Below are 55,940 nucleotides of genomic sequence, written 5' to 3' on the forward strand. Positions count from 1 at the left end.
AAAAGTCGCGCGAACATGCGGGTCCTCTCAAAGAGTGTTCATGTGTCCTACGGATTGCGACACTACTCCGCATGGATGACACCGCGGCCAGGGCACCCCGACACTCCTGGGGGATGGCGAAGGTCGTGGGGGTCTCGATGGAGCCCACGCTGCGGGCCGGGGACCGGTTGTGGGTCTCCTACGGACGTACGCCGGTGGCCGGGTGTGTCGTCGTGGCCCGCCTGGCCGACGGGGCGGTCGTGGTGAAGCGGGCGGTGGAGCGGCGTACGACCGCATCCGGCCGCTCCGGGTGGTGGCTGCTCTCGGACAACCCGGCGGTTCCCGGGGTGATCGACTCGCGTCACCGCGGGCCCGTCGCGGATGCCGATGTGCTCGGGGTCGTGGTGGGCCGGCTGTGGCCGCGTCCCGGGGTCCTGGGTGCTTCTCTGCATGAAGACTCCAGATGAGGGGTTCGTCACCTGTAGGAAACATCAACCGCTTCCTCCGGTAGCCTGTGGGAAACTGCCATCCGGGCAACACATCCCTGTAGATGGCGCCTTGCGCGGCTCCACCCTTCGGCTCGCGTTCGACCGCCCGACGTCCCGAGTCCGTAGTTTTCTGGAGGCCCCCCAATGACCGAGTCCACCCTGTCCACCGAGACCGCCGCCACCGCCTATGACGGCGACCCGGTGTTCGAGCTGCACCGCGGCGGCAAGATGGCGATCGCGGCGACCGCATCGGTCTCCGACAAGGCTTCGCTGTCGATGGCCTACACCCCCGGTGTCGCCCGGGTGTGCACCGCGATCGCCGAGCAGCCCGAGCTGGCCCACACCTACACCTGGGTGCCCAACACCGTCGCGGTCGTGACCGACGGCACCGCGGTGCTCGGTCTGGGCGACATCGGTCCGGCCGCCGCGATGCCGGTGATGGAGGGCAAGGCGGTGCTGTTCAAGGAGTTCGGCGGCGTCGACTCCATCCCGATCTGCCTGGACACCACCGACGTCGACGAGATCGTCGAGACCGTCATCCGGATGGCGCCGTCGTTCGGCGGGATCAACCTGGAGGACATCTCCGCGCCGCGCTGCTTCGAGATCGAGGACCGCCTCAAGGAGGCGCTCGACATCCCGGTCTTCCACGACGACCAGCACGGCACCGCCGTGGTCACCCTGGCCGCGCTGATGAACGCGCTGAAGCTGACCGGCCGCAACCCGGAGTCGACCCGCGTGGTCATCTCCGGCGCCGGCGCCGCCGGCGTGGCGGTCGCCAAGATCCTGCTCGAGTTCGGCATCAAGGACCTCGCGCTGCTCGACCGCAAGGGCGTCATCTCCTCGACCCGCTCGGACCTGACCGCCTCGAAGAAGGCGATCGCCGAGGTGACCGCGGACGTCACGGGCCGGGCCGGCTCGCTGGCCGACGCGCTCGACGGCGCCGACGTCTACGTCGGTGTCTCCGGCGGCACGGTCCCCGAGGAGCTCGTCGCGACCATGGCGGACGACGCGATCGTCTTCGCGATGGCCAACCCGAACCCCGAGATCCACCCCGACGTCGCGCACAAGTACGCCAGCATCGTCGCCACCGGTCGCTCGGACTTCCCCAACCAGATCAACAACGTCCTCGCCTTCCCCGGCATCTTCCGGGGCGCCATCGACGTGCACGCCTCCTCGATCACCGAGGGCATGAAGCTCGCTGCCGCCCAGGCGCTGGCCGCGCTGGTCGGCGATGAGCTCTCCGCCGACAAGATCATCCCGGAGCCGTTCGACCCGCGCGTCGGTCCCGCCGTCTCCGCTGCGGTCGCCGAGGCTGCTCGGGTCGACGGGGTCGCTCGGGCCTGAGCGTTCCTTCGGCACGGGATGCAGGCGACGTCACGCGTCCCCGGCGGAGCTCCGCCGGGGACGCGTTCCGCCATCTGCGTACCTTGATCGAGGAGCCGTAGGGATCGGTAAGGTCGGGCGCATGTTCGCTGCCTACGCCGAGAAGTTCTCATCCGACGACCCGATCTCCGGCCTCGTGCTGGGGGAGCGGCCCGAGCCGGTAGCACCGGACGGGTGGACGACGGTCACCGTCAAGGCGGCCTCGCTCAACCACCACGACCTGTGGTCGCTGCAGGGGGTCGGGCTGAAGGCCGAGGCGCTGCCGATGATCCTCGGCTGCGATGCCGCCGGGCTCGACGAGGACGGCAACGAGGTCGTGGTCCACTCGGTGATCTCCTCGCCCGACTGGACCGGTGATGAGACCCTCGACCCGAAGCGGTCGCTGCTCTCCGAGCGCCACCAGGGCACCTTCGCCGAGAAGGTGATCGTGCCGCGTCGCAACGTCGTGGCGAAGCCGGCCGGGATGTCGTTCGAGGAGGCCGCGTGCCTGCCGACGGCCTGGCTGACGGCCTACCGGATGCTGTTCACCCAGGGCGGGCTCAAGGCCGGCGACTCGGTGCTGATCCAGGGCGCCGGCGGCGGGGTCGCGACCGCGGCGATCACGCTCGCGCGCGCGGCCGGCCTGAAGGTCTACGCCACCTCGCGCGACGAGGCGAAGCAGAAGCGCGCCCTCGAGCTCGGTGCCCACGAGGCCCTGGCCTCGGGGGAGAGGCTGCCGGTCAAGGTCGACGCCGTGATCGAGACCGTCGGCCGGGCGACCTGGACGCACTCGGTCCGCTCGCTGCGTCCGGGCGGCGCGATCATCATCAGCGGCACCACGTCGGGTCCGAACCTCGACGACGCGCTGCTCACCAACATCTTCTTCCTGCAGCTCAAGGTGATCGGCTCCACGATGGGCACCCGCAACGAGCTGGCGAGCCTGGTCTCGTTGCTCGAGGCGACCGGCACCCGCCCGCTGATCGACCGCACCATGCCGCTGACCGAGGCCAAGGCCGGCTTCGAGGCGATGCACGCGGGTGACCTCTTCGGGAAGGTCGTCTTCACCCTCTGAGGCCGGCTGCCGTGTGACGTACGGAATATCGTTCGACTCTCCCCGGTTCAGCAAGGGACCATTGAGTGTCACTGCCGGGGGGCTCGAAAAGTTTCTCGTGGCGTGATGTCGAAATCGGCACCGCCCGTTCGATCTATGTATGAGAGCGGGCGGCACCGGGCCCCTGCGTACGACCCGAGGAACTCGTCATGACTGCTGCCGTCACAACATCGCATCGTCCACTCGACGGTGAGAAGCGGCGTACTCCTGCCGTCATCACCCTGCTCGTGCTGGCCACCTTCGTGGTGATCCTCAACGAGACGATCATGCTCAACGCGATCCCGAACCTGATGAAGAGCTTCGAGGTCACCGAGCACGCCGCCCAGTGGGTCTCGACCGCGTTCATGCTGACCATGGCGTCGGTGATCCCGGTGACCGGCTGGTTCCTGCAGCGGGTGACGACCAGGACGGCGTACGCCACGGCGATGGGGGTCTTCATCGCCGGCACCCTGATCTCCGCGATCGCGCCCGTGTTCGGCATCCTGCTCGCCGGCCGGGTCATCCAGGCGGCCGGCACCGCGGTGATGATGCCGCTGCTGATGACGACGCTGATGACGGTGGTCGACGAGAGCGACCGTGGCCGGGTGATGGGCAACGTCACCATGGCCATCTCGGTCGCGCCGGCGCTCGGGCCGACGCTGTCCGGGCTGATCCTCGGCTTCGGCTCGTGGCGGCTGCTCTTCCTGCTGGTCCTGCCGATCGCCGTCCTGGTCGCGTGGTCCGGCCTGCGCCGCCTGGAGAACGTCAACGAGCCCGCCGAGTCGAGCGTCGACTGGGCGTCGGTGGTCATCGCCGCGCTCGGGTTCGGGTCGCTCGTCTACGGGCTCAGCCGGTTCGCCGAGGGTGAGGTCGGGATCCCGCTGCTGATCGCCGCCGTCGGTGCGGTGCTGATCCTCGGGTTCGTGCTCCGTCAGCTCCGGCTGCAGCGCACCGGATCGCCGCTGCTCGACCTGCGCGCGTTCCTGCACGGCACCTTCACCAAGTCGCTGGTCCTGATGTCGATCGCCTTCCTGGCGATGATGGGCTCGATGATCCTGCTGCCGCTCTACCTGCAGAACGTGCGCGGGCTCTCCCCGCTGCTCACCGGTCTCCTGGTGATGCCGGGCGGTCTCGCCATGGGTCTCCTCGGGCCGACCGTGGGGCGGATCTTCGACGCGTACGGCGGCCGGGTGCTGGTCATCCCGGGCTCCGTCGGCATCGTGGTCGCTCTCGGCGGGCTCTCGCAGATCTCGCTCACCACGCCCTACTGGCTCGTGCTGGTGCTGCACATCGTGCTGATGGTCAGCCTGGCCTCGGCCTTCACCCCGGTCTTCACGCTCGGCCTCGGGTCGCTGCCGATGCACCTCTACTCCCACGGCTCCTCGATCCTGGGCACGCTGCAGCAGGTCTCTGCCGCGTTCGGCACCGCCCTGGCGGTGACCGTGATGTCCGTACGCAGCGACCAGGTCGTCGACAAGGTCGGCGCCGTCGAGGCTCACGTGAGCGGCCTGCAGGCCGCGTTCCTGGTCAGCGCCGGGCTGGCTCTCATCGTGGTCGTGATGGCCGTGCTGCTGCCCGCCCGGGCCGAGGGGCACGGGGGCCATGGAGAGCACGCCGAGGAGTCTCAAGAGGAGCCTGCCGCGGATCTGGACGCCGAGCTCGCCGAGCTGTGCGAGCACGGGCTCGAGCCTGCGGTGTGTGGCTGCTGAGGCGTACGTCTGCTCAGTGATGGAAGCGTAGGAATACCCGGTTAACCGGGTATTCCTACGCTTCCGAGCGCCACTGATAGACGCCGATCAGCAGCATCCTCAGCTGCGTGCGCACGGTGGCGACGATCTGCTCCTCCTGCTCGGGGCGGGCGGTGGAGACGATCTGCTCGGCGGTGGCGACCAGGACGGTCACGAACAGCGACGAGAGCACGTGCAGGTCCTTGGCGGTCCAGGTGTCGGTGCCGGTCATCAGCGCCAGGTCGGTGGCCAGCTCGCGCTCGCAGAGCTCGATCTCGCGCCGGATGGCCTCACGCACCGAACGCGGCCCGGCGACACGCTCGCGGGCGATGAACCCGAAGTGGTCCCGGCGCCGGTGGACGTGGTCGACGAGGGCATCGATCGAGCCGTCGACGACGTCGTTGTCGGCCCGCGCGTTGCGGCGTACGTCGCGGAAGAGGTCGCGCAGCGAGTCGAAGGACTCCTCGACCAGTGCCAGCCCGAGCGACTCGATGGAGTCGAAGTGGCGGTAGAACGCGGTCGGCACGATGCCGACCTGCTTGGCGACCTGTCGTAGGGACAGCGCCGTCAGCGAGCTGTCGGCGCACAGCTCCAGCGTCGCGTCCAGGATCGCTCGCCGGGTCCGGAGCTTGCGCTCCGCACGGCTCTCCGGCTCGGCTCCCGTCTCGATCACCTGACCATCCTAGGGGCAGAAGCGCATGAGATGTCAGGTGCACACCTGTACACCGTGATCTGGACCACGTGCGCGGTGTCTTGACGCGTGCTGGGGTGACCCGCCATCGTTGTCGGTGTACAGATGTTCACTGAAAGGCGAAACACATGGCACTCGACCTCGGCGGCCGGATCCTCCGCTCCCGCACGGTTGCGGCGCTCGCCTCACCGCACGGCATCGACCGCTATCTGACCCAGATCAACCCGATGCTGGCCGCGCACGAGGTGCGTGCCCGCATCACCGACATCCACCCGGAGGTCAGCGCGCCCGGCGCGCCCCGGGTGGCGACCGTGACTCTTCAGCCCACCTCGACCTGGCGCGGTCACCGCGCCGGCCAGCACGTCACCGTCGGCATCGACACGGGGGAGGGCCGCCGCACCACCCGCGTCTTCACCGTGTCCAACACCGAGGGCAAGGCGGGTGAGCCCCTCACCATCACGGTGCGCGCCCACGACGACGAGCACGCGACGCCCTACAGCATCTCCAAGTACCTGACCGAGCGGGCGACCGTCGGCACCCTCGTGCACCTGTCCCAGGCCGAGGGCGACTTCGTCCTTCCTGACCGGGTGCCCGAGCACATCATCCTGATCTCGGGCGGCTCCGGCATCACCCCGGTGATGTCGATGCTGCGCTCCCTGCAGCGGCGTACGCACCGGGGCAAGGTCACCTTCCTGCACTGGGCACCCAGCGCCGACCGCCAGATCTTCGCCGACGAGCTCGAGGAGATCCGGCACCAGGGCCACGGCGTCGACCTGCACCTTCTCCACACCGGCGACGGGGCGCCCTATCTCTCCCCGGCGCTCCTGGAGAAGCTCGTCCCGGGCTACCGCGAGGTGCCGACGTGGGCCTGCGGGCCGGCGTCGCTCATCGAGGCGGCCCAGGCTGCGTACGTTGGTACGGAGTCGCTGAAGGTGGAGTACTTCAAGCCGCCGAAGACCGCCGGCGTGGCCGGCGGCGAGATGGAGTTCGCGCGCACCGGCAAGACCGTCGCCAACGACGGCGCCACGATCCTCGACCAGGCCGAGGCCGCGGGGCTGACCCCCGAGTCCGGCTGCCGAATGGGGATCTGCTTCTCCTGCACGACCAACAAGAGCTCCGGACGGGTCCGCAACGTGCTGACCGGCGAGACCTCCGAGCTCCCCGACGAACAGATCCGGATCTGCGTGAGCACGCCCGAGGGCGACTGCTCCGTGGACCTCTGACGATTCCCCCCAAGGAGACACCTCTCATGACCACCGTTGAGAACACCGGCAACCGCCGCCTCTCCGCCGAGGAGCTCGAAGCCTTCGGCGCCGAGATGGACGCCATCCGCCAGCGGATCGTCGCCGACCTGGGCGAGAAGGACTCGGCGTACATCTACGACATCGTCAAGAAGCAGCGCGCCTTCGAGATCGCCGGCCGCGCGCTCTTCTATCTGCCCGTGATCGGCTGGGTTCCCGCCGTCGCCTGTCTGTCGATCTCCAAGATCCTCGACAACATGGAGATCGGGCACAACGTCATGCACGGCCAGTACGACTGGATGGGCGACCCCGACCTCAACTCGCGCATGTTCGAGTGGGACAACGTCTGCCCTTCCGACCAGTGGAAGTACTCCCACAACTACATCCACCACACCTTCACCAACGTCCTCGGCAAGGACCGCGACATCGGCTACGGGATCCTGCGCATGGACGAGGACCAGAAGTGGCACCCCTACTTCCTGGGCAACCCGATCTACGCGTTCCTGCTGATGATCTTCTTCGAGTGGGGCGTCGCGATGCATGACCTCGAGGTCGAGAACCTCGTCGCGGGCAAGCGCACGTTCGCCGACAACGCCGAGCTGCACCGCGGCCTGATGAAGAAGGTCAAGCGCCAGGCGCTGAAGGACTACGTCCTGTTCCCGCTGCTCTCCGGTCCGCTGGCGCCGCTGACGTTCGTCGGCAACGGTGTCGCGAACCTGGTACGCAACATCTGGGCGTTCAACATCATCTTCTGCGGCCACTTCCCGGCCGGCGTCGCCTCCTTCTCGCAGGAGGAGTGCGAGGACGAGACCCAGGGTCACTGGTACTACCGCCAGCTCCTCGGCTCCGCCAACATCACCGGCGGCCGCATCTTCCACATCATGTCCGGGAACCTGTCGCACCAGATCGAGCACCACCTCTTCCCCGACCTACCCGCGCGCCGCTACCCGGAGATCGCCGAGGAGGTCCGCGAGATCTGCTCGCGCTACGGCCTCGCCTACAACACCGGTCCGCTGCACCAGCAGCTGTGGGGTGTCTTCAAGAAGATCTGCCGGTACGCCCTTCCCGACCGCAAGCGCCCTGCTGCCGAGGGTGTCGGGGCCGCTCCCGCGCTCGAGGGGGTCGCGGCATGACCCCTGACCAGCCACAATGGGTTGTCATGGAGCCCGAGCTGAGCAAGAACGAGATCCGCAAGGATGTCGCCCAGAGCGCCGTCGAGGTCACCGCGACCACCGTCGGCCAGGTCGCGGTCATCATTACCGGCGCCGTACGTGACGTGGCCGGCGCTATCGGCGGCCTCGCCACCGAGCTCTTCGAGCTTCGCGCCGCGGCGAAGCGAGCCGAGAAGGACCTCGACGAGTAGTCACCCGCGTCGGCCGAGACGTCAGTTGCGCCGGTCGAGTTGGCACGTACGTGCCAACTCGACCGGCGCACGTGACGTCTCGGGACTCAGTCCTCGGGGTCGTCGAGCCGGGCCAGCCAGGTGGCGAGCCGCTCGATGGCGGTCTCGTGCTCGGGGTGTACGTCGACGAATGCCTGGAGCTGCTCAGCCAGCCAGGCGAGGGTGACCTCCTCGTCGCCCCGACGGGTGACGAGCTCCTCGATGCCGCGGTCGGTGAAGTACATGGGCTCAGTCTTTCATTCTGCGTTCAGCGGTGAGTCGGAGGCCGGGCCGCCGGAGAGGCCGCGTACGACCATGCCGAGCGTGACGTTGATGAGCTGGTCGCGCTCAGCGTCGCCGAGGGCACGGTAGGGGCCGTCGATGAACAGGACCGCGAGGCCGTGGACGGTGGACCAGGCCGCGGTCTCGGCGTTCGGACGGAGCTCGGGGGCGAGCCAGCCGGCGTCGACGAGGTCGTCCAGCGCGGTGGTGAGGAAGGCGTAGGGCGGGGCGTCGGCGAGCATCGCGGAGATCTCTTCGGAGGGATGCTCCTCTCCGGTGTGGGGACGGAGGAAGGCGGTGCGGAACAGGCCGGGCTGGGCGAGCGCGAAGTGGACGTAGCCACGCCCGGCAGCGGCAAGGCGCTGCACCGCGGCCTCGGCCGGATGTGGTGCCGGTTTCTCGGCGGCCAGGAGGTCGAGGATCGTCGCGGCCAGGCGGTCCATCGCCTCGTGCTTGGCGGCGTCGAGCAGGTCGGCCTGGTTGGCGAAGTGGCGGTAGGTCGCGGTCGGGGTCACGCCGACCGCGCGCGCCGCGGCCCGGATCGTCACCGCGTCGGGACCGCCCTCCTCGGCGAGCGTCGCGGCCGCCTCGACCAGTGCGTTGCGGAGGTCGCCGTGGTGGTAGGGCCGGCCGCCCTCGTCCGAGCTCTCTGAGGATTTCACGGAATTCATGTTGACACCTGCCCACATCGGAGGGAAAGTTAACACCTGCAAAGTTTACACCTGCCCACATTCCTCTGGAGGACTCATGTTCCACCGACTCGGCACCCTCGTGGTGCGAAATCCGCGCCGGGTCCTGGTGATCGGCCTGGTCGCCCTCCTCGGCGCGATCTACCTGGCCACCTCGGCCTTCGGCAAGCTCGACGACGCCGGCTTCGACGACCCCGCCTCGGAGAGCAGCCGCGCGGCCACCGCGCTGGAGGAGGGCTTCGGCAACGAGGCCGGGTTCCTCCTGACCGTCAGCGCCGCCGACGGCACGGTGACCGAGGGCGCCGCAGCCAAGGACGCCCAAGCGCTCGTGAACCGCCTCCGCGCCGATGACGACCTGACCGATGTCGTCTCCTACCTCGACGCCCCCGGGCCCGGCATGATCTCGGATGACGGCAGCCATGGACTGATCTCCGTCGGCGCGAAGAACCCCGACAGCGTCGACTCCGCCGCGGTGATCGACCGCTACACCGACGACACCGCGACCGACGGTGGCACAACGGTCCACGTCGGCGGCCAGCTCGCGACCTTCGAGGAGGTCGGCACCCAGATCGGAGCCGACCTCGGTCTCGCCGAGGCGATCGCGATCCCGCTGATGATCGCGCTGCTGGTGCTCGCCTTCGGCAACGTGGTCGCCGCAGTCGTCACGATCGGGGTCGGTGGGTTCGCCATCGCCGGCACCTTCGCCGAGCTCTCGGTGCTCGGCAGCTTCACCGACGTCTCCATCTATGCCCTCAACCTGACGACCGGCCTCGGGCTCGGTCTCGCGGTGGACTACGGGCTGCTGATGGTGGCCAGGGTCCGTGAGGAGCGAGCCGCCGGCGTGGAACACGCCGACGCCGTCGTGCGCGCCGTGGAGACCGCCGGCCGGACCATCGTCTTCAGCGCCACGACGGTCGCGGTCTCACTGGCCTCGCTGCTCGTCTTCCCGCTCTACTTCCTGCGCTCCTCGGCGTACGCCGGCATCGGGGTCATGGTCATCACCGCCGTCGTCGCGGTCGTCCTGCTCCCCGCCATGATCACGCTCCTGGGCGACCGGATCGACGCCATCCGCGTCCCCGGCGTGCGCGGCCTGCGCGGTGGTGCCGCCCCGTTCTGGACCCGCCTGGCCGGCTTCGTCACCAAGCGGCCCTGGGTCGCGCTCCCCGTCGTCGCCGTCCTGCTCGCGATGGCCACGCCCCTGGCCGGCATCGAGTTCGGTACCCCCGACGACCGGGTCCTCCCGCCATCCGCAGGCAGCCGTCAGGCCGGCGATCTGCTCCGCGACGAGTTCGGCGGGGATGGCACCAGCCCCATCCGTGTCGTGACCACCTCGGCCGTCGCCGACGACAGCCTCGGCACCTACGCCGCCGACCTCTCCCGGATCCACGACGTCGACCGTGTCGACACCCGCGTCGGGACGTACGTCGACGGCGCCCTCGTCTCGAAGACACCGGCCCTCCCGCCCGGTGACGGCGCGGACGAGCTGGCCGTCGTCAACCAGCTCGACCGCCAGTCCGAGGAGGCGCGCGACCTGGTCCGTGACGTACGCGCCGTCCCGTCGCCGGAGGGCACCACCGCGCTCGTCGGCGGCGGCGCCGCGGAGCTGCTCGACTCGCTCGACGCGATCAGCGCCAAGCTGCCGTACGCCGTCGGCGGGCTGGCCGTCGCGATGATCGTGATCCTGTTCCTGTTCACCGGCAGCCTGGTCCAGCCGCTGCGGGCGCTGGCGCTCAACGTCATCGGGCTCGGCGCGACCGTCGGGACGACCGTGGCGATCTTCCAGGAGGGCTTCGGTGCCGATCTCCTCGGCTTCACCGCGATGCCGCTCAACGTCTCGATGGTCGTCCTGCTGCTGGTGATCGCGTTCGGCCTGTCGATGGACTACGAGGTCTTCGTGCTCGGCCGGATCACCGAGATGCGCCGCCGGGGGCTGGGCAACGTCGACGCGGTCGTGCAGGGCCTGGCTCACACCGGCCGGATCGTCACCACGGCCGCCGCCCTGATCGCGACCAGCTTCTTCGCCTTCATGGTCAGCGACATCAGCTTCATGAAGTTCTTCGGGCTCGGCGTCGGGCTGGCGATCCTCATCGACGCCGTGCTGATCCGCGGCATCCTGCTCCCGGCGGCCATGCGGATGCTCGGCGAAGCCGCCTGGTGGGCGCCGCGCCCGCTGCGACGCCTCCACACGAAGGTCGGGCTGAGCGAGGAGCCGGTCCCGGTCCCGGCCTAGGACGTACGAAAGGGCCCCTCGGTGCGAACACCGAGGGGCCCTTTCGTGTCTACGGATCAGGCGAAGGCGCGCTCGATGAGCTCCTTCTGCTCGACCGTGTGCCGCTTGATGGTGCCGACGGCGGTGGTGGAGGAGGCCGGGCGGGTGACCGGCTCGACCTCGCGGCCCAGCTCGGGGACCACGTTGAGGTAGTAGCTCGGCCACGGACCCTGGTTGAAGGGCTCGTCCTGGACCCACTTGACCTTGGCGTTGGGGTACTTCGCGAGCTCGGCGGCGAGCTGCTCGGTCGGCCACGGGTAGAGCTGCTCGACGCGGACGATCGCGACGTCCTCGCGGTTCCGCTTCTTGCGCTCGACCACGAGGTCCCAGGTCAGGCGGCCGGAGACCAGCAGGACGCTGGTGACCTTCGAGGCGTCCGCCTCGGCGTCGCCGATGACTGCCTGGAACGAGCCCGAGGTGAAGTCGGCGGGCTGCGAGGCAGCCTCCTTGCGGCGCAGCATCGACTTCGGGGTGAAGACGATCAGCGGACGGTGCTCGGCACCGAGGGTGTGCGTACGCAGCAGGTGGAAGTAGGACGCCGGGGTCGAGGGCTGAGCCACGACCATGGCCTCGTCGGCACACAGCGTGAGGAACCGCTCGATGCGCGCCGAGGAGTGGTCGGCACCCTGACCCTCGTAGCCGTGCGGCAGCAGCAGCACGACACCGGAGTCCTGACCCCACTTGGTCTTGCCGGCCGAGATGTACTCGTCGATCACCGACTGGGCGCCGTTGACGAAGTCACCGAACTGCGCCTCCCACATGACCAGCGCCTCGGGGCGCGCGACCGAGTAGCCGTACTCGAAGCCGAGCGCGGCGTACTCCGAGAGAAGCGAGTCGTAGACGTAGAACTTCGCCTGCTCCTCGGTGAGGTTGTTCAGCGGTGTCCACTCGTCGGCGTTCTTGCGGTCGATGATCGTGGCGAAGCGCGAGGCGAAGGTGCCGCGACGCGAGTCCTGACCGGCCAGACGCACCGGGCGGCCGTCGAGCAGGAGCGAGCCGAAGGCGAGGATCTCGCCGGTGCCCCAGTCGATGTTGCCCTCGGTGATCGCGGTCGCGCGACGCTGCAGCTGCGGCATCACCTTCGGGTGGACCGTGAAGCCCTCCGGCGGGGTGACGTACGCATCCGCGATCCGCTTCAGCACGTCGTTGGTGATCGCGGTGACGGTCTCGCCGGCAGGCTTCTCGGGGTAGTCCGGGACGGTCTCCCAGGCCTGCGGCATCTTGTCGGCCTCGCGCACCTCGGTGAAGACCTGCTCCAGGCGAGCCTGGTAGGCGGCCAGCACCTGCTCCGCCTCCTCGATCGTGATGTCACCACGACCGATCAGCGACTCGGTGTAGAGCTTGCGGACCGAGCGCTTCTGCTCGATCAGGTCGTACATCATCGGCTGGGTGAACGACGGGTCGTCGCCCTCGTTGTGACCGCGGCGGCGGTAGCAGATGAGGTCGATGACGACGTCCTTGTTGAACGCCTGGCGGTATTCGAAGGCGAGCCGCGCGACCCGCACGCAGGCCTCGGGGTCGTCGCCGTTCACGTGGAAGATCGGCGCCTGGACCATCCGCGCGACGTCGGTCGCGTAGAGGGAGGACCTGGAGGAGCCCGGCGAGGTGGTGAAGCCGACCTGGTTGTTGATGACCAGGTGGACGGTGCCACCGGTGCGGTAGCCGCGCAGCTGGGACAGGTTGAGCGTCTCCGCGACCACACCCTGGCCGGCGAAGGCCGCGTCACCGTGGACCAGCAGCGGCAGGACCGGGAAGACCGCGCCCTGGTCGAGCACGTCCTGCTTGGCGCGGGCGATGCCCTCCAGGACCGGGTCGACGGTCTCGAGGTGGGACGGGTTCGCGGCGACGGAGACCTTGATCGTGTCACCCAGGTCGGAGAGGAACTCACCCTCGGCACCGAGGTGGTACTTCACGTCGCCGGAGCCCTGGACCGTGCGCGGGTCGATGTTGCCCTCGAACTCGCGGAAGATCTGGTTGTAGGACTTGCCGACGATGTTGGCGAGCACGTTGAGGCGACCGCGGTGGGCCATGCCGATCGTGACCTCGTCCAGACCGGCCTCGGCAGCGGCCTCGCAGACCTCGTCGATCACCGGGATCGCGGTCTCGCCGCCCTCGAGGGAGAACCGCTTCTGGCCGACGAACTTGGTCTGCAGGAAGGTCTCGAAGGCCTCGGCCTCGTTGAGCTTCGACAGGATCCGGAGCTGCTCCTGGCGCGGGGTCTTGTCGTAGGGCCGCTCGACGCGGTCCTGGATCCACCGGCGCTGCTCGGGGTCCTGGATGTGCATGTACTCGATGCCGGTCGTGCGCACGTAGGAGTCACGCAGGACACCGAGGATCTCGCGCAGCTTCATGAACGGCTTGCGGCCGCCGGCGAAGGAGCCGACCGGGAACTCGCGGTCGAGGTCCCACAGGGTCAGGCCGTGCGACTCGATCTGCAGGTCGGGGTGCGAGCGCTGCTTGTATTCGAGCGGGTCGGTGTCGGCCATCATGTGACCACGCACGCGGTGGGCGTGGATGATCTCGCCGACCTTGACCTGCTTGGAGATCTGGTCGTCGTGGGTGGTGTCGATGTCCTGGTTCCAGCGGATCGGCTCGTAGGGGATCCGCAGGGAGGCGAAGATCTCGTCGTAGAAGTCGTTCTCGCCGAGCAGCAGCTTGTGCACGGTGGCCAGGAACTCGCCGGACTGCGCACCCTGGATGACCCGGTGGTCGTACGTCGAGGTCATCGTCATGATCCGCGAGACCGCGTTCTGGGCGAGCTTCGAGGGCGAGGCGCCCTGGAACTCGGGCGGGTAGTCCATCGAGCCGACGCCGATGATGGCGGCCTGGCCCTGCATCAGCCGCGGCACCGAGTTGTTGGTGCCGATGCCGCCGACGTTGGTCAGGCTGACCGTGGTGCCGGAGTAGTCGGACATGGACAGCTTGTTGTCCTTGGCCTTGCGGACGATGTCCTCGTAGGCCGTCCAGAAGCCGGCGAAGTCCATCAGCTCGCAGCCCTTGATGGAGGGCGCGACGAGCTGGCGGGTGCCGTCCTTCTTCTGCTGGTCGATGGCCAGACCGAGGTTGATGTGCGGCGGGGTCACCATGGTCGGCTTGCCGTCGATCTCGGCGTAGGTGTTGTTCATCGCCGGCATCGCCTTGATCGCCTTGATGATGGCGTAGCCGATGAGGTGGGTGAAGGAGACCTTGCCGCCGCGGGCGCGCTTGAGGTGGTTGTTGATGACGGTGCGGTTGTCCCACAGCAGCTTGACCGGCATGTTGCGCACGGAGGTCGCGGTCGGCACCGAGAGCGACACGTCCATGTTCTTCGCGGTGGCGGCGGGGATGCCGCGCAGCGTGGTGTAGGTCGGCTCGTCGGTGACGGCGACGGCGGTCGGCTTCGGGGCGTCCTTGGGGGTGGGCGTCGCGGTGCCCTTGGCGGGCTCGGCGGCCTGCGCGTCCGGGCGCGGCTTGGCCTTCGGGGCCGGCGCCGCCTTGGCGGCCGGAGCCTCGGCCGATGCGGGGGTGGTCGGCGCGGGCGTGTTGGCCGGCGCGGGGGAGACCGGAGCCTTGGCTGCGGGAGCGGCGGCGGGCGTGGCCGGGGCGGCGGCGCCGTTCGGCGACGCTCCAGGCTGTCCGTTGGTCTCGAAGAACTTCACCCACACGGGGTCAACACTGCTGGGATCCTTCGTGTACTGGTCGTACATCTCCTCGACCAGCCACTCGTTGGCGCCGAATTCCGCGGGGATGTCGGCAGTGTTGGGGGACGGGGTGCCTGAGGACACGGCTTGATTCGCCTCTTCCGAATTTTCGCACTGTAAGAAATGGGTTGCCCACGGGCAAGGCTATCCCCACGAACACGTAAATGCCCGACGCAGGTTCCACCTGTGGACAGGATGTAATCCGTCCCACATCTTGCGTTACCTACCGGGTGGACTTGCAACCCGGGTCGATGTGCGTATGGTGGGCCGGTCCCGGAGCAGGTCGATGAGGTGGATTCCCCACATGACGAGCAGCAGTACGAAGCCCCGCTGGTCGACCAGCCGGCGGGTCGCAACGGCACTCACGGCGGCGGTCCTGAGCGGCGCCGTGGCGCTCACCGGATGCGGTGGTGACGCCGAGAAACCGGCCGCCTCGCCGTCCCCGTCGCCGACCCCGCCGCCCACCGTGAAGTCGGCCGCGAAGCTCGTCCACGTGCAGGGCAAGTTCCCCAGGAGCCGGCACCAGGCGGTCGCCGCCAACGTGGCCGAGGTCGTCGACCGCTGGCTGCAGGCCGCGTACGTCGGGGGCGACTACCCGCGCGCGACCTCCACCTTCACCGCGAAGTCCTTCCCCGGCTTCACCCAGGGCACCATCGCCCAGGCGGGCAAGCAGATGAGCCTGATGAGCAACGCCACGATCGCTCCGCACATCGACGGGGTCGACGTGGTCGCCAGCGACGTCCACGTCGATCTGCTGGCCAACAACAACTATCCGGTCGGCGCGGTCGCGCGGGTCCGTCTGGTCTACGACACCACGGGCGAGCGCGAGTCGCGCCAGACCGTCCGAGGCACCCTCGACATGGTGCCGACCAAGACCTCCTGGGCCGTCTTCGGCTTCAACATCACCCGCGAGGAGAAGCTGGCCACGACCGCCTCCGCCTCGCCGAGCCCGTCGGGAGACAAGTCGTGAGCCGCCTGAGCACGTTCGTACGCCGCCGCCTGCTGACCACGCTCGCCCTCGGCGTGGTGCTCGCGCTGACCGCCGTCCTGGTCCCGGACGCCGAGGTCGCCGAGCCGCGCGCGGAGCTGATCGCGACCAAGTGGGCCAAGGGCCTCGACGTCGCCAAGTTCACCCGCAAGGGCGGCACCATCTGGGTCCTCGCCGTCGGCTCGGACGCCCGCCCCGGCCAGAAGGTCACCCGCACCCGCGGCGACGCGCTGCACCTGATCGGCTTCAACCCGTCCTCGGGCTACGCGACCGACATCAGCATCCCGCGCGACTCCTACGTCAACATCCCCGGCCACGGCCGCGACAAGATCAACTCGGCGCTGCTCTACGGTGGCCCGAAGCTGATGGGTCGCGCCGTCGGCAACCTGGTCGGCGTCCAGCCGCAGTACGTCTTCGTCACCTCCTTCTCCGGGATGAGCGACATGGTGATCGGGGTCGGCGGCGTCGACGTCGACAACCCGCGCGCGTTCACCGATGCGTACGTCGCCCCCTACGGCTTCAAGAAGGGCCGGATCCACATCAGCGGCCCTCATTCGGTCGACTTCGCGCGTGCCCGGCACGGCCTGGCCAACGGTGACTTCGACCGCTCGGCCAACCAGTCCCGGATCATCCGTGGCCTCCACCGCAAGATCGTCGCCCGGCAGCACGACGTGGGCTTCATGGCCAAGGGTGTCTCCCTGGTGATGCGGAAGATGCACACCACCGGACTCTCCGCTCGTGACCTCTACCAGCTCGCCAGCGCCGTCGCCGCGATCAACCCATCGAAGGTCCGCACGTGTGTCGTTCCCGGCGGGATCGGCAACGCCGGCGCGGCCAGCGTCGTCTTCCCCAACGTCGGGGCGGCCCGGGCGATGGGCGACGACGCGCGCAACGACGGCCGGCTCAACCGCGGCTGCCGGGGCTAGCGCCGGGGATGGTTCCGGGCCAGGACGAAGTCGCGCACCAGCGGCGCGACCCGCTCCGGATGGTCGGCGACCACCCAGTGCGAGCCGTCGACCTCGCGGACCGTCAGGTCCGCGACGTACGGCGCCGGGGCCTCGGCCGCCAGCGCGCGGCTGACGTAGGCGTCGCCGACCGGTGCGATGACCTGGACGGGGACCGTGACCGGCCGTGGCTGCGGGCGGCCCATCCGGGCGATCGCGTTGGCGCGGTAGAGCTCGAGGCCGTTGATCCGGTCGGCCCGGGTGCGGTCGACGGCCGACCCGCCGACGATCCGGTCGAGGACGCCGGAGCGCCAGGCGAGCTCGGGGACCAGCGGGGCCTGGAAGAAGCCGATGTAGGTCGACCCGGCGCCCTGCTTGAGCCGCTCGAGGACGCCGCGGGCGGTCCGGCCGGGCGTACGCAGCCAGGCTCCGGTCTGGTCCAGGCTCGGCCCCGAGATCGAGGTGAAGGTGGCGATCCGCTCGGACGGTACGTTGCCGGCGACCGCCTCCCAGGTCTGGGTCGAGCCCCAGTCGTGGCCGAGCAGGTGCACCGGCGCCGACGGGCTGACCGCGTCGATGACCGACTGCAGGTCAGCGTTGAGCTGCTCGATCAGATATCCCTCCCGGGCGGCCGGGGCCTGCGAGCTGCCGTGGCCGCGTACGTCATAGGTCACGATCCGCAGGTCGCTGCCGAGGATCCGGACCAGCGGGAGCCACACGCTGGCGTTGTCGGGGTAGCCGTGCACGCAGACCAGCGTGGGGCGGGCGTCGCCGGGGGACCCGAAGTCGGTGACGGCCAGCCGGAGCCCGTCGGACGTCGTCACGTAAAGCCTGCTCACACCGGCGAGGCTAGTCGGGCGACGTTCAAGCCGACGTGACACGATTCGCCCCATGGACATCAGCTATCCGGTCACGATCGCCGCGGCCCGCACCTGGTTCAAGCTCGGCGACATCAAGATCAACATGACCGGTGCGGAGCACATCCCCGAGAAGGGCGGTGCCCTGCTGGCGGTCAACCACCTCTCGTTCGTCGACTACATCATGGCCGGGTTCCCCGGTGCCGAGCGCGGCCGGCTGACCCGGTTCATCGCCAAGAAGGAGGTCTTCGACCACCCCGTCGGCGGCCCGGTGATGCGCTCGTTCCACCACATCCCGATCGACCGCAGCTACGGCGCCGCGGGCATGAAGAAGGCCGTCGAGTACCTCCAGAACGGTGAGATCGTCGGGATCTTCCCCGAGGCCACGATCTCGCGCTCCTTCCTGATCAAGGACCTCAAGACCGGCACCGTACGCATCGCCGCCGAGGCAGGCGTACCGCTGATCCCCGTCGTGCTGTGGGGCACCCAGCGGATCATGACCAAGGGCCAGAAGGTCGACCTCTCGCGCCACAAGACGATCGGCATCGAGATCGGCCCGCCGCTCCCGGTGACCGGTGAGGACCCGGCCGCGGAGACGGCAGCGCTCAAGTCGCAGATGGAGGCCATGCTCGACCGGCTGATCAAGGCGCACCCGGCCGAGGAGCAGCCCCCGGGTTCGTGGTGGCTGCCCCAGGCTTATGGCGGCTCGGCCCCGACCCTCGAGGAGGCCGAGGCGATGTACGCCGAGGAGCGCAGGCTTCGCGCTCAGCGGAAGGCTGCGAAGCGGTCCGCCGACAAGAAGAGGGCTTAGTCGCTAGGTGGTCACGCCGGCGGGCTCGGCCGCCGTCATCGCGGTGATCGCAACATCGAGGAGCTCATCGACGACGTCGTCGTAGCTGTGGGTGTTGCCCCAGAGTGGGCGCATTCGGGGATTCTGGCCGGTGGCTCCGACGAGTGCGGCGATGGCTTCGCCGGCCTCTTCGCTCACCTTCGCGACTCTCCCCCAGAGAACGGCTTCGGCGTCGCGATCGCCCTGGGACTCGTCGAGCCACCGGGACAGATACGCGAGCAGAGCCGGCGTAGCGTCGGTCATGCGGTCGGAGTCTAGGGCGGACCATGCAATCCGGTCGAGCCCTAGATATTTACTTATGCGGCCGGTTGGTAGACGCCGAGCCGGTTTCCGGACGGATCGGTGAAGATGAATCGGCGCCCGCCGGGGTAGTCGTAGGGCGGTTCGGTGATCGTCCCGCCGGCCTTCTCGACAGCCGCCACCGCGGCCTCCAGGTCGGTCGTACGGAGCAGCGGCAGCGGGGCGACCGGGGTCTCGGAGGCATACATCCCGCCGTTCTCGTCCTTGCCGTCGGGGCCGACGATCCCGGCGTACATCCCGCCGTAGTCGTTGAAGGACCAGCCGAAGGCGGACTCGTAGAAGGCGCGGGAGGCGGGGAGGTCGGTGACCGCGAGCTCGAGGTAGTCGATGTGGAGTGCATTCATGCCCGTCGACGCTACTCGCGACCACCGACACTCCAGCCTCAGCCGAAGGCGATCTCGAAGTCCTTGCCGCGGAACGAGCCGATCTTGGTGGCCTCGCGGAGATAGGCGAGCGGGCCGGCGGGGTCGAAGGTCCAGCTGCCGCGGGCGGGCAGAAGCTTGGCGCCACCCTTCATGGTGAGCCAGGCGGTGTCGGGGTGCTCCTCGATGCCGGGCTGCTCGACGCTGCCCCGCATCGGGAGGCGAGGAGCGAGCTGCGTGATGTCGCTGAACTTCGCCGTCGCGATGGGCCCCTCGTCGTGGCTCGTCTCCCAGGTGTGGGCCGCGAGCGGTCCCTGGGCCGACGACTCCCCGCTGAACTTGGCCAGCCCCTTCGGGATCGCCCACAACGTACGGCCGCCGGCCACCGAGTCCGGGGAGTCGACCCAGATGTCGACCACGCTCACCGCCTTCTTCCCGTTGGATGCGGTGATCACCCGGGCGGAGAGGAGCTCGTGGTAGGTCAGCGGGCTCGGCTCGGTGTAGTCGACCAGCGCGACGGCATAGATCCCCTTCGGGTGCCGCTCGTCGACGTCGTGGGCGAGCCGGAAGACCGAGAGCCACATCGATCCGTGCATGTGCCAAGGGGCTGGGGGATAGCTGGTCACGAAGTCTCCCGAATTCTTGGTTGGTCCGTGTCGAAGCAGTCATGCCCGGTTCGACGCGTAGGCGTGTGGCGATCGTCGCCACGATCTACCAAGGAGACCAGAGATGACCGACCAGGTGAAGGGCCCCGCCTCCTACTTCCCGTCCATCGAGAAGAAGTACGGCCGCCCGATCGCGGAGTGGCAGCAGATCGTCCGCGACTGCGGGATCACCAAGCACATGCAGATCGTGGCGCACCTGAAGACCGAGTACGGCCTCGGGCACGGTCACGCCAACGCCCTCGTCGCCCACACGTTCGCCGAGGGACGCTGAGCTGTCCGGGCGCCGTCGAGCACTAGAGGTAGGCGCCGATGCGGTCGGTGGTGGTCTCGACGCGATTGCCGCCCTGACGAGCGAACAGCTCGGCGATGGTCATGTCGTGGGTTACCGAGCTGTCGCCCGCCCACGCCCGGGCCTCGGCCGCGGGGAGTGGGGCGAATTCAACCTGCGAGAGGCAGCGGCCGGGACGAACGACCGCCGGGTGAAGTCGAGCGATGTCGTCGTTGGTTGTGAGCAGGACGTAGCAGTCGCGGTCCCGTCCATAGAGGCCGTCGGTGAGGTTGAGCAGCCGCCCGAGGGCGGGCCCGGAGCGTTCGCGGGCATCGACGCGGAGGTACTCGTCGGCGTCCTCGCACACGATCAGCTTCGCCTTCGGGGGCTTGCTGGTGTCCTGGTCCGCGTAGGCCTGAAGGAAGTGGGGAACGTTCCGGATCGGCCCGGACTCCACGATGGAGCGGAGGTAGGTCGGATCGGTGAAGAACTGCTCGGCGTCGGTGACGAGGTGGGTCTCGCACCACGGCGCCCACGCTGACGCGAGGCTGGTCACGGCATGGCTCTTCCCCGTGCCGGGCGCGCCGTACCAGAGCAGCAGCTTGCCTCCCGTCGGGGGCGCGGAGAGCTCCATGAGGGAGTCGAGATCGCGGGCAGTCGCGCGTGCATAGTTACGCCGGTTGCTCTCCCACGGCTCCTTCGGGATGTGCAGCGAGTCGAAATCGCCCTTGAAGCCCTCGGCCCAGACCTTGACGTCGAGCTCGTCGGACTCGGGCGGCTCGTGGGCGGCCAGCAGGGCGGCGACGCTGTTGGTCACGTCGAGCAGGCGCTCATCGGTGTCGGTATAGACCGTGGCGGTCGTGCGTCCGGTGACACGGATCGCCAGGGCAGCGCCCTCCGCGGTGGCGTAGACGAAGGCGAAGTGGCTGCGCCTGTCCGTCCGGATGACAGTGAAGCCTGACGGCACGATCTCCTCGATCGGGGCGGGGAAGTCCCTGCTCACGGCGGTCGACCGGTTCAGGGCTCGGCTACGCAGGCCCTCGACGATGTCTGCCAGCGTCGCGGCCTCGACGAGATCGTGGTCAGTGGTGTCGACGCGAACGTCGAGGCCGGTTTCGCGGATGCTCTGCAAGGTCTTCCTCCGTAGTCGCGATGACTCTACGGGCGACCACCGACGCTCTTCGAGCGGTTTGTCGTGACGCCAGCGTCATCGGCTGCGCGCCGGTGTCTGGCGAAATGAAAGAAACCGCTGGTCACCCAGCGGTTCCAACTGTGCCCCCGGCAGGAATCGAACCTGCGGCCTACGGTACCGGAAACCGGCGCTCTATCCCCTGAGCTACGGAGGCAGTGCACCACCTGAGCGGTGCAGATGGAACCCTACAGGCTGGGACGGATAACGGTGAAACCGACTGGCGCTTATACGCTGGACCCCGTGACTCCTGAGCAGCTTTCCACCGCGGTCGTCGATGTCCTCACCGCGCTCGTCGATGAGGGTGCGATCACCCTTCCCGACGGCGTTCCGAGCACTGTCACGGTGGAGCGACCCAGGCAGAAGGGCCATGGCGACTACGCCACCAACGTGGCGCTGCAGCTGGCCAAGAAGGCGGGGATGAACCCGCGCGCGCTGGGGGAGCAGGTCGCCGAGAAGCTGAAGGCGACCGACGGGATCGCCGACGTCGAGATCGCCGGTCCCGGGTTCCTGAACATCTCCGTCGAGGCCGGCGCCCAGGGCAAGCTGGCGGGCGAGATCGTCGCCGCCGGTGCGGCGTACGGCAACAACGACTCCTTCAAGGGTCACAACATCAACCTGGAGTTCGTCTCCGCCAACCCGACCGGCCCGCTGCACCTCGGTGGCGTCCGCTGGGCCGCGGTCGGCGACGCGCTGGGCCGTGTCCTGGAGGCGTCCGGCGCCGAGGTCACCCGGGAGTACTACTTCAACGACCACGGCGGCCAGATCGACCGCTTCGCCCGCTCACTCCTGGCCTGGGCCCAGGGCAAGCCGGTGCCGGAGGACGGCTACGGCGGGGCGTACATCGAGGAGATCGCCAAGCAGGTCCTGGCCAAGGAGCCGAACGCGCTCGAGGCCGACGACCCGCAGGAGGTCTTCCGTGCGATCGGCGTGGAGCTGATGTTCGCGGAGATCAAGAAGAGCCTGCACGACTTCAACGTCGACTTCGACGTCTACTTCCACGAGGACAACCTCCACAAGTCCGGTGCCGTCGAGCGCGCCATCGAGAAGCTCCGCGAGCTCGGCAACGTCTACGAGAAGGACGGCGCGATCTGGCTGGCCACGGAGAAGTTCGGTGACGACAAGGACCGCGTCGTCATCAAGGCCGACGGCAACGGGGCCTACTTCTCCGGCGACCTCGCCTACTACCTCGACAAGCGCGAGCGCGGCTTCGACCGCTGCTTCATCATGCTGGGCGCGGATCACCACGGCTACGTCGGCCGGATGATGGCGATGTGCGCCGCGTTCGGCGACACGCCCCACGAGAACCTCGAGATCCTGATCGGCCAGATGGTCAACCTCCTCAAGGACGGCCAGCCGATGCGGATGTCGAAGCGTGCCGGCACCGTGGTCACCATCGACGACATCGTCGAGGCGATCGGTGTGGACGCCGCCCGCTACGCGCTGGCCCGCTACTCCAGCGACTCCAACATCGACATCGACCTGGACCTGTGGGCCAAGGCCGACAGCGCCAACCCGGTCTACTACGTGCAGTACGTCCACGCGCGCACCTGCCGGATGATGGCCAACGCGGCCGACCTCGGCATGGGGATCGACCTCGACACCTTCGACCCGTCGCTGCTCACCCACGAGCGCGAGGGCGAGCTGCTGCGCGCCCTGGCCGAGCTGCCGCGTGTGGTCGCGACCGCCGCCGAGCTGCGCGAGCCCCACCGGGTCGCCCGCTACCTGGAGGACACCGCCGGGATCTTCCACCGTTGGTACGACGATGACGACTGCCGCATGCTGCCCAAGGGCGACGAGCCGGTGGCTCCCGTCAACCTGGCCCGGCTGGCGCTCGTCTCCGCCGCCCGCACCGTCTTCGCCAACGGCCTCGGGCTGCTCGGCGTCTCCGCCCCGGAGCGGATGTGAGCGCGCACGCATCGCCGGGCTCGTTCACCGGCACCTCGCCGGTGTGGCTGAAGACCCCGGAGGACGTCAACGCCCTCGTCCCCGCGCTGTGGTCGGCGACGGCCGAGAAGGATGCGAACGGCGTCCTCACCGTCGGCGGCGTCGCGGTGCCCGACCTGGTCGCGAACATCAACACACCTGCGTACGTCCTGGACGAGGCCGACTTCCGCGAGCGCGCCCGCGCGTTCCGTGACGCGTTCACCGGCTACGACGTCTACTACGCCGGCAAGGCGTTCCTGTGCACCGAGGTGGCGCGCTGGGTGGCGCAGGAGGGGCTCTGCCTCGACGTGTGCTCCAACGGCGAGCTCTCCGTCGCGCTGCGGGCCGAGGTCGACCCGGCGAAGATCGGCTACCACGGCAACAACAAGACGCCGATGGAGCTGCGCCGGGCGATCGTGGCCGGCGTCGGGCGGATCATCGTCGACTCCTTCGCCGAGGTCGAGCGGGTCGCCGCGATCGCCGCCGAGACCGGCATCACCGCGAGCGTGATGGTGCGGGTCACCGCCGGCGTCGAGGCCCACACGCACGAATACATCGCCACCGCCCACGAGGACCAGAAGTTCGGCTTCTCGATCTCCTCGGGCGACGCCTTCGAGGCCGTACGCCGCCTCCTCGACGCCCCGAACGTCGAGCTGCGCGGTCTCCACTCCCACATCGGGTCCCAGATCTTCGACTCCTCCGGGTTCGAGGTCGCGGCCCGTCGGGTGCTGGCGCTGCAGGCCCGGATCCGGGACGAGCTCGGCACCGAGCTGCCCGAGATGGACCTCGGTGGTGGCTTCGGCATCGCCTACACCACCCAGGACGACCCCTCGACGCCCAAGGCCCTGGCCGAGGAGCTCACCGCGATCGTCGAGCACGAGTGCCGCGGCTTCGGACTCGCGGTGCCGCACCTCTCGATCGAGCCGGGCCGGGCCATCGTCGGCCCCTCGATGTGCACCGTCTACACGGTCGGCACGGTCAAGGAGGTCGCCCTCGACGGCGGCGTGACGCGCACCTACGTCAGCGTCGACGGCGGGATGAGCGACAACATCCGCACGGCTCTCTACGACGCCGATTACTCCGCCACCCTCGCCGGGCGGGCCTCATCCGCCGGGCCGGTGCTCGGTCGTGTGGTCGGCAAGCACTGCGAGGCCGGCGACATCGTCGTCAAGCACGAGTTCCTGCCCGCCGACATCGCTCCCGGCGACCTGATCGCGGTCCCCGGCACCGGTGCGTACGGACGCTCGATGGCCTCCAACTACAACCACGCCCTGCGGCCCCCGGTCGTCGCGGTCCGCGACGGCGAGTCCCGCGTCATCGTCCGGCGCGAGACCGAGGACGACCTCTTCGCCACGGACATGGGCTAGCCCGGTCGAGGCGTCGGCTGCGTCGGTCGAGTGGGCATCGGATTGTCCACTCGACCGACGGGAGTGACGTCTCGGCCGACCGGGGTGACGTCTCGGCCGACGGGGGTGACGCCTCAGCTGGGGCGAAGTGCCCGGAGGACCGCCCGCCCACGCGGCGAGAGGCGGTAACCGACGGGGAGGGACTCGGTGAGGCCGAGCTCCTTGAGCCGGCGGATATCGGCCTTGAACGGTTTCTTCTCGCGCCCGATCGAGGCCGCGATGGTCTCGGCCAGCTCGCCAGGACGGGCCTCGATGAGCTCGAGATGCTCCTGCGTCCACGGGCCACGGCGGCTGCGCCGGTCCATGTCGGCGAGCTTGGCGACCAGCGCGTCGGTCTCCTTCTTCCCCGGGCGCTTGGCGCGCAGCGCGACCCGCTCGTCCTCCCCGGCGTAGCGCATCTCGATCCGATAGACCTCGCCGTCCTTGCGGGACAGGAACGCCAGCAGGTCCGTGAGCGTCGTACCCGCCCGGCGGGCATCGTCCTCGGTGAGCGAATCGGGGGAGACGGGTGCGACCGACACGAACTCGACCACGCCCATCCGGGTGCGCTGCCGACCGCCGGCGACGTGCATCGGGCGCTTCCAGCGGCGGAAGGCGAGATCGACCTCGCCGGTGCGGATGCGTTCGAGGTCGGCGTTGGGGAACAGCACGCACCCATCAAACCGCGCGAAGCAGGAAATTCGGTTTCGCCTTCCCGAAATCCGAGGGTTCGTGAGCCTACGATGGTCCGCATGCCGAGGGGGGTCTACTCAGAAGGACCGCTCGCGGCGCCGTCCCAGGCGCCGCGAGCGGCCTTCGCCCGGCTGACGAAGGAACGGCGCGACAGCGTGACCCGGGCGGCGCAGACGTTCGGCTGGTCCGTGGTGTCCGGCAAGGCCGCGGCGCAGCGGCCGGTGCGGTGGGAGGTGCTGGGTCCGGACGTACGCGCCGAGCGCTGCGACCTCGTCGTCGACGGCACCTGCGACGGGATCCTGGTCGAGTACTGGCACGGCAAGGCGTCCCCCGGGAAGGGTCCCTGGCGCCCGGCCCGCTGGGTCGTCGTGCGGGTTCCGGCCCACCTGCCGAAGACGGCCGCGATGATCGGGCTCTCGCCGGGATCGGGCAACACCGGCACCGGCCGGGTGCCGACGCCGGTCTTCTTCCCGCCGGAGTTCCGGGCCAAGACCAACGTGACCACGCCCGACGGGGCGGTCATCGCGGCCGACGAGGAACAATCGCGCGCGCTGTCCCGCTTCGCCAGCCACGTCGTCGACGAGCGGCTGTGGGTGGTGGCCCGCGACGACGCGATCACCGTCACCACCGACGTGGAGCCGGACGCGGAGGAGCTGCTCCGCCGCGTTCGCCTGGCGCGGGATGTCGCCGCGGTGCTCCGGCCGATCCCGGAGCTCGCCTGAGGCTGAGCTCATCCAAGGCTTGGGGCTCTTGACCTCAAGTCAGCTTGAGCAGATTGACTCGAGGCATGCGAGCGATCAGACAGCACGAGTTCGGCGGCCCGGAGGTCCTGCACCTCGAGGAGGTGCCCGACCCGACGCCGGGGCCGGGTCAGGTACGCGTCCGGGTGGAGGCCGCCGGCGTCCACCGTCTCGACACCTCGATCAGAGCGGCCGACCTGCCGCCGACGATGCCGCGACCGGAGCTCCCCACGACGCCCGGCCGCGAGGTCGCCGGGGTCGTCGACCAGGTCGGCGAGGGCGTCGACGAGGCCTGGCAGGGCGCGAAGGTCGTCGCCCACCTCGGTCCGGGGAGCAGCGGCGGCTATGCCGAGCTCGCCGTCGTGGACGAGACGCAGCTCTACCGACGCCCCGAGGGGCTGGAGTCACCGGAGGCGGTGGCCGCCATCGGCACCGGCCGCACCTCGGCAGCAGTGCTCGAGGCCGCCGAGATCACTCCCGACGACGTCGTCGTGGTCACCTCGGCAGCCGGCGGCATGGGCGCGATCCTGCTCCAGGGCATTCGCAACGCGGGCGCCCGTGCGATCGGTCTCGCGGGCTCGGAGGCCAAGCTGGAGATCGCTCGTGGCTTCGGCGCGCACACGGCCGTCGACTACCGCGCGGACGGCTGGCTCGAGACGCTTCGAGAGGAGGAGCCCCGCATCACGGTCCTTCTCGACGGGGTCGGGGGTGACGTACCCAGGCAGGTCTACGCCCAGCTCGAGCCCGACGGTCGGATGGTCCGGTTCTCCGGCGACCAGGACGGCTACGAAGGCGGCGCGAAGATCATCGACATCCTCGGGCCCTGGGTCCAGGGCCGGATCAAGGAGTTCGAGCAGGCCTCGCTCGGGGCCGCCGCGGACGGCACCCGCAGGCCGTACGTCGGCTCGACCTTCCCCCTCGCCGAGGCCGCGGAGGCCCATCGCGCGCTCGAGAGCCGGGAGACGACCGGCAAGGTCGTACTCCTGACCTGACCCGGACCAGGCCGGGGGTGTCCGCGCCTAGAGCGGAAGTCGGTCCCTGGAGCCTGTCCCGGATACCCTTGGGCGCGTGAGCAGCAACAAGACGACCGCGCACGCCGTCAAACCCCTGGGCGTCGCCGTCCTCGGCTGCGGTGTGGTCGGGTCCCAGGTGGTCCGGCTCCTGCTCGAGGGCGATGCGGATCTCGCCGCAAGAGTGGGTGCGCCGCTGGAGATCAGAGGCGTGGCCGTACGCCGCCTCGACGCTCCCCGCGACGTCGAGGTCCCCGCCGAGCTGCTCACGACCGACGCCCACGGCCTGGTCGCCCGCGACGACGTCGACCTCGTGGTCGAAGTGATCGGCGGCATCGAGCCGGCCCGCGGCCTCATCCTCAAGGCGCTGGAGAGCGGCGCCAGCGTCGTCACCGCCAACAAGGCCCTGCTCGCCGAGGACGGCCCGACGCTCTACGAGGCCGCCGAGAAGGCCGGCACCGACCTCTACTACGAGGCCGCCGTCGCCGGCGCCATCCCGATCCTCCGCCCGCTGCGCGACTCGCTCGTCGGCGACCACGTCACCAAGGTGATGGGCATCGTCAACGGCACCACCAACTACATCCTCGACAAGATGGACACCTACGGTGCCGGCTTCGAGGAGGCGCTCGCCGAGGCCCAGGAGCTGGGCTACGCCGAGGCCGACCCGACCGCCGACGTCGAGGGCTTCGACGCGGCCGCCAAGGCCGCCATCCTGGCGAGCCTCGCCTTCCACACCCGGGTGACCGCCAGCGACGTCTACCGCGAGGGCATCACCGAGGTGACCGCCGGTGACGTCGCCTCGGCCAAGGCCATGGGCAGCGTCGTCAAGCTGCTCGCGATCGCCGAGCTCGACGGCGACGACGTCTCGGCGAGGGTCCACCCCGTGATGATCCCGCGCACCCACGCGCTGGCGACCGTGCGCGGCGCCTACAACGCCGTCTTCGTCGAGTCCGCCTCCGCGGGTGACCTGATGTTCTACGGCCAGGGCGCGGGCGGCGAGCCCACCGCGAGCGCGGTCCTGGGCGACCTGGTCACCATCGGGCGCAACAAGGCGCTCGGCGCCCGCGGCTTCGGCGAGTCCGCCTACGCCGCCCGCGCGGTACGCCCGATGGGCGAGACCGTCACCCGCTACCACGTCAGCCTCGACGTGGCCGACAAGGCCGGCGTGCTCGCCGCGGTCGCGACCGCCTTCTCCGAGCACGGCGTCTCGATCAAGGCCGTGCGTCAAGAAGGCCGAGGCGAGGACGCCCAGCTCGTCGTCGTCTCCCACGAGGCCCCCGATGCCGCGCTCGCGGCGACCGTGCAGCACCTGCGCGAGATGGAGTACGTCCGCGACGTCGCCTCGGTGATGCGCGTAGAAGGAGCAGTCTAATGACCAACGGCCAGTGGCGCGGTGTGATCGAGGAATATCGCACCCTCCTCGACATCCCCCAGGACACCAAGGCGGTGACCCTCGGCGAGGGTGGCACCCCGCTGGTCCACTCCGAGTGGCTCTCCGGCGCCACCAAGGGCGAGGTGTGGCTCAAGGTCGAGGGGCAGAACCCGACCGGCTCGTTCAAGGACCGCGGCATGACCGCGGCCATCTCCGTCGCCGTCCACGAGGGCGCCAAGGCGGTCGTCTGCGCCTCCACGGGCAACACCAGCGCCTCGATGGCCGCCTACGCCGCCAAGGCCGGGATCACCCCGGTCGTGCTCGTCCCCAACGGCAAGATCAGCGCCGCCAAGATGGCCCAGGCGCTGGTCCACGGCGCCGAGGTGGTCAAGGTACGCGGCAACTTCGACGACTGCCTCAAGCTCTCCCGCGCGCTCGCCGACAGCTACCCGGTCGCGCTGGTCAACTCCGTCAACCCGGTCCGGCTCGAGGGCCAGAAGACGGCGGCCTTCGAGGTCGTCGACCGTCTCGGCGACGCCCCCGACTACCACCTGATGCCGATCGGCAACGCCGGCAACCTATCCGCCTACTGGCTCGGCTACGAGCAGTACGCCGCGGCCGGCCACGCCACCAAGACCCCGGTCATGCGTGCCTTCCAGGCCGAGGGCGCGGCCCCGCTCGTGCTCGGCCACCCGGTCGAGCACCCGGAGACCAAGGCGACCGCGATCCGCATCGGCAACCCGGCCTCCTGGCAGCTCGCCGAGGCCGCCGCCGCCAAGTCCGGTGGCCGTTTCCGCGCGCTCTCCGACGACCAGATCCTCTCCGCCCAGGCCCAGTTGGCCCGCAACGACGGCGTCTTCGTCGAGCCCGCCTCGGCGGCCGGTGTCGCCGGTCTGCTCGCCGACCTCGAGGCGGGCGACACCTACGCCGGAGCCACCACGGTCATCACCGTCACCGGTCACGGGCTCAAAGACACCGCCACCGCCCTGGAGTTCTTCGGTGAGCTGCCGGAGATCGTCATCGACGCCGACCTCGAGGCCGCGGCGGCAGCAGCAGGGCTCGCGTAGCACCCATGACGTTCGTAGAAGGCCCGGTGACCGTCACCGTCCCGGCCACCTCCGCCAACCTCGGCCCCGGCTACGACTCGCTGGGACTCGCGCTCGACCTGCGTGACGAGCTCACCGCCGAGGTCGTGCCGGGCGGGACGCTGGAGGTCACCGTCGAGGGTGCCGGCGAAGGCACGGTCCCGCTCGACGAGTCCCATCTGGTCGTACGCTCCATGCGGGCCGCCTTCGACATCATCGGCAAACAGCCGGCCGGTCTCCGGCTGCACTGTCGCAACCGGATCCCGCACGCCCGCGGCCTGGGGTCGTCCTCGGCCGCGATCATCGGCGGCCTCGTGCTCGCGCGCGCCCTGGTCGCCGGGGGAGAGCTGATCCTCGACGACGACACGCTCTTCCAGAAGGCGGCCGAGATCGAGGGCCACCCCGACAACGTGGCGCCCGCCTTCCACGGTGGCTTCACGATCGCCGGTGAGGATGATGGCTTCTTCGCGGTCCGCACCGCCGTCGACCCGCGGGTGAGCGTCGTCGTCTTCGTGCCCGCGACCGGCGTCGAGACCAAGGCCGCCCGCGGGCTGCTGCCCGAGACCGTCCCGCACTCCGACGCGGCGGCCGACGCGGGACGTACGGCGCTCCTGGTCGCGGCGCTCAGCGACGCGCCCGAGCACCTGCACCGAGCCACCCGCGACTTCCTCCACCAGGAGTACCGCCGGCCCGCCATGCCGGAGTCGCTCGCGCTGGTCGACGAGCTGCGTGCCGACGGCGTCGCGGCGATCGTCTCCGGCGCCGGGCCCACGGTCCTGGCGTTCAGCAGCGGCGTGGAGTCGGCCGAGACGACCAAGCTCCTCGCCCGCTGTCCGGCGGGCTGGGCGTGCCATGCGCTGAGTGTCGACATGGACGGCGTACGCATCCTCTGACCCGCCTTCCGGGGCCCTGCTGTGATGGGTGCCATGCGTGTTAGCCTGGATCTACGTCCGTCGGGCCGTTCAGGTCTACGGACGTGCTATCCCCCTTTCGTGCCGTGCCACTTCGGTTGGCGCGCATCGGCGCGTCAGGGGTTCTGACAAACGAGCCGTCGGCGTCGTACGCCGATCGGCGATACGTGGGAAAGGACTCACGTGACTGAGACCATGGAATCCACCGCACCGGAGCCGAACGCAGCCCCGAAGAAGCGCGGTGGCCTTGGCGGAATGCTCCTCGCCGATCTCAAGGCGATGGCGAACGGTATGGGCATCAGCGGGGCGAACTCGATGAAGAAGGCCCAGCTGATCGACGCGATCAAGGCTGCCCAGGGCAGCCGTGCGCAGTCGGCGCCGGCGCCTGTGGAGAAGGCTGAGAAGCCCGCCGCTGAGAAGCCTGCGGAGAAGACGGCAGAGAAGCCGGCCGAGAAGGCCGAGAAGCCCGCGGAGAAGTCCGCCGAGGCTGCTGACGCCGGCAGCGAGGGCGCCCAGCGCCCGCGCCGCCAGCGCAACCAGAACCAGAACCAGAACAAGGGCGGCGGCCAGGGCGGCCAGTCCGGTCAGGGTGGCCAGGGTGGCCAGTCCGGTCAGGCCGGTGGCCAGAACAAGGGCCCGGCGAAGACCGGTCAGCCCGCCGCCGAGAAGAAGAACGAGGACGCCCAGAAGCCGGCCGAGTCGGCCGACGACGCCGGCGGCGACGAGGACGGCGAGGGCGGCAGCCGCCGCAACCGTCGCCGTCGTGGTCGCGACCGCGACCGCAACCGCCCGGGCCGCGGCGAGCCGGACACGACCGTCCTCGAGGACGACGTACTCGTGCCCGCGGCGGGCATCCTGGACGTACTCGACAACTACGCCTTCGTCCGCACCTCCGGCTACCTGCCCGGGCCCGACGACGTCTACCTCTCCCTGTCGCTGGTCAAGCGCCTCGGCCTGCGCCGTGGCGACGCGATCGTCGGCCAGGTGCGCCAGCCCCGTGAGGGCGAGCGCAAGGAGAAGTACAACCCGATGGTGCGCATCGACTCGGTCAACGGTGCCGACCCCGAGATCGCCAAGCACCGTGTCGAGTTCGACAAGCTCGCGCCGGTCCACCCCGACCAGCGGCTGCGTCTCGAGGGTGGCTCCGACCCGGTCACCGGCCGGGTCATCGACCTGGTCGCGCCGATCGGCAAGGGCCAGCGCGGCCTGATCTCCTCCCCGTCGAAGGCCGGCAAGACGACCGTCCTGCAGGCGATCGCCGGCGCGATCACCGCCAACAACCCCGAGTGCCACCTGATGGTCGTCCTGGTCGACGAGCGTCCCGAGGAGGTCACCGACTTCGAGCGCAGCGTCAAGGGCGAGGTCATCGCCTCGACCTTCGACCGGCAGCCCGCCGACCACACCGTGGTCGCCGAGCTGGCCATCGAGCGGGCCAAGCGCCTGGTCGAGCTCGGCCACGACGTGGTCGTCCTGCTCGACGGGCTGACCCGCCTGGGCAAGGCCTACAACCTCTCCGTCCCGGCCTCGGGCCGGATTCTCGGCGGCGGTGTCGACTCGGCGGCGCTCTACCCGACGAAGCGGTTCTTCGGTGCGGCCCGCAACGTCGAGGACGGCGGCTCGCTGACCATCCTCGCCACGGCCGCGGTCGAGACGGGTTCGAAGACCGACGAGATCATCTTCGAGGCCTTCAAGGACACCGCCAACTCCGAGCTTCGCCTGAGCGAGGAGTACGCCGAGGCCGGGATCTTCCCCGCCATCGACGTCAACGCCTCCGGCACCCGCCGCGACGACCTGCTCTTCGCCGGTGGCGAGGGTGACGCGGTGCGCAAGCTGCGTGCCTCGCTGGCCACGCTCGACGGCGCCAAGGCCGCCTCGGTCCTGGCCGAGAAGGTCGCCGGTTCGGCCACCAATATGGTGCTCCTCAACGAGGTCGCCAAGAGCTGAGGTCTGTGTGCGCCCTGGGGCCGTCGGGAATTATTCGCGGCCCCAGGCGTTCACATACACTGAATCCTCGGTGCCGGTTCACGTCCCGCAACCTGCGGCGGCGACCCGGAACCCACTGTCTTGAGAGGAACCTCATGAAGTCCGACATCCACCCGACGTACGTCGAGACCCAGGTCACCTGCACCTGCGGCAACTCGTTCACCACCCGCAGCACCGTGGCCGAGGGCGCCATCCGCGCCGACGTCTGCTCCAACTGCCACCCGTTCTACACGGGCAAGCAGAAGATCCTCGACACCGGCGGTCGCGTGGCTCGCTTCGAGGCTCGCTTCGGCAAGCGCAACAAGTAGCTTTCAACGCGCCGGCCCCCACGTGTCTGTGGGGGCCGGCGCGGCGCATTTCATCGAACTTCTCCGGCAATTCCTGAACTTCTCGGGCATTGCAACGCCGGAGAAGTTCAGGAACACCCGGTTGACCGGGTATTCCTCCCAGGCGAGAAGCGAGGCGGAGATGTCACAGTTCGAAGCGGTCGAAGGGCTGATCGAGGAGCACGAGGGGCTGGAGAAGAGGCTCGCCGAGCCCGAGACCCATGCCGACGCGCGCCTGGCGAAGAAGCTCAACCAGAGGTACGCCGAGCTGAGCTCGATCATCGACGCCTACCGCGCCTGGCAGCAGCTCGGTGACGACATCGAGGCCGCCCGTGAGCTGGCGGGGGAGGACCCCGCGTTCGCGGAGGAGGCCGAGGCGCTGGTGCCGCAGCGCGAGGAGGCCGAGGAGCGGCTGCGCCGCCTGCTCGTGCCTCGCGACCCGACCGACGACAAGGACGCCATCCTCGAGGTGAAGTCGGGGGAGGGCGGCGAGGAGTCGGCCCTGTTCGCCGGCGACCTGCTGCGGATGTACACCCGCTATGCCGAGCGTCAGGGCTGGAAGCTCGAGTTCCTCGACGCCAACGAGTCCGACCTGGGCGGCTACAAGTCGGTCACCGTCGCGGTGAAGGCGAAGGGCAACCCCGAGCCGGGTCGCGCGCCGTATGCGCTGCTCAAGTTCGAGGGCGGCGTCCACCGCGTCCAGCGGGTGCCGGTCACTGAGTCGCAGGGCCGGGTGCACACCTCGGCGGCCGGCGTGCTGGTGGTTCCCGAGGCCGAGCCGATCGATGTCGAGATCAACGACAACGACCTCCGCATCGACGTCTACCGTTCCTCCGGGCCCGGCGGCCAGTCGGTCAACACCACCGACTCGGCGGTCCGGATCACCCACCTCCCGACCGGCATCGTGGTCTCGATGCAGAACGAGAAGTCGCAGCTGCAGAACAAGGAGCAGGCCATGCGCGTGCTCCGCTCGCGGCTGCTCCAGGCCGCCCAGGACGCCGCCGACGCGGAGGCCTCCGACGCCCGTCGCTCCCAGGTGCGCACCGTCGACCGTTCCGAGCGCATCCGCACCTACAACTTCCCGGAGAACCGCATCTCCGACCACCGCACCGGCTACAAGGCCTACAACCTCGACCAGGTCCTCGACGGCGACCTGGAGCCGGTGATCGGCAGTGCCGTGGACGCCGACCTGGCGGCCCGCCTGTCCGCACTCGACTCCTGACCCCTGGGGCCGTCAAATGTCGAAGGTCGCAGTCACCGGGTGACTGCGACCTTCGAGCATCTGCTGGGGCTGCTCAGGCGGTGGTCTTCTTCTTGAAGCCGATGACGAAGCCGGCGGCCTCGGCCGAGGCCTCGCTGTCGAACCAGACCTCGGCCTGGGTCCGCTTGTAGGCGGTGCTGGCGGAGGTGTGGTAGCGCTTCGCGCCGTCCTTGCGGATGTTGCCCTTCACGACGTACGCCGGGTGCGGGCTGGAGCCGTCCTCGAGCGGGTCGGCGCTGCCGGCGCCGTAGCTGCTCGCCGGCGGCAGCGGCTGCTCGGTCTCGGCGGTCTCGGCCTTCTTGCCGCGGTCGTAGAAGTCGCTGCTCGCCCGCACGAAGCCGGCCGCCTCGGCCGCCTCCTCGGAGTTGAAGTAGACGGCTGCCTTCGTGCGGCCGTAGTAGGGGCTCGCCGTGGTGTGGTACTTCTTCCCGCTGCTGCCCTTGATGTCGTACGCAGCGTCAGAGCTGCTTCCGTCGGCGGCCGGCAGCACTGCGCCGGGGTAGGGGGCACCGTTGGAGGCGGCGGGTGCCTCCGCGGCCGGGGCCTCGGGCTCGGTGGTCTTGGCCGGCTCGGCCTCGGCGGCGGCCGGCTCGGCTGCCTCGGCTGCCTCGGGCTCGGCGGTCGCGTCGGCGGCGGCGGCGGCGGCCGCGGTGACACTCTCGGCCTCGGCGACAACGGCAGCGGTGTCCGCGTCGGTCACGTCGTCCGCGGTCTCGGCGGGCGCCTCGACGACCGGCTCCTCGGCAGCGGGCACCTCGGCAACCGGGGCCTCGACAGCCGGGGTTTCAGCAGCCGGAGCCTCGTCAGCAACCTCAGCGGCGGGCTCCTCCGCAGCCGCCTCGGCCTCGGAGGCCTCCGCGGGAACGGTGGCGGCCGCGACGGGGGCGCTGGTGGTCTCGGTGGACGGGTGGTCCTTGTCGGCTCGGTGTGCGGCCTTGGCGTCCTTGCGGATCGGTCGTCCGAAGAAGAACCAGACCAGCAGGGCAAGGACGAGAATGAGTGCAAGCAGCAAGAGCCACTTCATGGGGTGATGTTTCCTTCCGGGGGAGTTCTCGGGTGTGATGGTGGGGCAGCACAGCGCCCGGCGAGGTGTGCGGCCAGTCCCGCGTCCCCCGATATGACCCGAAGAACCCTTGAGGCGCCCGAACGTTACCCTCAGCCGGGTAAAGCATGACTAACACATTCAGGAGCAGTTGCCCATGACCGCCCCGCGCACACTTCTGGCAAGTGCCCGAAAGCAGCTCGAAGAGGCTGGAATCGACAGTCCCGACGCCGATGCGGCCATCCTGCTGGCCCATGTGCTCGACACCGACCGCAACCGTCTCCTCCTCGTGGACGACGTGTCGGAGGACCAGGAGAAGACCTACACGGAACTGCTGGCCCGGCGCGCGGAGCGCGAGCCGTTGCAGCACCTGACCGGGGTGGCGTACTTCCGTCACGTCGAGCTCGCCGTCGGCCCCGGTGTCTTCGTGCCCCGGCCCGAGACCGAGCTGCTCGCCGGCTGGGCGATCGACCGGGCCACCGCGATCGACGCCCCCGTCGTCGTCGACCTCTGCACCGGATCGGGGGCGATCGCCAAGAGCATCGCCGACGAGGTCCCGGGCGCCGAGGTGCACGCGGTCGAGCTCTCCGAGGATGCCTACCCCTGGGCCGTACGCAACCTGACCGGCACCGGCGTGGACCTGCGGCAGGGCGACATGGCCGACGAGTTCGCCGAGCTGGACGGCACCGTCGACGTGCTCGTGTGCAACCCGCCGTACATCCCCCTCGAGGCCTGGGAGTCGGTGGCAGCCGAGGCGCGCGACCACGACCCCGATCTCGCCCTCTTCTCCGGACAGGACGGCCTGGACGCGATCCGGGTCCTGGAACGGCGGGCCGCCGAGCTGCTCAGGCCCGGGGGAGTGGTCGGTTTCGAGCATGCCGACGAGCAGGGGCCGAACGCCGACAACGGCGGGGCGCCGGCCGTCTTCGCGGCCACCGGACGCTGGCAGGACGTACGCGATCATCTCGATCTGGCAGGCCGTCCGCGCTTCACGACCGCGCAACTGGCAACATGAGCACTGTGACTGAGCGCTATCCGATCGCGACCGAGGACGAGCAGACCAAGGCGATCGATGCTGCTGCGGCGGCCCTTCAGGCCGGCGAGCTCGTGATCGTCCCGACCGACACGGTCTACGGCGTCGCCGCCGACGCGTTCGACAAGGGCGCGGTGGCCGGTCTGCTCGCCGCCAAGGGCCGAGGCCGTGCGATGCCGCCGCCGGTGCTGATCTCCAACGTCGCCACCCTCGACGCCCTCGCGACCCGGATCCCCGACTGGGCGCGCACCCTCGTCGAGGAGCTGTGGCCCGGCGCGCTGACGGTCGTGTTCCACCAGCAGCCGTCCCTGCAGTGGGATCTGGGCGAGACCCGCCAGACGGTGGCCGTACGCATCCCCGACTCCGACATCCTGCGCCGCATCATCGACCGGGTGGGTCCGCTGGCGACCAGCTCGGCCAACCGCACCACGATGCCGGCCGCCACCAACGCCGACCAGGCCGACGAGATGCTCGGCAGGATGGTCAAGGCCATCCTCGACGGGGGCGAGTCGCCCGTCGGCGAGGCGTCGACGATCGTCTCCGCCACCGGTGACGAGCCGAAGGTCCTCCGGGAGGGCGCGATCAGCATCGACCGGATCAACGAGATCATCGCCCCGCACGGAGTCGCCATCCGCCGCCCCGGTGATCCTGATCCGGCAGCCGAGGCCGAGACCGACCTGCCCGCCACGGACGCCGACACAGAAGCCTGATGCGCGCCTACGTCCTCCTCTTCCTGGTCGCCGCCGTGGTGACCTACCTGCTCACCGTCGTCGCCCGCGAGTTCGCGATGCGCACGGGGGCCGTCGCGAAGGTCCGCGACCGTGACGTACACGCCGTTCCGATCCCCTACATGGGCGGCGTCGCGATGCTGGGCGGCCTGATCGCGGCCTACCTGGTCGCGCGCGAGCTGCCGTTCCTGGCCGATGCGCCCGACTTCGTGCTGCAGGACACCGGCGTGGTGATCCTCGCCGGCGCGCTGATCTGCATCGTCGGCGTCGTCGACGACATCTTCGAGCTCGATGCCCTCACCAAGCTCGGTGGTCAGGTGCTGGCGACGGCGATCCTGGTGGGCTTCAACCTGCAGTACAGCCTGATCACGTTCCCCGACGGCACCCAGTTCTCCATCGATCCCGCCCAAGGCGCGCTGCTCACCGGGCTCGTCGTGATCACCGTGGTCAACGCGGTCAACTTCATCGACGGCCTCGACGGTCTGGCCGCGGGTGTGGTCGGCATCGGCGCGCTGGCGCTGTTCCTGTTCTGCTACCAGTTCACCCGGATCAACGACATCGGTCGCGCCTCGACCGCGGCGCTCCTGACCGTCGCGCTCGCCGGAGCCTGCGTCGGCTTCCTGATCCACAACTGGCACCCCGCCCGGCTGTTCATGGGCGACAGCGGCTCGATGCTGATCGGCCTGATCCTCGCCGCCAGCGCCGTCACCCTCTCGGGCTCCTACAACGCCGGCGGCCTGAACGTGAACGCCTTCGACGCCTCCACCGCGCTCCTGGTGACCTTCCTGCCGCTGCTGCTCCCCCTGACCATCCTGGTGGTCCCGCTCGTCGACCTGGTCCTGGCCGTCGTACGCCGCACCCGTGCCGGCCGCTCGCCGTTCGCGGCGGACAAGAAGCACCTCCACCACCGTCTTCTGGAGATCGGCCACTCCCAGCGTCGCGCCGTCCTGATCATGTGGCTCTGGGCCGGCCTGATGTCCTTCGGCTCGGTCTTCGTCACCCTCTACCGCGGCCCCGTCGTCATCATCGGCGTCGTCGTCGCCACCGCCCTCATCGTGCTGCTCACCTTCGTCCTCCCGAAGATCCGCGGCGAGCGCACCGACAAGCTCCTCGAGGTCCCCGAGGAGGTCACCCCGCTGGAGCACCAGGCGCGCTGAGAGCGGTGCCTTGATCGATCAATTAGGGCACCCAAACACGCTTGTGATAGTTTTCACGAGCGTTCGGGATACGCTCCTGAACACGTGAAATGCCCCCAGAGAGAACGGCCGCCGACGATGACGACCGCAACCAGCAAGTCCAAGGTGCTGCGAGGTTCTGCCGCAGTGTCCGCAGTTGCTGTGCTCGCGGCCCTCGTGGTGGCCTTTGTTCTTGCCGGGACCGATGGTCTGACCGGTGCTGCGATCGGTTCGATCGCCACCGTTGTCGTGCTGGCGGTCGGCTCGTGGGCGATGTTCTGGATCGCGGCGAAGTCGCCCGCCCTGTCGTTGCCTGCCGCCGTCGGTGTCTTCACGCTGTCGGGCATGGTCCTCTTCGTCGTCCTGCTGGTCGTTTCGCAGGCCGGAGGAGACGCTGTCGTACGTCCGGCAGCCTTCTCGGTCATGGTGCTCACGGTTGCCTGGACGACCACGTTCGCGTTCCTGGTGCGACGCGAGCGAATCCCGCTCTTCGACCTGCCCGGGGCAGACTCGTGACCCGCCAGTAGCGCCTGATATCGTCCGGGCCGTCGGGGGCGGCCGCCGGGATGATGCCCGAGCCTTTGAGGCTCGCCACCCAGAATCGTAAGTTCGAACAAACAGGAGACAGCGTGAAGTCGCTTGCCGCCACCGTTATGGCGTCGGAGTCGGGGCCTCATATCCCGGGGCCCGCGGACTTCTTCCTTCCGCCGATCGTCGGGTCCGGCGACTGGGCCCTGACCAAGGTGAGTCTCCTGGTCCTGCTGTCCGTCGTGATCGTTCTCGGCTTCTTCTACGCGGCCTCTCGCAAGGCCGCGGTGGTTCCGAGCCGGCTGCAGTTCGCCGGTGAGTACGTCTACGGGATGGTCCGCAACTCCATCGCGCGCGACATCATCGGCTCCCACGACTACATGAGGTTCGTGCCGTACCTGTTCACGGTCTTCACCTTCATCCTGGTCAACAACTTCTACGGGATCATCCCGCTGATCCAGTTCCCGACGATGTCGCACATCGGCTACACGGCGGCCCTGGCGGCCATCACCTGGCTGATCTACAACATCGTCGGCATCGCGAAGCACGGCTTCGGCGGCTACTTCAAGCACCAGACGGTGCCCAGCGGTGTCAGCGGCCCGATCCTGATCATGATGGTCCCGCTGGAGTTCCTCTCCAACATCATCGTGCGGCCGTTCACGCTGGCGATCCGTCTCTTCGCGACCATGTTCGCCGGTCACCTGCTGGTGGCGCTCTTCTCCATCGGCGGCGCGTGGCTGATCCTCCACTACGCTCCGGCGTGGCAGGGCGTCACGGCCGGCCTCTTCTCCTTCCTGCTCGGCATCCTGGTGTCCTTCCTGGACATGCTGATCATGTTCCTGCAGGCCTACGTCTTCACCCTGCTCTCGGCGATGTACATCGCCGGGGCCATCGCGGACGAGCACTGATCCACAGCTCGTTCGACCAGCCAAACCCAACGATGTACAACAACTGACGCAAGGCGCGTCACAACCGAAAGGAAGTCCACAATGGACGGCTCCGCAGACATGATCGGCCTCGGCCTCTCCGCTATCGGCCCGGGTGTCGGTGTCGGTCTGATCTTCGCCGCGTACGTCGCCGGTGTCGCTCGCCAGCCGGAGGCCCAGAGCCGCCTGCAGGCCATCGCGATCCTCGGCTTCGCCCTTTGTGAGCAGTTCTTCATCATCTCCCTCGCCCTCGCCTTCGTGCTCTGACGTAGGGAACTACTGAAGGTTCCGACATGATCCTTACCCAGGTAACCGCTGCGGAGACCGAGATCAACCCCTTGGTCCCGCACGTGCCGGAGATCATCCTCGGTGTCATCGTCATCGCCCTCCTTTTCGTGGGAGTCGCGAAGTTCATCGTTCCGAACTTCGAGAAGGCGTATGCCGACCGCACCGCGGCGATCGAAGGCGGTATCGAGAACGCCAACGCCAAGCAGGCCGAGGCCGATGCCAAGCTCGCCCAGCTGGAGGCTCAGCTGGCCGATGCCCGCCACGAGGCTGCCCGCATCCGCGAGGAGGCTCGCGAGCAGGGCGCTGCGATCAAGGCCGAGCTCCGCGCCGAGGCGCAGGCCGAGGCCGAGCGCATCGTCAACGCCGGCAAGGCGCAGGTCGAGGCCGAGCGCCAGGCGGCTGCTGCATCGCTGAAGACCGAGGTCGGCTCGCTGGCCACCGGTCTCGCCGGTCGCATCGTCGGCGAGTCCCTCGACGACGACGAGCGTTCCAGCCGTGTGGTCGAGCGGTTCCTCGCTGACCTCGAGGCAGGGGTTCACTGATGGACTTCCGTGGAGCGTCGGCCGAGGCCGTTGCCGCCCTGACCGAGGAGCTGAAGACCGCTGTCTCCGCCTCTCCCGAGGCGGCGGCGAAGGCGGCCGACACCCTCTTCGAGGTCTCCCAGACCTTCCGCGCCGAAGCTGCGCTGCGCCGCTTCGTCACCGACGCCTCGGTGCCGGCAGAGGCCAAGACCGGCCTCGTCGGCGAGCTGTTCGGTGGGAAGGTCGACGCGACGGGCCTCGGCGTGGTCGAGTCCGCGGTCAAGCACCGCTGGACGCACGCCGGTGACCTGAGCGACGCGGTCGAGCGACTCAGCGAGATCGCCGCGGTCCGCAGCGCCGGCGGCGAGGCCAAGCGCCTCGCCGACGAGCTCTTCGCGGTCCAGCAGGCCGTGCAGGAGACGCCGGAGCTGCGCGACGCGCTCTCCGACCCGGCTCGCACGACCGAGGACAAGGTCACGCTGGTCGACGACCTGCTCGGTGGCAAGGCTCTGCCGGCGACGGTCACCCTGACCAAGCAGGCGCTGGCGGGCACCTACCGCACCGCCACGGTCGCGCTGGGTGAATACCAGAAGGTCGCCGCCGCGGTCGCGGGCGAAGGCACCGCGGTCGTCCGCGTGGCCGCGCCGCTCTCGGAGGCTGACACCACCCGCCTGGCAGCGGCCCTCGCGAAGAAGTACGGCCGCGAGGTCCACCTGAACATCGTGGTCGACCCGGCCATCGTCGGCGGCATCAAGGTCTCGATCGGTGACGACGTCATCGACGGCACCATCTCCAGCCGCCTCGACGGGGCGCAGCGAGCACTCGCCGGCTGATCCGGCATCACGGCCCCAACTGGCCGTATGACCCCTGTGTGACACAGACTTCGACGTAAGAACGAGAGAGAAGGCAGAGATGACGGAGCTCACCATCCGTCCCGACGAGATCAGGGACGCGCTGGCAAAGTACGTCGCGGACTACAAGCCCGAGGCGGCGAAGACCGAGGAGGTCGGCACTGTCGCGCGGACCGCTGACGGCATCGCCCAGGTCTCGGGCCTGCCCTCGGCCATGGCGAACGAGCTCCTCGAGTTCGAGGACGGGACCCTCGGTCTCGCCCTGAACCTCGAGACCCGCGAGATCGGTGTCGTCATCCTGGGCGACTTCGACAAGATCGAGGAGGGCCAGTCGGTCCGACGTACGGGCGAGGTTCTCTCGGTCCCCGTCGGTGACGGCTACCTCGGCCGCGTCGTGGACCCGCTCGGCAACGCGATCGACGGCCTCGGCGACATCGAGACGGTCGGCCGCCGCGCCCTGGAGCTCCAGGCTCCGGGCGTGATGCAGCGCAAGTCGGTTCACGAGCCGCTCGCCACCGGCATCAAGGCGATCGACGCGATGACCCCGATCGGCCGCGGCCAGCGCCAGCTGATCATCGGTGACCGCGCGACCGGTAAGACCACGGTCGCCATCGACACGATCATCAACCAGAAGCAGAACTGGGACTCGGGCGACCCCGACAAGCAGGTTCGCTGCATCTACGTCGCCATCGGCCAGAAGGGCTCGACCATCGCCTCCGTGCGTGGCGCCCTCGAGGAGGCCGGCGCGCTGGAGTACACGACCATCGTGGCCGCTCCCGCCTCCGACTCCGCCGGCTTCAAGTACCTCGCCCCCTACACCGGCTCGGCCATCGGCCAGCACTGGATGTACGAGGGCAAGCACGTCCTGATCGTCTTCGACGACCTGACCAAGCAGGCCGAGGCCTACCGCGCCGTGTCGCTGCTGCTGCGCCGCCCGCCGGGCCGTGAGGCCTACCCGGGTGACGTCTTCTACCTGCACTCCCGTCTGCTGGAGCGCTGCGCGAAGCTCTCCGACGACATGGGCGCGGGCTCGATGACCGGTCTGCCGATCATCGAGACGAAGGCCAACGACGTCTCGGCGTTCATCCCGACCAACGTCATCTCCATCACCGACGGTCAGATCTTCCTGCAGTCCGACCTGTTCGCGGCCAACCAGCGTCCGGCGATCGACGTCGGTGTCTCGGTCTCCCGCGTCGGTGGCGCGGCGATGACCAAGGCGCTCAAGGCCGTCACCGGCTCGCTCAAGGTCGACCTCGCGCAGTACCGCGCGATGGAGGCCTTCGCGATGTTCGCCTCCGACCTGGACGCGGCCTCGAAGCAGCAGCTGGCCCGCGGTCAGCGGCTGATGGCGCTGCTCAAGCAGCCGGCCTACTCGCCCTACCCGATCGACGAGATGACCGTCTCGCTGTGGCTCGGCACCACCGGCCGCCTGGACATCGTCCCGACCGAGGACGTGCTCAAGTTCGAGCAGGAGTTCCTCGACTACCTGCGCCGCTCCCACGAGGGCATCCTGGCCGCGATCCGCGAGTCCCTGAAGTTCGAGGACTCCACCGAGACCGCGCTCAACGACGCCTACGACGCCTTCCTCGACCAGTTCGAGACCTCGGAGGGTGCCTCGATCAAGCCGGGCTCCGCCAAGGAGGAGGCCCTGGCTGACGAGGACGTCGAGCAGGAGCAGATCGTCAAGCAGAAGCGGGGCTGACCATGGCCGTGTCAGTGCGTGAACTCCGCGCGCGGATCAAGTCGACGGAGTCGATGAAGAAGATCACGCGCGCCATGGAGCTCATCGCTGCGTCCCGGATCATCAAGGCGCAGCAGCGGGCCAATGCGGCCGCGCCGTACGCCCGTGAGCTCACCCGCGCCGTCTCGGCGGTGGCGACCTGGTCCAACGTGGACCACCCGCTGACCACCGAGCCGGAGGCGCCCACCCGTGCCGCCGTGCTGGTGGTCACCAGCGACCGTGGTCTGGCCGGCTCCTACTCCTCGAGCGTGCTCAAGGAGGCCGAGGGCCTGGTCGAGAAGCTCAAGGCCGAGGGCAAGGAGGTCGACCTCTACGTCACCGGACGCAAGGCGGAGGCCTTCTACAAGTTCCGCGGCCGTTCCGTGGCGCAGGCCTGGACCGGCTTCTCGGACCGTCCGGAGTACGACGCGGCCAAGGAGATCGGCCAGAAGCTGATCGAGGTCTTCGTCGAGGGCACCGAGGCGGAGACCGCGGCTGCTCCCGGCGTCGACGAGGTCCACGTGGTCTACACGCGGTTCATCACCATGATGACGCAGAAGCCCACCGCCGTACGTCTCCTGCCTCTGGAGGTCGTGGAGGGCACCGAGGCTCCGGCCGAGGGCGATGTCCTGCCGCTCTACGAGTTCGAGCCGTCGGCCGAGGCCGTGCTCGACTCGCTGCTCCCGCAGTACGTCGTGAGCCGGATCTGGTTCGCGCTGCTGCAGGCGGCCGCCTCCGAGCTGGCCCAGCGTCAGAAGGCGATGAAGTCGGCTACCGACAACGCCGACGAGCTCATCAAGAAGTTCACCCGGGTTGCCAACCAGGCTCGCCAGGCAGGCATCACCCAGGAGATCAGCGAGATCGTCGGCGGCGTGAACGCGCTCGCCGATGCCCAGGCTGCGAACGACTGAGAACCCACAGAAAGACTGACTAGAAAATGACCGCACAGGTTGACGAGAAGACCACGACGGGCCGCATCGCCCGCGTGATCGGCCCGGTCGTCGACGTGGAGTTCCCCGTCGACGCCATGCCGGAAATCTACAACAAGCTCGAGGTCGAGGTCACCGTCAACGGTGAGACCTCCGTCCTGCCGCTCGAGGTTGCCCAGCACATCGGTGACGGCATGGTCCGCGCGATCTCGCTGAAGCCGACCGACGGCGTCGTCCGCGGTGCCACCGTGACCGACACCGGCGCTCCGATCACCGTCCCGGTGGGTGACGTCACCCTCGGCCACGTGTTCAACGCGACCGGTGACATCCTCGACGTCGACCCGTCCACGGTCGAGGTCAAGGAGCGCTGGGGCATCCACCGCAAGGCTCCGGCCTTCGACCAGCTCGAGTCCAAGACCCAGATGTTCGAGACGGGCATCAAGGTCATCGACCTCCTCACCCCCTACGTGACCGGTGGAAAGATCGGCCTCTTCGGTGGTGCGGGCGTCGGCAAGACCGTCCTCATCCAGGAGATGATCGCCCGAGTCGCCAAGAACCACGGTGGTGTCTCCGTGTTCGCCGGTGTCGGCGAGCGCACCCGTGAGGGCAACGACCTCATCCACGAGATGCAGGAGGCCGGCGTCTACGACAAGGTCGCCCTGACCTTCGGCCAGATGGACGAGCCGCCGGGCACGCGTCTGCGCGTGGCCCTCTCGGCGCTGACGATGGCGGAGTACTTCCGCGACGTCCAGGGCCAGGACGTGCTGCTGTTCATCGACAACATCTTCCGCTTCACCCAGGCGGGCTCCGAGGTCTCGACCCTGCTGGGCCGGATGCCTTCGGCCGTGGGTTACCAGCCCAACCTCGCCGACGAGATGGGTCTGCTCCAGGAGCGGATCACCTCGACGCGTGGTCACTCGATCACCTCGATGCAGGCGATCTACGTGCCGGCCGACGACTACACCGACCCGGCTCCGGCGACCACCTTCGCCCACCTCGACGCGACCACCGAGCTCTCCCGTGAGATCGCTTCGCTGGGTATCTACCCGGCGGTGGACCCGCTGACCTCGACGTCGCGAATCCTGGACCCGCAGTACATCGGCCAGGACCACTACGACTGCGCCGTCCGCGTCAAGCAGATCCTCCAGCGCAACAAGGAGCTGCAGGACATCATCGCGATCCTGGGTGTCGACGAGCTCTCCGAGGAAGACAAGATCATCGTCTCCCGCGCTCGCCGGATCCAGCGGTTCCTCTCGCAGAACACCTACGTCGCCAAGCAGTTCACCGGCATCGAGGGTTCGACGGTTCCGGTCAAGGACACCATCGAGGCGTTCAACAAGATCGCCGACGGTGAGTACGACCACGTCGCCGAGCAGGCGTTCTTCATGTGCGGTGGCCTCGACGACGTCGAGGCGAAGTGGGCCGAGATCCAGAAGAGCCTCTGATGACGGACGCACTTCAGGTGGAGCTCGTCGCTGCAGACCGCGTGGTCTGGAGCGGCGGGGCCACCATGGTCATCGCCCGAACGGTCGACGGTGATGTCGGTGTCCTGCGCGGTCACGCGCCGGTGCTGTCGGCTCTCACCGAGGCGGTCGTGGAGATCACTCCGGAGGAGGGCACCGAGGTCATCGCGACCGTCGACGGTGGCTTCCTCTCGGTGGCCAACGACCGCGTCTCGATCCTGTCCGAGCACGTGCTGCTTGCCCACGAGATCGACCTCAGCCAGGCTGAGGTCGAGCTCGAGGAGGCCCGTCGCCTGCTCGGCACCAACAACGACGCCGAGAAGCGCATCCGTCGTGCCGAGGCACGCATCCGCGCTGTCGAGAAGGCCTCCTAGGGAAAGAGGGGCGATACCCGAATGGCATGGTGGGAGCTGCTCTTGGTCGTTGTGGCCGCGTTGCTTCTGCTTGTCCTCGCCTATGGCATCGGGATCGCCGTACGTCGCCGCCTGCTCGCTCGCAACGGCGGCGTCTTCGAACTGAGCCACCGCGTCCGGGACACCAGTCCCGGGCGCGGTTGGGTCATCGGTATCGGGCGCTACTCCGGTGACGCCCAGCTGGAGTGGTTCCGGATCTTCTCGCTCTCGCCCAAGCCCAAACGGGTCTGGCGCCGGACCGAGATGTCCTACATCTCCAGCCGCTCTCCCGAGGGGATCGAGGAGCTGGTCCTCTACCCCGAGAACCTGATCGTGACCTGTGAGGCCAACGGTCAGCACATCGACCTGGCGATGGACCAGCAGACCCTGATCGGCTTCCAGGCCTGGCTCGAGTCCCGCCCGATGCGGTCCACCTGGACCGTCTTCTGAGCGTCTTCCTCCGACCGTCTCCGGCGCAACACCGGGGTCGGTCGGTTTGCTTTCGGGGGATTCCCTGATTGTCCGGAGGGCATCTGCGGCGGATCGTTGAGGTATGTCCTCAACCGCTCCCATTCCCGCCCAGCCCATCCCGCCCGCCCCGCCTGTCGGCGACGAGCTCCGCTGCACCGATGCCGACCGCGACCGCGTGATCGACCTGCTCAAGGCCGCCTACGCCGACGGCCGGCTCGACCAGGCCGAGTTCGACGTCCGCTTCGACCTGACCATGAAGGCGAAGACGTACGCCGCCCTGGAGCCGATCACCCGCGACCTCGTCGCGCAGCCCACGCCCGCCCCGGCGCCGGCCAAGCCCGCTCGTGACCTGCTGCCGCCGCCGACCACGGAGGAGCGGCTGCTGGCCGCGCTCGCCCAGGCGACGACCTGGGTGCCGGTCGTCATCGGTCCCGCGATCCTCTACTACACCGTCGGCAAGCGCTCCGAGTTCGTGAAGCACCACGCCGCCGGCGCCCTCAACCTGCAGCTCACCCTGCTCGCCGTCACGATCGTGACCTTCGGGCTCGGTGGCGCGCTCTACGGGATCGCCTGGGTCCTGGCGACCGCCTTCGCGGTCGTCGCGCTCGCCGGCGCCCCGCTGCGCCAGCCGTGGGTGCTGCCGATCTTCGGCCGCGGCGGTCCCTACGAGAAGAAGCAGGACTGATCCCCGCATCCGGTTCCCGCATCCGGTTCCTGCATCCGGTTCCTGCATCCGGTCCCTGCATCCGGCACGGCCCCGAGGTCACTAGCCTTTACCTTGTGACGCCTCTCCGCCGTGCCCAAGCCGGATCGGTGGTGGCGTTCGCGACCAACGGCCTGCTGTCCGCGACCTTCATCTCCCGCATCCCCGCGCTCCGCGACAGCCTCGGTCTGAACAACTCGGCCGTCGGCCTGATGCTGCTGGCGATGGGCATCGGATCCGTCGCCGCGCTGCCCCTGGCCGGGGGACTGGTGATGCGCTGGGGCGCTGCCCGGGTCGTACGCCGCTGCGCGATGCTCTGCGTCGCCGCCCTGACCCTGGTGGCGATCTCCGGCAGCTGGCTGGCGCAGGCCTGGCTGGTGGCCCTGTGCCTGGTGGCGTACGGCGTCGGCTACGGGGTCTGGGACGTCGCCATGAACGTCGAGGGTGCCGCGGTCGAGCGGCGGGGCGGCAAGACGCTGATGCCGCAGCTGCACGCGATGTGGAGCGTCGGCACCGTGCTCGGTGGGATCCTGGGCATCGCCCTGGTGGGCACGCTGCCGACGGTGTGGCACGTCGCCGGCGTCGCGGCCGTCGCGCTGGCGGTCTGCTGGTGGGGCACCGCGGGCTTCCTGCCCACCGCCGCACCCCCGGAGGGCCACTCGCCGCGGCGGGAGCTGCTCGCCGCCTGGCGTTCGCCCCACACCCTCCTGCTGGGGCTGATGGTGCTCGCCTTCGCCGCCGCCGAGGGAAGCGCCAACGACTGGGTCTCGCTGGCGATGATCGACGGCTACGACGTGAGCCACCGGGTCGGGGTGGCGTGCTACGCGGCGTTCGTCTTCTGCATGAGCCTCGCCCGCTTCGCCGGCGCCAAGGTGATCGACCGGGTCGGCCGGCAGCCGGTCCTGATCACCTCGGCGGCGCTCGCGGGTGCGGGGATCGTACTGACCGTGCTCGCCGGTTCCTTCGGGCTCGCGCTGGCCGGGATCGTCCTGTGGGGCTTCGGCGCCGCCCTCGGCTTCCCGCTGGGGATCAGCATCGCCGCCGACGACGAGACCCGGGCCGCCGCGCGGGTCTCGGTCGTCTCCACGCTGGCCTACGGAGCCTTCCTCGGCTTCCCGCCGATCCTGGGGGCGGTGGGGGACCAGATCGGCACCCTGCGGGCGCTCCTGGTCGTCGCCGTCCTGATGCTCCCGGCTGCGGCCCTCGCCGCGACGGTGGCGCGGCGGCGGGCCCTGTAACACGCTGTTCGTAGGTCTATCCGGTCGTTCTGACAGGGCGAGTAGTCCTACGAACGACGTGTTACACGAGAGCGACGCCCCGCCGGATCAGTCGAACAGGGCCCGGATGTCGTCGGCGCCGATGGTGGAGCCCATGGCACCCTCGCCGTCGACGACCTTGGCGAAGAGCTCGGCCTTGCGCTCCTTGAGCTCCATGACCTTCTCCTCGATCGTGTCGGTCGACACCAGCCGGTAGACCATGACGTGCTGGGTCTGGCCGATGCGGTGGGCGCGGTCGACGGCCTGGGCCTCGGCGGCGGGGTTCCACCACGGGTCGAGTACGAAGACGTAGTCGGCCTCGGTCAGGGTGAGGCCGACACCACCGGCCTTGAGCGAGATCAGGAAGACCGGGGCATCGCCGTCGCGGAAGCTCTCGATCGCCGCGCCGCGGTCGCGGGTGGCGCCGTCGAGGTAGGCGGCGTCGATGCCGGCCTCGGCGAGCCGGGTGCGGGCCCGGCCGAGGAAGGAGGTGAACTGGCTGAAGACCAGCGCCTTGTGGCCCTCGGCGGCGAGCTCCTCGATGTGGTCGACGAGCGTGTCGAGCTTGGCCGAGCCGACGTCGTCGTCCTCGGGGTCGACCAGTCCGGGGTCGAGGGAGAGCTGCCGCAGCCTGGTCAGCGCGCTGAGGATCGCGACCCGGTTGTCGTTGAAGTCGTCGAGCAGGTGCAGGATCCGCTGCCGCTCCTTGGCCAGGTGGGCGTCGTAGATCTTGCGGTGGGCCGGGTTGAGGTCGACGCCGAGCACCTGCTCCTGCTTGGGCGGCAGGTCGTCGGCGACGAGCTCCTTCGTACGCCGCAGCAGGAACGGGCGCAGCCGGGTCCGGAACCGGCGCAGCGCGCCGTCGTCACCGGACTTCTCCACGGGTGAGACCACCGCGTCGCGGAACATCCGCGGGCTGGGGTAGAGGCCGGGCGCCGTGATCGAGAGCAGCGCCCACAGCTCCATCAGGCGGTTCTCGAACGGCGTGCCGGTCACCGCGAGGCGCCAGCGGGCGTCGATGCGGCGGGCCGCGGCGTACGTCTTGGACTGGTGGTTCTTGACCTGCTGCGCCTCGTCGAGGACGAGTCCGGCCCAGGGGCGCCCGGCGAAGGCGTCCTGCTCGAGCCGGAGGATGGCGTAGGTGGTGACCACCACGTCGGCGTCCTCGCGGGCCTCGGCCACGGAGTCGACGCGCTTGCTCACCGTGCTCACCCGGAGGCCGGGGGTGTGGCGGCGGGCCTCCTGGACCCAGGCCGGTACGACCGAGGTCGGCGCCACCACGAGATAGGGAGCGCGCGGGCCCGGCTGGGTGTGCACGGCGTGGGAGATCGTGGCCAACACCTGGAGCGTCTTGCCCAGGCCCATGTCGTCGGCGAGGATCCCGCCGAGGCCCTGGTCGTGCAGGAACGCCAGCCAGTGGAAGCCGTCGAGCTGGTAGTGGCGCAGCTCGGTCGCGAGACCGGTCGGGGTGGGCCGCGGGATCTCGCGCAGGTCGCGCAGCGCCTGGGCGCGCTGGACCCATTCGGCGGCCTGCTGGTCGACCACGCCGAGCTCGGCGAGCTCGGCCCAGACGCCCAGGTCGTGCTTGCCGACCGCGAGGCCGTCGCCGGTGCGCTCGTGGAGCTGTCCGGCGGCCTCGACGACGTTGCGCAGCCGGTCGAGCTCCGGGCGGTCGGTGGTGATGTAGGTGCCGCTGGGGAGGATCAGGTGGTCGTCGCCGCGGGTCAGCGCCGCGAGCACGTCGGGCAGCGGGACCGGCTCGCCGCCGATCCGGATCACGACCTGCAGGTCGAGCCAGTCCTGACCGCCCAGGGAGGCGCCCTCGGGCGAGGTGACCTCGAAGGAGATCTCCGGGTCCTCGTCGGTCTCGCGGAAGTCGGGCCGCTCCACCTCGGTGACCTCGACGCCCTCGATCTCACGCAGCGCCGGGAGGTCGTGGATGGCGAGCGCGAGCGCGTCGCCGTCGCGCACCTCCTGCTTGCGGAGCAGCTCGGCGGAGACCCTCTCGCGAAGCACGGCCTCCGCGGCCGGGTCGCGGACCAGGCCGAGGTCCTCACGGGAGTCCACCGGGTAGTGACGTACGCCGTAGGCCCATGTCCAGCCGAGGGTGGCATGCGTCGAGCTGCGCCAGGTGACGGTCAGCGTCAGGCGAGGTGCGGGCGGCTCAGGGATGTCGAGGGAGTCGTCGGTGGAGCGCAGCGGCACCAGGCGCGCCAGCGGGCCCAGCAGGGCGCTCAGCGTGCCGATCTCCGGCTCGGGGACGGTCAGCGGGTCGCGGGCCGTCACCAGCCGCTGGGCGTGCGTGGAGAGCGGTCCGGACAGGTCGCCGAGATGGAGGATGCCGGCATCGAGGATGCCGACCGAGCGGGTCGGGCGACCGATCGGGAGCACCGTCGGGCCGGCGTAGACCCGGTCGCCGTGGGCCAGGCCGAAGCGGAGCACCGCCTCGCCGTCCTCGCGGCGCAGCTCCCCGGCGAGCGAGAGCGGATCGTCGAAGAGCACCACGCCGCGTACGTTCTCGCCGGGCAGGACCGTCACGCCGCCACGGATCGCGTCGCGGAGCAGGCTGACCGCGTGCTCACCGAAGTCGGCCAGGCTGAGGGAGGAGCCGCGGGCGTAGAGCAGCCGGTCGGGCCGCAGCTGCCGGGCCAGCTCCTGCAGGGGGAGCAGCTGGCTGCGCGGGAAGTCCTTGCCGGGCAGCGCGCTGGGGATGTTGGCCCAGTCGGCACCGGTCTTCGCCCAGCGCTCGCGGTTGCCCATCCGCATCGGCCTGAGCTCGACGGTGGGGGAGCCGCCCATGGCCGACCGTGGGCTGTGCACATCGATCTCGAGGGCCAGCGCCGGCAGGTCGTCCTCGGGCTTGTTGTCCTCGGCGAGCTGGCCGAGCAGCGTACGCAGCTCCGTCTCCCACGACGGGCCCTGCGGCGCCGTCGAGGTGCGCGAGCCGGCGAGCACCAGCCCGAGGGCGGCGCCGTGCTTGCAGTTGTTGTGCACGGGGCAGCTGCACGAGCTGGTCACCCGGGCGACGCCGTTGCGGGACTCCAGGTTGAGGGTCGTGCGGTAGGGGGCCGGGCCGGTGCCTCGGACCTCGGCCGCCGCGCGCAGCGTGCTGCTGCCGATCTCGGTGACCTGGGGCTCCCCGACGCGGCCCTGGGCCGCGTAGGCCTCGCCGCGCTCGATGGTCTGGGGGTCGAAGGTCTCGCGGATCAGGTCGTTCGTGAGAGCTTCGAGCAAGGGCACCCGATCCATTCTTCCAGCATGAGGCGGGTTCTGCGACTTCGTGGACGCTGGTGGTGAGCAGCGTCTCGTTCGTTGCGGAGGCGCTGGTCTAGACCAGCGGCGCACCCCGCGGCGGTTCCGGTGCATTCACCGGCCTGCATAGACGCACGCTGGGACGCCCGTCCCAGGCAACCGAATCCGAACCGATCCGGACGACTTCGTTGCGCAAAAGGAAAGCCACCTCGATCCGAGCGGGGGGATCCGGACCGAGGTGGCGATGAATACTTTCGGCCAAGTTGCCGGTGATTGCAAGTCGAACCGCTATGGCGGGAATGTGACGTGTCGTATATCTGCCATGATGTCCGTGGTTCGTTCCCCGCCACGGAAAGGCATCTCGGATGCTCGATGCGCTCGGTCTCGACAAGCTCGAGGAGACGGTCTACCGCCAGCTGGTCGGAGCGCCGTCGGCCAACCTCGAAGAGCTGGCCGAGGCGGCCGACCTGGACACCTTCGGCGTCTCCGCCGTGCTGGCCGCGCTGGAGGGGAAGGGCCTGGTCGCCCGCGCCTCGGCGGGCCAGGACCGCTACGTCGCCTCCCCGCCGGCGGTGGCGCTCGGGGCGCTGCTCGTCCAGCGCCAGGACGAGCTGCGCCGCGCGCAGGTCGAGATGACCGAGCTCGCCGGTCTCTACCGTGGCTCCGTCGCCCGCCGGGATGTCGCCGACGTCGTCGACGTCGTGCACGGCACCGAGGCGATCGCCCAGCGGTTCGCCCAGCTGCAGTACTCGGCCAAGAAGTGCATCCAGGCGCTGCAGAAGCCGCAGGCCGCGGTCGTCACCCGCGAGGACGCCGACGAGGCCGAGCGGGCCGCGATCGAACGCGGGGTCAGGCACGACATCGTGCTCGAGCGCTCCGTCTTCGACACCCCCGGCATCTACGAGACCATCGACTCCGGCCTCGAGATCGGGATCGAGCTGCGGGTGGTGCCGACGGTGCCGCTGCGTGCCTTCATCGTCGACCGGGAGATCGCCCTGATCCCGCTGATGAACAGTGAGCACAACACCGTCCAGGACGCCCTGCTGCTCCACCCCAGCGGCCTCCTCGACGCGATCATCGCCCTCTTCGACCTGATCTGGGCCTCCGCCCCCAAGCTCGTCGCGACGCCTGAGGGCACCGTCGAGACGGCGGCCGACCGCCTCGAGCCCCTCGACACCAAGGTGCTCTCGCTGCTGCTCGCGGGCCTGACCGACGCCTCCATCGGGGCGCAGCTCGGGCTGTCGCTGCGTACGGTCCAGCGACGGGTGCGCCAGATGATGGACCGCGCGCAGGTCGACACCCGCCTCCAGCTCGGCTACGAGGCGGGACGCCGCGGCTGGCTGTGAGCTCCAGGACCTCTAGCGTTCGCCGCCCGGCACCCACAAGACGTCGCCCTGCTCGCGGTTGGCGTGCCGCGCGAGGATGAAGAGCAGGTCGCTGAGGCGGTTGAGGTAGGTCAGGGCCAGCTTGTTCATGGTCTCGCCGTGGACCTCGTACGCCGCCCAGGCCGCCCGCTCGGCGCGACGCACCACGGTGCGCGCCACGTGCAGGTGAGCCGCGGCGACCGTGCCGCCGGAGAGGATGAACGAGCGGAGCTTCTCGAGCGGTTCGTTGTAGTCGTCGCACCAGGCCTCGAGCCGGTCGATGTAGGCCTGCTCGACGCGCAGCGGCGGATACTCCGGGTCGGCGACGACCGGGGTCGAGAGGTCGGCGCCGACGTCGAAGAGGTCGTTCTGGACGGTCGTCAGCACCTTCACGACGTCCTCGTCGATACCGCCGTGGGCCAGCGCGACACCGATCGCCGCCCCGGCCTCGTCGGTGGTCGCGTACGCCTCCAGCCGCAGGTCGGTCTTGGCGGTCAGGCTCATGTCGCCGAGCCGGGTCTCACCGGCGTCGCCGGTGCGGGTGTAGATGCGTGTCAGGTTGACCATGGGCTGAGCCTATGCGGACGCCCCACGTCCCGGCGAGCGTGGTCATTTGACAGAAAATAGTGACTGAAGTGGCCAATGAGGCTGGTGAGGTGCAACCAATACGGGCTGCCGCGCGTCATAGTGGGCGAGAGGGAGCGTCTCTTCTGTGTGAGGGCAACCCATTTCTGGGGATGGAGGCAGGCATGGAGATCGTGATCGACGGGCCGACGCTGGTGCTGAACGGAGACTTCGACGTACGCAGCACTTGGATGGCGCGAAGCGTGATCTATGACCATCTCGACTCGGTGGAGGGTGACGTCGTGCTCGATGTCTCCGGCGTGTCCAGTGCCGATGTCACGGCGCTGAAGCTGCTCGCCGTCGCGACCCGGCAGGCCCATGCCGAGGGTCGCCGTCTCACGCTGCAGGGCTGCACGCCCGCGGTGCGGCGTATGCTCCACCTCTCGAGGCTCTATCGTGTGCTCGAGGTGGAGAACTCCCCGCTCATCGCCTAAGTGAACGAAGTGGCCGAACGAGTGACATCTTCCACACCGGAGCCGGTTACTGATCGGTAACCGAGGGGCTAGCATGCCTCTTATGACGGACACCACGCCTTCCGAGCAGAGCCGCCCGGCGAAGGATCGCTCCTGGCTGATGCGCACGTACGCCGGCCACTCGACCGCCGAGGCGTCCAACCAGCTCTATCGCACCAACCTCGCCAAGGGTCAGACCGGTCTCTCGGTCGCCTTCGACCTGCCCACGCAGACCGGCTACGACCCCGACAGCGTCCTCGCCCGCGGCGAGGTCGGCAAGGTCGGCGTGCCGATCATGCACATGGGGGAGATGCGCAAGCTCTTCGACCAGATCCCCCTCACCGAGATGAACACCTCGATGACGATCAACGCGACCGCCATGTGGCTGCTCGCGATGTATCAGGTCGCCGCCGAGGAGCAGAACCCCGGCATGGACCCGGCCGAGGTCGCCGCCAAGCTGGCCGGCACCACCCAGAACGACATCATCAAGGAGTATCTCTCCCGCGGGACGTACGTCTTCCCGCCGGAGCACTCCCTGCGCCTGATCAGCGACATGATCGCCTACACGGTCCACCAGATCCCGAAGTGGAACCCGATCAACATCTGCAGCTACCACCTGCAGGAGGCCGGCGCGACGCCGGTGCAGGAGATCGCCTACGCGATGTGCACCGCCATCGCGGTGCTCGACCAGGTCAAGGCCTCCGGTCAGGTCTCCGAGGAGGACTTCGGCAAGGTCGTCGGCCGGATCTCGTTCTTCGTCAACGCGGGCGTGCGCTTCGTCGAGGAGATGTGCAAGATGCGCGCCTTCGTCGAGCTGTGGGACGAAATCACCCGCGAGCGCTACGGGGTCGAGGACCCGAAGATGCGCCGCTTCCGCTACGGCGTCCAGGTCAACTCTCTCGGCCTGACCGAGGCGCAGCCCGAGAACAACGTCCAGCGCATCGTGCTGGAGATGCTCGCGGTCACGCTCTCCAAGAACGCGCGCGCTCGCGCGGTGCAGCTGCCGGCCTGGAACGAGGCGCTCGGCCTGCCGCGTCCGTGGGACCAGCAGTGGTCGCTGCGGCTGCAGCAGGTGCTGGCCTACGAGTCCGACCTGCTCGAGTACGGCGACCTCTTCGACGGCTCGCCGGTCGTCGAGGCCAAGGTCGCCGAGCTCGTCGCGGGCGCCAAGGCGGAGATCGACCGGGTCCAGGCCATGGGCGGCGCCATCGCCGCGGTCGACACCGGCTACATGAAGTCCGAGCTGGTCTCCTCGCACGCGCGCCGCCGCGCCGCGATCGAGTCCGGCGAGGAGATCATCGTGGGCGTCAACAAGTTCACCACCACCGAGCCGAGCCCGCTGACCGCGGACCTCGACGCCGCGATCATGGTCGCCGACCCCCGTGCCGAGGAGGCCGCCAAGGCCTCCCTGGAGGCGTGGAAGGCCCAGCGCGACGAGGCGGCGGTGGCCGAGGCGCTGGCCGCGCTGGCCGCTGCCGCGAAGACCGACGCCAACCTGATGGAGGCCACCCTGGCCGCCGCCCGTGCGGGCGCGACCACGGGGGAGTGGGCCGGCACCCTGCGCGAGGTCTTCGGCGAGTTCCGCGCGCCCACCGGTGTCTCCGGCGCCGTCGGCGCTGCGGAGGCCGGTGCCGAGCTGTCGGCCGTACGCGACCGGGTCAAGGCCACCGGCGAGGAGCTCGGCGTCAAGCTGCGCATGCTCGTCGGCAAGCCCGGCCTGGACGGTCACTCCAACGGCGCCGAGCAGGTCGCCGTCCGGGCCCGTGACGCCGGCTTCGAGGTCATCTACCAGGGCATCCGGCTCACCCCGGAGCAGATCGTCGCCGCGGCGGTCGCCGAGGACGTACACGTCGTCGGGCTGTCCATCCTCTCCGGCTCGCACATGTCGCTCGTGCCGTCCGTGGTCGAGGGGCTGCGCGAGGCGGGTCTCGGTGACGTACCGGTCATCGTGGGCGGCATCGTGCCCGAGTCCGACGCCAAGACCCTGATCGAGTCGGGGGTCGCGGCGGTCTACACGCCTAAGGACTTCAGCCTCACCGAGATCATGGCCGACATCGTCGAGGTCATCCGTAAGGCGAACGGTCTCTCCTGACGGGTCTTCGCCGATCCGCCGACGGCCTCCCGAAAATTTCTTCTCGGAATTTTCGGGAGGCCTGTCGATTCCGGTCGCGGCCGTTCGTGGAGTGGGCAGAGAGAGGCAGACAGAGCCTCCGACCACTTCACAGGAG

At 69.4% G+C, this 55,940-nt stretch carries 53 protein-coding genes and 1 tRNA gene; 40 read left to right on the forward strand and 14 right to left on the reverse strand.

Going from position 1 to position 55,940, the window contains the following annotated elements; translation table 11 throughout:
* Positions 1 to 71: 71 nt before the first annotated feature.
* From UG56_RS22195 to UG56_RS22210, 4 genes are all read left to right on the forward strand, one after another.
* On the forward strand, positions 72 to 446 hold the full coding sequence (locus tag UG56_RS22195; protein ID WP_045548785.1) for a S24 family peptidase: 375 nt from the start codon (positions 72 to 74) through the stop codon (positions 444 to 446).
* A gap of 165 nt (positions 447 to 611) precedes the next feature.
* Positions 612 to 1,811, forward strand: a complete 1,200-nt coding sequence (locus UG56_RS22200) for an NAD(P)-dependent malic enzyme (protein ID WP_045548784.1) — start codon at positions 612 to 614, stop codon at positions 1,809 to 1,811.
* 121 nt (positions 1,812 to 1,932) lie between these two features.
* A complete protein-coding gene (locus tag UG56_RS22205; RefSeq protein ID WP_045548783.1) occupies positions 1,933 to 2,901 on the forward strand; it encodes a zinc-binding dehydrogenase in 969 nt (322 codons plus the stop codon).
* Between the two features lie 188 nt (positions 2,902 to 3,089).
* On the forward strand, positions 3,090 to 4,628 hold the full coding sequence (locus tag UG56_RS22210; RefSeq protein ID WP_045548782.1) for an MDR family MFS transporter: 1,539 nt from the start codon (positions 3,090 to 3,092) through the stop codon (positions 4,626 to 4,628).
* Between the two features lie 55 nt (positions 4,629 to 4,683).
* Here UG56_RS22210 and UG56_RS22215 read toward each other — a convergent pair whose 3' ends face one another.
* Entirely contained in the window at positions 4,684 to 5,319 is a 636-nt protein-coding gene (locus UG56_RS22215; RefSeq protein WP_045548781.1) for a TetR family transcriptional regulator, read from the reverse strand.
* Positions 5,320 to 5,465: 146 nt separating this feature from the next.
* Here UG56_RS22215 and UG56_RS22220 point away from each other — a divergent pair, with 146 nt between their 5' ends.
* The 3 genes from UG56_RS22220 to UG56_RS22230 are packed head-to-tail and all read left to right on the forward strand — an operon-like array spanning position 5,466 to position 7,941.
* Positions 5,466 to 6,560 carry a flavin reductase family protein gene (locus UG56_RS22220; protein ID WP_045548780.1) on the forward strand — a complete coding sequence of 365 codons (1,095 nt, stop codon included), beginning with the start codon at positions 5,466 to 5,468 and terminating at the stop codon, positions 6,558 to 6,560.
* 26 nt (positions 6,561 to 6,586) lie between these two features.
* Complete coding sequence (locus UG56_RS22225) at positions 6,587 to 7,711, forward strand: fatty acid desaturase family protein (protein ID WP_045548779.1); 1,125 nt, start codon at positions 6,587 to 6,589, stop codon at positions 7,709 to 7,711.
* 26 nt (positions 7,712 to 7,737) lie between these two features.
* The gene (locus tag UG56_RS22230) at positions 7,738 to 7,941 is read left to right on the forward strand and encodes a hypothetical protein (RefSeq protein ID WP_045548778.1); all 204 of its coding nucleotides are present in this window, start codon (positions 7,738 to 7,740) and stop codon (positions 7,939 to 7,941) included.
* An 86-nt stretch (positions 7,942 to 8,027) separates the two neighbouring features.
* Here UG56_RS22230 and UG56_RS28490 read toward each other — a convergent pair whose 3' ends face one another.
* Together UG56_RS28490 and UG56_RS22235 are read right to left on the reverse strand one after the other, a co-directional pair.
* Positions 8,028 to 8,204 carry a DUF6104 family protein gene (locus tag UG56_RS28490; RefSeq protein ID WP_008362094.1) on the reverse strand — a complete coding sequence of 59 codons (177 nt, stop codon included), beginning with the start codon at positions 8,202 to 8,204 and terminating at the stop codon, positions 8,028 to 8,030.
* A 12-nt stretch (positions 8,205 to 8,216) separates the two neighbouring features.
* Positions 8,217 to 8,903: a TetR/AcrR family transcriptional regulator gene (locus UG56_RS22235; protein ID WP_218145264.1), complete on the reverse strand. Its 687-nt coding sequence runs from the start codon at positions 8,901 to 8,903 to the stop codon at positions 8,217 to 8,219.
* Positions 8,904 to 8,988: 85 nt separating this feature from the next.
* Here UG56_RS22235 and UG56_RS22240 point away from each other — a divergent pair, with 85 nt between their 5' ends.
* Positions 8,989 to 11,160, forward strand: coding sequence for an MMPL family transporter (locus UG56_RS22240; protein WP_045548777.1), 2,172 nt, complete (start codon positions 8,989 to 8,991; stop codon positions 11,158 to 11,160).
* A gap of 56 nt (positions 11,161 to 11,216) precedes the next feature.
* Here UG56_RS22240 and UG56_RS22245 read toward each other — a convergent pair whose 3' ends face one another.
* A complete protein-coding gene (locus UG56_RS22245) occupies positions 11,217 to 14,963 on the reverse strand; it encodes a multifunctional oxoglutarate decarboxylase/oxoglutarate dehydrogenase thiamine pyrophosphate-binding subunit/dihydrolipoyllysine-residue succinyltransferase subunit (RefSeq protein ID WP_071327258.1) in 3,747 nt (1,248 codons plus the stop codon).
* A 220-nt stretch (positions 14,964 to 15,183) separates the two neighbouring features.
* On the opposite strand from UG56_RS22245, the gene UG56_RS22250 reads away from it, so the two are divergent.
* The gene (locus tag UG56_RS22250; RefSeq protein WP_045550401.1) at positions 15,184 to 15,849 is read left to right on the forward strand and encodes a hypothetical protein; all 666 of its coding nucleotides are present in this window, start codon (positions 15,184 to 15,186) and stop codon (positions 15,847 to 15,849) included.
* Entirely contained in the window at positions 15,846 to 16,793 is a 948-nt protein-coding gene (locus tag UG56_RS22255) for an LCP family protein (protein ID WP_045550400.1), read from the forward strand. Before UG56_RS22250 ends, UG56_RS22255 begins: the two co-directional genes overlap by 4 nt.
* Here UG56_RS22255 and UG56_RS22260 read toward each other — a convergent pair.
* On the reverse strand, positions 16,790 to 17,650 hold the full coding sequence (locus UG56_RS22260; RefSeq protein WP_256206832.1) for an alpha/beta fold hydrolase: 861 nt from the start codon (positions 17,648 to 17,650) through the stop codon (positions 16,790 to 16,792). The two genes, UG56_RS22255 and UG56_RS22260, sit on opposite strands and share 4 nt — an antisense overlap.
* Positions 17,651 to 17,702: 52 nt before the next feature.
* Between UG56_RS22260 and UG56_RS22265 the strand changes: the two genes are divergently transcribed.
* Complete coding sequence (locus UG56_RS22265) at positions 17,703 to 18,479, forward strand: lysophospholipid acyltransferase family protein (RefSeq protein ID WP_045550398.1); 777 nt, start codon at positions 17,703 to 17,705, stop codon at positions 18,477 to 18,479.
* Positions 18,480 to 18,482: 3 nt separating this feature from the next.
* Here UG56_RS22265 and UG56_RS22270 read toward each other — a convergent pair whose 3' ends face one another.
* From UG56_RS22270 to UG56_RS22280, 3 genes are read right to left on the reverse strand one after another with little or no spacing between them, the layout of a single operon-like run.
* A complete protein-coding gene (locus UG56_RS22270) occupies positions 18,483 to 18,761 on the reverse strand; it encodes a MazG-like family protein (RefSeq protein WP_045550397.1) in 279 nt (92 codons plus the stop codon).
* A gap of 53 nt (positions 18,762 to 18,814) precedes the next feature.
* Positions 18,815 to 19,162, reverse strand: coding sequence for a VOC family protein (locus UG56_RS22275; protein WP_045550396.1), 348 nt, complete (start codon positions 19,160 to 19,162; stop codon positions 18,815 to 18,817).
* A gap of 38 nt (positions 19,163 to 19,200) precedes the next feature.
* The gene (locus UG56_RS22280; RefSeq protein ID WP_084101433.1) at positions 19,201 to 19,776 is read right to left on the reverse strand and encodes an acetoacetate decarboxylase family protein; all 576 of its coding nucleotides are present in this window, start codon (positions 19,774 to 19,776) and stop codon (positions 19,201 to 19,203) included.
* Positions 19,777 to 19,909: 133 nt separating this feature from the next.
* Between UG56_RS22280 and UG56_RS22285 the strand changes: the two genes are divergently transcribed.
* On the forward strand, positions 19,910 to 20,116 hold the full coding sequence (locus tag UG56_RS22285; RefSeq protein ID WP_045550395.1) for a DUF4287 domain-containing protein: 207 nt from the start codon (positions 19,910 to 19,912) through the stop codon (positions 20,114 to 20,116).
* Between the two features lie 22 nt (positions 20,117 to 20,138).
* On the opposite strand, the gene UG56_RS22290 is transcribed toward UG56_RS22285, so the two are convergent.
* Both UG56_RS22290 and UG56_RS22295 read right to left on the reverse strand, forming a co-directional pair.
* A complete protein-coding gene (locus UG56_RS22290) occupies positions 20,139 to 21,245 on the reverse strand; it encodes an AAA family ATPase (protein ID WP_052693922.1) in 1,107 nt (368 codons plus the stop codon).
* Positions 21,246 to 21,386: 141 nt separating this feature from the next.
* A tRNA-Arg gene (locus UG56_RS22295) sits at positions 21,387 to 21,459 on the reverse strand.
* A gap of 86 nt (positions 21,460 to 21,545) precedes the next feature.
* On the opposite strand from UG56_RS22295, the gene argS reads away from it, so the two are divergent.
* Both argS and lysA read left to right on the forward strand, forming a co-directional pair.
* A complete protein-coding gene (gene argS, locus UG56_RS22300; RefSeq protein WP_045550394.1) occupies positions 21,546 to 23,210 on the forward strand; it encodes an arginine--tRNA ligase in 1,665 nt (554 codons plus the stop codon).
* Positions 23,207 to 24,595 carry a diaminopimelate decarboxylase gene (gene lysA, locus UG56_RS22305; protein ID WP_045550393.1) on the forward strand — a complete coding sequence of 463 codons (1,389 nt, stop codon included), beginning with the start codon at positions 23,207 to 23,209 and terminating at the stop codon, positions 24,593 to 24,595. Before argS ends, lysA begins: the two co-directional genes overlap by 4 nt.
* Positions 24,596 to 24,708: 113 nt before the next feature.
* Here the strand turns inward: lysA and UG56_RS22310 are convergent, their stop codons facing one another.
* The gene (locus UG56_RS22310; protein WP_045550392.1) at positions 24,709 to 25,284 is read right to left on the reverse strand and encodes a hypothetical protein; all 576 of its coding nucleotides are present in this window, start codon (positions 25,282 to 25,284) and stop codon (positions 24,709 to 24,711) included.
* An 81-nt stretch (positions 25,285 to 25,365) separates the two neighbouring features.
* Between UG56_RS22310 and UG56_RS22315 the strand changes: the two genes are divergently transcribed.
* The 8 genes from UG56_RS22315 (at position 25,366) to prfA (ending at position 33,955) form a co-directional block, all read left to right on the forward strand.
* Positions 25,366 to 26,028 carry a hypothetical protein gene (locus UG56_RS22315; RefSeq protein ID WP_071327260.1) on the forward strand — a complete coding sequence of 221 codons (663 nt, stop codon included), beginning with the start codon at positions 25,366 to 25,368 and terminating at the stop codon, positions 26,026 to 26,028.
* 65 nt (positions 26,029 to 26,093) lie between these two features.
* Complete coding sequence (locus UG56_RS22320) at positions 26,094 to 27,038, forward strand: zinc-binding dehydrogenase (RefSeq protein WP_045550390.1); 945 nt, start codon at positions 26,094 to 26,096, stop codon at positions 27,036 to 27,038.
* A 76-nt stretch (positions 27,039 to 27,114) separates the two neighbouring features.
* Positions 27,115 to 28,428: a homoserine dehydrogenase gene (locus tag UG56_RS22325; protein WP_071327261.1), complete on the forward strand. Its 1,314-nt coding sequence runs from the start codon at positions 27,115 to 27,117 to the stop codon at positions 28,426 to 28,428.
* Entirely contained in the window at positions 28,428 to 29,495 is a 1,068-nt protein-coding gene (gene thrC / locus UG56_RS22330) for a threonine synthase (RefSeq protein WP_045550389.1), read from the forward strand. The genes UG56_RS22325 and thrC overlap by 1 nt, the downstream gene beginning before the upstream one ends.
* 5 nt (positions 29,496 to 29,500) lie before the next feature.
* Entirely contained in the window at positions 29,501 to 30,406 is a 906-nt protein-coding gene (thrB, locus tag UG56_RS22335) for a homoserine kinase (protein WP_045550388.1), read from the forward strand.
* Between the two features lie 201 nt (positions 30,407 to 30,607).
* A complete protein-coding gene (gene rho / locus UG56_RS22340) occupies positions 30,608 to 32,368 on the forward strand; it encodes a transcription termination factor Rho (RefSeq protein ID WP_084101435.1) in 1,761 nt (586 codons plus the stop codon).
* Positions 32,369 to 32,502: 134 nt separating this feature from the next.
* The gene (gene rpmE, locus UG56_RS22345) at positions 32,503 to 32,715 is read left to right on the forward strand and encodes a 50S ribosomal protein L31 (RefSeq protein ID WP_008362128.1); all 213 of its coding nucleotides are present in this window, start codon (positions 32,503 to 32,505) and stop codon (positions 32,713 to 32,715) included.
* Between the two features lie 160 nt (positions 32,716 to 32,875).
* Positions 32,876 to 33,955, forward strand: coding sequence for a peptide chain release factor 1 (gene prfA / locus UG56_RS22350; RefSeq protein WP_045551984.1), 1,080 nt, complete (start codon positions 32,876 to 32,878; stop codon positions 33,953 to 33,955).
* Between the two features lie 73 nt (positions 33,956 to 34,028).
* On the opposite strand, the gene UG56_RS29170 is transcribed toward prfA, so the two are convergent.
* Entirely contained in the window at positions 34,029 to 35,018 is a 990-nt protein-coding gene (locus UG56_RS29170; RefSeq protein WP_071327263.1) for a sunset domain-containing protein, read from the reverse strand.
* Between the two features lie 175 nt (positions 35,019 to 35,193).
* Here UG56_RS29170 and prmC point away from each other — a divergent pair, with 175 nt between their 5' ends.
* The 15 genes from prmC (at position 35,194) to UG56_RS22430 (ending at position 48,002) form a co-directional block, all read left to right on the forward strand.
* Complete coding sequence (prmC, locus tag UG56_RS22360) at positions 35,194 to 36,051, forward strand: peptide chain release factor N(5)-glutamine methyltransferase (RefSeq protein ID WP_045547367.1); 858 nt, start codon at positions 35,194 to 35,196, stop codon at positions 36,049 to 36,051.
* Positions 36,048 to 36,779, forward strand: a complete 732-nt coding sequence (locus UG56_RS22365) for an L-threonylcarbamoyladenylate synthase (RefSeq protein ID WP_371264404.1) — start codon at positions 36,048 to 36,050, stop codon at positions 36,777 to 36,779. The genes prmC and UG56_RS22365 overlap by 4 nt, the downstream gene beginning before the upstream one ends.
* A complete protein-coding gene (locus tag UG56_RS22370) occupies positions 36,779 to 37,954 on the forward strand; it encodes a glycosyltransferase family 4 protein (protein ID WP_045547369.1) in 1,176 nt (391 codons plus the stop codon). Before UG56_RS22365 ends, UG56_RS22370 begins: the two co-directional genes overlap by 1 nt.
* 165 nt (positions 37,955 to 38,119) lie before the next feature.
* The gene (locus UG56_RS22375) at positions 38,120 to 38,488 is read left to right on the forward strand and encodes a hypothetical protein (protein WP_143055150.1); all 369 of its coding nucleotides are present in this window, start codon (positions 38,120 to 38,122) and stop codon (positions 38,486 to 38,488) included.
* 113 nt (positions 38,489 to 38,601) lie between these two features.
* Complete coding sequence (atpB, locus tag UG56_RS22380; RefSeq protein ID WP_218145265.1) at positions 38,602 to 39,408, forward strand: F0F1 ATP synthase subunit A; 807 nt, start codon at positions 38,602 to 38,604, stop codon at positions 39,406 to 39,408.
* Positions 39,409 to 39,489: 81 nt separating this feature from the next.
* Positions 39,490 to 39,693, forward strand: a complete 204-nt coding sequence (locus UG56_RS22385) for an ATP synthase F0 subunit C (protein ID WP_008362139.1) — start codon at positions 39,490 to 39,492, stop codon at positions 39,691 to 39,693.
* Between the two features lie 26 nt (positions 39,694 to 39,719).
* Positions 39,720 to 40,256 carry a F0F1 ATP synthase subunit B gene (locus UG56_RS22390; protein ID WP_045547372.1) on the forward strand — a complete coding sequence of 179 codons (537 nt, stop codon included), beginning with the start codon at positions 39,720 to 39,722 and terminating at the stop codon, positions 40,254 to 40,256.
* Positions 40,256 to 41,068 carry a F0F1 ATP synthase subunit delta gene (locus tag UG56_RS22395; protein WP_045547373.1) on the forward strand — a complete coding sequence of 271 codons (813 nt, stop codon included), beginning with the start codon at positions 40,256 to 40,258 and terminating at the stop codon, positions 41,066 to 41,068. The genes UG56_RS22390 and UG56_RS22395 overlap by 1 nt, the downstream gene beginning before the upstream one ends.
* A gap of 79 nt (positions 41,069 to 41,147) precedes the next feature.
* Positions 41,148 to 42,788, forward strand: coding sequence for a F0F1 ATP synthase subunit alpha (atpA, locus tag UG56_RS22400; RefSeq protein ID WP_045547374.1), 1,641 nt, complete (start codon positions 41,148 to 41,150; stop codon positions 42,786 to 42,788).
* Positions 42,789 to 42,790: 2 nt separating this feature from the next.
* Positions 42,791 to 43,717, forward strand: coding sequence for a F0F1 ATP synthase subunit gamma (locus tag UG56_RS22405; protein WP_045547375.1), 927 nt, complete (start codon positions 42,791 to 42,793; stop codon positions 43,715 to 43,717).
* 26 nt (positions 43,718 to 43,743) lie between these two features.
* Complete coding sequence (gene atpD / locus UG56_RS22410) at positions 43,744 to 45,180, forward strand: F0F1 ATP synthase subunit beta (protein WP_045547376.1); 1,437 nt, start codon at positions 43,744 to 43,746, stop codon at positions 45,178 to 45,180.
* Positions 45,180 to 45,572 carry a F0F1 ATP synthase subunit epsilon gene (locus tag UG56_RS22415; protein ID WP_045547377.1) on the forward strand — a complete coding sequence of 131 codons (393 nt, stop codon included), beginning with the start codon at positions 45,180 to 45,182 and terminating at the stop codon, positions 45,570 to 45,572. Before atpD ends, UG56_RS22415 begins: the two co-directional genes overlap by 1 nt.
* A 51-nt stretch (positions 45,573 to 45,623) precedes the next feature.
* Positions 45,624 to 46,040 (forward strand): DUF2550 domain-containing protein, encoded by a 417-nt coding sequence (locus UG56_RS22420; RefSeq protein ID WP_256206837.1) that lies wholly within the window; start codon positions 45,624 to 45,626, stop codon positions 46,038 to 46,040.
* A gap of 103 nt (positions 46,041 to 46,143) precedes the next feature.
* Positions 46,144 to 46,746, forward strand: a complete 603-nt coding sequence (locus UG56_RS22425; RefSeq protein ID WP_052693217.1) for a DUF1707 and DUF4870 domain-containing protein — start codon at positions 46,144 to 46,146, stop codon at positions 46,744 to 46,746.
* Positions 46,747 to 46,841: 95 nt separating this feature from the next.
* Positions 46,842 to 48,002 (forward strand): MFS transporter, encoded by a 1,161-nt coding sequence (locus UG56_RS22430; RefSeq protein ID WP_256206835.1) that lies wholly within the window; start codon positions 46,842 to 46,844, stop codon positions 48,000 to 48,002.
* An 87-nt stretch (positions 48,003 to 48,089) separates the two neighbouring features.
* Here the strand turns inward: UG56_RS22430 and UG56_RS22435 are convergent, their stop codons facing one another.
* Positions 48,090 to 51,260, reverse strand: a complete 3,171-nt coding sequence (locus UG56_RS22435; protein WP_143055151.1) for a DEAD/DEAH box helicase — start codon at positions 51,258 to 51,260, stop codon at positions 48,090 to 48,092.
* A 377-nt stretch (positions 51,261 to 51,637) separates the two neighbouring features.
* Here UG56_RS22435 and UG56_RS22440 point away from each other — a divergent pair, with 377 nt between their 5' ends.
* On the forward strand, positions 51,638 to 52,618 hold the full coding sequence (locus UG56_RS22440; RefSeq protein WP_045547380.1) for a helix-turn-helix domain-containing protein: 981 nt from the start codon (positions 51,638 to 51,640) through the stop codon (positions 52,616 to 52,618).
* Between the two features lie 12 nt (positions 52,619 to 52,630).
* Here UG56_RS22440 and UG56_RS22445 read toward each other — a convergent pair whose 3' ends face one another.
* Complete coding sequence (locus tag UG56_RS22445; RefSeq protein ID WP_045547381.1) at positions 52,631 to 53,203, reverse strand: cob(I)yrinic acid a,c-diamide adenosyltransferase; 573 nt, start codon at positions 53,201 to 53,203, stop codon at positions 52,631 to 52,633.
* Between the two features lie 182 nt (positions 53,204 to 53,385).
* On the opposite strand from UG56_RS22445, the gene UG56_RS22450 reads away from it, so the two are divergent.
* Positions 53,386 to 53,694 carry an STAS domain-containing protein gene (locus UG56_RS22450; RefSeq protein ID WP_045547382.1) on the forward strand — a complete coding sequence of 103 codons (309 nt, stop codon included), beginning with the start codon at positions 53,386 to 53,388 and terminating at the stop codon, positions 53,692 to 53,694.
* An 82-nt stretch (positions 53,695 to 53,776) separates the two neighbouring features.
* Positions 53,777 to 55,804: a protein meaA gene (locus UG56_RS22455; RefSeq protein ID WP_045547383.1), complete on the forward strand. Its 2,028-nt coding sequence runs from the start codon at positions 53,777 to 53,779 to the stop codon at positions 55,802 to 55,804.
* Positions 55,805 to 55,940 lie beyond the last annotated feature (136 nt).

The sequence above is a fragment of the Nocardioides luteus genome (assembly GCF_000960475.2).
Classification (GTDB): Bacteria; Actinomycetota; Actinomycetes; order Propionibacteriales; family Nocardioidaceae; genus Nocardioides; species Nocardioides luteus_A.

Bases quoted from the DNA above. Each gene is read 5' to 3' on its own strand.
- UG56_RS22195 (WP_045548785.1), top strand. From the start codon at position 72: ATGGATGACACCGCGGCCAGGGCACCCCGACACTCCTGGGGGATGGCG.
- UG56_RS22200 (WP_045548784.1), top strand. From the start codon at position 612: ATGACCGAGTCCACCCTGTCCACCGAGACCGCCGCCACCGCCTATGAC.
- UG56_RS22205 (WP_045548783.1), top strand. From the start codon at position 1,933: ATGTTCGCTGCCTACGCCGAGAAGTTCTCATCCGACGACCCGATCTCC.
- UG56_RS22210 (WP_045548782.1), top strand. From the start codon at position 3,090: ATGACTGCTGCCGTCACAACATCGCATCGTCCACTCGACGGTGAGAAG.
- UG56_RS22220 (WP_045548780.1), top strand. From the start codon at position 5,466: ATGGCACTCGACCTCGGCGGCCGGATCCTCCGCTCCCGCACGGTTGCG.
- UG56_RS22225 (WP_045548779.1), top strand. From the start codon at position 6,587: ATGACCACCGTTGAGAACACCGGCAACCGCCGCCTCTCCGCCGAGGAG.
- UG56_RS22230 (WP_045548778.1), top strand. From the start codon at position 7,738: ATGGAGCCCGAGCTGAGCAAGAACGAGATCCGCAAGGATGTCGCCCAG.
- UG56_RS28490 (WP_008362094.1), bottom strand. From the start codon at position 8,204: ATGTACTTCACCGACCGCGGCATCGAGGAGCTCGTCACCCGTCGGGGC.
- UG56_RS22240 (WP_045548777.1), top strand. From the start codon at position 8,989: ATGTTCCACCGACTCGGCACCCTCGTGGTGCGAAATCCGCGCCGGGTC.
- UG56_RS22250 (WP_045550401.1), top strand. From the start codon at position 15,184: ATGACGAGCAGCAGTACGAAGCCCCGCTGGTCGACCAGCCGGCGGGTC.
- UG56_RS22265 (WP_045550398.1), top strand. From the start codon at position 17,703: ATGGACATCAGCTATCCGGTCACGATCGCCGCGGCCCGCACCTGGTTC.
- UG56_RS22270 (WP_045550397.1), bottom strand. From the start codon at position 18,761: ATGACCGACGCTACGCCGGCTCTGCTCGCGTATCTGTCCCGGTGGCTC.
- UG56_RS22275 (WP_045550396.1), bottom strand. From the start codon at position 19,162: ATGAATGCACTCCACATCGACTACCTCGAGCTCGCGGTCACCGACCTC.
- UG56_RS22280 (WP_084101433.1), bottom strand. From the start codon at position 19,776: ATGCACGGATCGATGTGGCTCTCGGTCTTCCGGCTCGCCCACGACGTC.
- UG56_RS22285 (WP_045550395.1), top strand. From the start codon at position 19,910: ATGACCGACCAGGTGAAGGGCCCCGCCTCCTACTTCCCGTCCATCGAG.
- UG56_RS22315 (WP_071327260.1), top strand. From the start codon at position 25,366: ATGCCGAGGGGGGTCTACTCAGAAGGACCGCTCGCGGCGCCGTCCCAG.
- UG56_RS22320 (WP_045550390.1), top strand. From the start codon at position 26,094: ATGCGAGCGATCAGACAGCACGAGTTCGGCGGCCCGGAGGTCCTGCAC.
- thrC (WP_045550389.1), top strand. From the start codon at position 28,428: ATGACCAACGGCCAGTGGCGCGGTGTGATCGAGGAATATCGCACCCTC.
- thrB (WP_045550388.1), top strand. From the start codon at position 29,501: ATGACGTTCGTAGAAGGCCCGGTGACCGTCACCGTCCCGGCCACCTCC.
- rpmE (WP_008362128.1), top strand. From the start codon at position 32,503: ATGAAGTCCGACATCCACCCGACGTACGTCGAGACCCAGGTCACCTGC.
- prfA (WP_045551984.1), top strand. From the start codon at position 32,876: ATGTCACAGTTCGAAGCGGTCGAAGGGCTGATCGAGGAGCACGAGGGG.
- UG56_RS29170 (WP_071327263.1), bottom strand. From the start codon at position 35,018: ATGAAGTGGCTCTTGCTGCTTGCACTCATTCTCGTCCTTGCCCTGCTG.
- prmC (WP_045547367.1), top strand. From the start codon at position 35,194: ATGACCGCCCCGCGCACACTTCTGGCAAGTGCCCGAAAGCAGCTCGAA.
- UG56_RS22365 (WP_371264404.1), top strand. From the start codon at position 36,048: ATGAGCACTGTGACTGAGCGCTATCCGATCGCGACCGAGGACGAGCAG.
- UG56_RS22370 (WP_045547369.1), top strand. From the start codon at position 36,779: ATGCGCGCCTACGTCCTCCTCTTCCTGGTCGCCGCCGTGGTGACCTAC.
- UG56_RS22385 (WP_008362139.1), top strand. From the start codon at position 39,490: ATGGACGGCTCCGCAGACATGATCGGCCTCGGCCTCTCCGCTATCGGC.
- UG56_RS22390 (WP_045547372.1), top strand. From the start codon at position 39,720: ATGATCCTTACCCAGGTAACCGCTGCGGAGACCGAGATCAACCCCTTG.
- UG56_RS22395 (WP_045547373.1), top strand. From the start codon at position 40,256: ATGGACTTCCGTGGAGCGTCGGCCGAGGCCGTTGCCGCCCTGACCGAG.
- atpA (WP_045547374.1), top strand. From the start codon at position 41,148: ATGACGGAGCTCACCATCCGTCCCGACGAGATCAGGGACGCGCTGGCA.
- UG56_RS22405 (WP_045547375.1), top strand. From the start codon at position 42,791: ATGGCCGTGTCAGTGCGTGAACTCCGCGCGCGGATCAAGTCGACGGAG.
- atpD (WP_045547376.1), top strand. From the start codon at position 43,744: ATGACCGCACAGGTTGACGAGAAGACCACGACGGGCCGCATCGCCCGC.
- UG56_RS22415 (WP_045547377.1), top strand. From the start codon at position 45,180: ATGACGGACGCACTTCAGGTGGAGCTCGTCGCTGCAGACCGCGTGGTC.
- UG56_RS22425 (WP_052693217.1), top strand. From the start codon at position 46,144: ATGTCCTCAACCGCTCCCATTCCCGCCCAGCCCATCCCGCCCGCCCCG.
- UG56_RS22440 (WP_045547380.1), top strand. From the start codon at position 51,638: ATGCTCGATGCGCTCGGTCTCGACAAGCTCGAGGAGACGGTCTACCGC.
- UG56_RS22445 (WP_045547381.1), bottom strand. From the start codon at position 53,203: ATGGTCAACCTGACACGCATCTACACCCGCACCGGCGACGCCGGTGAG.
- UG56_RS22450 (WP_045547382.1), top strand. From the start codon at position 53,386: ATGGAGATCGTGATCGACGGGCCGACGCTGGTGCTGAACGGAGACTTC.
- UG56_RS22455 (WP_045547383.1), top strand. From the start codon at position 53,777: ATGACGGACACCACGCCTTCCGAGCAGAGCCGCCCGGCGAAGGATCGC.